This is a genomic window from Amycolatopsis sp. CA-126428, from assembly GCF_002904335.1.
In the GTDB taxonomy this organism is placed as follows: Bacteria; Actinomycetota; Actinomycetes; order Mycobacteriales; family Pseudonocardiaceae; genus Amycolatopsis.
Window position 1 is genome coordinate 166,860 of sequence record NZ_PPHF01000123.1, and the last position, 50,296, is coordinate 217,155.

General features: G+C 69.8%; 48 protein-coding genes and 2 pseudogenes (1 of these 50 running past the window's edge). 22 read left to right on the top strand and 28 right to left on the bottom strand.

The features are described 5' to 3' along the window. Positions 1-269 carry the final stretch of a transglutaminase-like domain-containing protein gene (locus C2L58_RS30080; RefSeq protein WP_103341044.1) on the top strand. 616 nt of this gene lie to the left of the window's left edge, so only the last 269 of its 885 coding nucleotides appear in the window; the start codon falls outside the window, past its left edge; its stop codon occupies positions 267-269. On the opposite strand, the gene C2L58_RS30085 is transcribed toward C2L58_RS30080, so the two are convergent. Then, complete coding sequence (locus tag C2L58_RS30085) at positions 226-1,128, bottom strand: LysR family transcriptional regulator (protein ID WP_103341045.1); 903 nt, start codon at positions 1,126-1,128, stop codon at positions 226-228. The two genes, C2L58_RS30080 and C2L58_RS30085, sit on opposite strands and share 44 nt — an antisense overlap. Positions 1,129-1,224: 96 nt before the next feature. On the opposite strand from C2L58_RS30085, the gene C2L58_RS30090 reads away from it, so the two are divergent. Further along, complete coding sequence (locus C2L58_RS30090; RefSeq protein WP_103341046.1) at positions 1,225-1,608, top strand: nuclear transport factor 2 family protein; 384 nt, start codon at positions 1,225-1,227, stop codon at positions 1,606-1,608. Between the two features lie 119 nt (positions 1,609-1,727). Here C2L58_RS30090 and C2L58_RS30095 read toward each other — a convergent pair whose 3' ends face one another. Both C2L58_RS30095 and C2L58_RS30100 read right to left on the bottom strand, forming a co-directional pair. Further along, on the bottom strand, positions 1,728-2,387 hold the full coding sequence (locus C2L58_RS30095; protein ID WP_103341047.1) for a TetR/AcrR family transcriptional regulator: 660 nt from the start codon (positions 2,385-2,387) through the stop codon (positions 1,728-1,730). Positions 2,388-2,403: 16 nt separating this feature from the next. Then, on the bottom strand, positions 2,404-3,222 hold the full coding sequence (locus C2L58_RS30100) for a class I SAM-dependent methyltransferase (protein WP_103341048.1): 819 nt from the start codon (positions 3,220-3,222) through the stop codon (positions 2,404-2,406). A gap of 191 nt (positions 3,223-3,413) precedes the next feature. On the opposite strand from C2L58_RS30100, the gene C2L58_RS30105 reads away from it, so the two are divergent. After that, complete coding sequence (locus tag C2L58_RS30105) at positions 3,414-4,001, top strand: dihydrofolate reductase family protein (protein ID WP_103341049.1); 588 nt, start codon at positions 3,414-3,416, stop codon at positions 3,999-4,001. On the opposite strand, the gene C2L58_RS30110 is transcribed toward C2L58_RS30105, so the two are convergent. The 3 genes from C2L58_RS30110 to C2L58_RS30130 form a co-directional block, all read right to left on the bottom strand. After that, entirely contained in the window at positions 3,991-4,845 is an 855-nt protein-coding gene (locus tag C2L58_RS30110; RefSeq protein WP_103341050.1) for a sigma-70 family RNA polymerase sigma factor, read from the bottom strand. The two genes, C2L58_RS30105 and C2L58_RS30110, sit on opposite strands and share 11 nt — an antisense overlap. A 428-nt stretch (positions 4,846-5,273) precedes the next feature. Continuing rightward, positions 5,274-5,612, bottom strand: coding sequence for a VOC family protein (locus tag C2L58_RS30125; RefSeq protein ID WP_103341051.1), 339 nt, complete (start codon positions 5,610-5,612; stop codon positions 5,274-5,276). 9 nt (positions 5,613-5,621) lie between these two features. After that, positions 5,622-5,942, bottom strand: a complete 321-nt coding sequence (locus C2L58_RS30130; protein WP_103341052.1) for a DUF6223 family protein — start codon at positions 5,940-5,942, stop codon at positions 5,622-5,624. A gap of 191 nt (positions 5,943-6,133) precedes the next feature. On the opposite strand from C2L58_RS30130, the gene C2L58_RS30135 reads away from it, so the two are divergent. Together C2L58_RS30135 and C2L58_RS30140 are read left to right on the top strand one after the other, a co-directional pair. Continuing rightward, on the top strand, positions 6,134-7,234 hold the full coding sequence (locus C2L58_RS30135) for a sensor histidine kinase (RefSeq protein WP_103341053.1): 1,101 nt from the start codon (positions 6,134-6,136) through the stop codon (positions 7,232-7,234). Then, a complete protein-coding gene (locus C2L58_RS30140; RefSeq protein ID WP_103341054.1) occupies positions 7,231-7,881 on the top strand; it encodes a response regulator in 651 nt (216 codons plus the stop codon). Before C2L58_RS30135 ends, C2L58_RS30140 begins: the two co-directional genes overlap by 4 nt. Before the next feature lie 8 nt (positions 7,882-7,889). Here C2L58_RS30140 and C2L58_RS30145 read toward each other — a convergent pair whose 3' ends face one another. Then, entirely contained in the window at positions 7,890-8,918 is a 1,029-nt protein-coding gene (locus C2L58_RS30145) for a C40 family peptidase (RefSeq protein WP_103341055.1), read from the bottom strand. 81 nt (positions 8,919-8,999) lie between these two features. Between C2L58_RS30145 and C2L58_RS30150 the strand changes: the two genes are divergently transcribed. From C2L58_RS30150 to C2L58_RS30170, 5 genes are all read left to right on the top strand, one after another. After that, positions 9,000-9,797 (top strand): biotin--[acetyl-CoA-carboxylase] ligase, encoded by a 798-nt coding sequence (locus tag C2L58_RS30150; protein WP_103341056.1) that lies wholly within the window; start codon positions 9,000-9,002, stop codon positions 9,795-9,797. 85 nt (positions 9,798-9,882) lie between these two features. Beyond that, on the top strand, positions 9,883-10,476 hold the full coding sequence (locus C2L58_RS30155) for a PH domain-containing protein (protein WP_103341057.1): 594 nt from the start codon (positions 9,883-9,885) through the stop codon (positions 10,474-10,476). Then, positions 10,476-11,405 carry a hydroxymethylglutaryl-CoA lyase gene (locus C2L58_RS30160; RefSeq protein WP_103341058.1) on the top strand — a complete coding sequence of 310 codons (930 nt, stop codon included), beginning with the start codon at positions 10,476-10,478 and terminating at the stop codon, positions 11,403-11,405. Before C2L58_RS30155 ends, C2L58_RS30160 begins: the two co-directional genes overlap by 1 nt. A 166-nt stretch (positions 11,406-11,571) precedes the next feature. Next, positions 11,572-12,558: a TNT domain-containing protein gene (locus tag C2L58_RS30165; RefSeq protein WP_233226017.1), complete on the top strand. Its 987-nt coding sequence runs from the start codon at positions 11,572-11,574 to the stop codon at positions 12,556-12,558. Then, the gene (locus C2L58_RS30170) at positions 12,558-12,818 is read left to right on the top strand and encodes a hypothetical protein (protein WP_003105220.1); all 261 of its coding nucleotides are present in this window, start codon (positions 12,558-12,560) and stop codon (positions 12,816-12,818) included. Before C2L58_RS30165 ends, C2L58_RS30170 begins: the two co-directional genes overlap by 1 nt. Positions 12,819-12,860: 42 nt before the next feature. Here C2L58_RS30170 and C2L58_RS30175 read toward each other — a convergent pair whose 3' ends face one another. After that, a complete protein-coding gene (locus tag C2L58_RS30175) occupies positions 12,861-16,121 on the bottom strand; it encodes a GH92 family glycosyl hydrolase (protein ID WP_103341060.1) in 3,261 nt (1,086 codons plus the stop codon). A 128-nt stretch (positions 16,122-16,249) separates the two neighbouring features. Further along, the gene (gene hisN, locus C2L58_RS30180) at positions 16,250-17,035 is read right to left on the bottom strand and encodes a histidinol-phosphatase (RefSeq protein WP_103341061.1); all 786 of its coding nucleotides are present in this window, start codon (positions 17,033-17,035) and stop codon (positions 16,250-16,252) included. Positions 17,036-17,077: 42 nt separating this feature from the next. On the opposite strand from hisN, the gene C2L58_RS30185 reads away from it, so the two are divergent. Both C2L58_RS30185 and C2L58_RS30190 read left to right on the top strand, forming a co-directional pair. Beyond that, a complete protein-coding gene (locus C2L58_RS30185) occupies positions 17,078-17,773 on the top strand; it encodes a response regulator transcription factor (RefSeq protein WP_103341097.1) in 696 nt (231 codons plus the stop codon). A gap of 4 nt (positions 17,774-17,777) precedes the next feature. Continuing rightward, positions 17,778-19,061, top strand: coding sequence for an ATP-binding protein (locus C2L58_RS30190; RefSeq protein WP_103341062.1), 1,284 nt, complete (start codon positions 17,778-17,780; stop codon positions 19,059-19,061). 19 nt (positions 19,062-19,080) lie between these two features. Here the strand turns inward: C2L58_RS30190 and C2L58_RS30195 are convergent, their stop codons facing one another. The 7 genes from C2L58_RS30195 to C2L58_RS30225 form a co-directional block, all read right to left on the bottom strand. After that, the gene (locus tag C2L58_RS30195) at positions 19,081-19,704 is read right to left on the bottom strand and encodes a response regulator transcription factor (protein ID WP_103341063.1); all 624 of its coding nucleotides are present in this window, start codon (positions 19,702-19,704) and stop codon (positions 19,081-19,083) included. Between the two features lie 104 nt (positions 19,705-19,808). Continuing rightward, complete coding sequence (locus C2L58_RS30200) at positions 19,809-20,453, bottom strand: response regulator (protein WP_103341064.1); 645 nt, start codon at positions 20,451-20,453, stop codon at positions 19,809-19,811. Positions 20,454-20,472: 19 nt separating this feature from the next. Then, the gene (locus C2L58_RS30205; protein WP_103341065.1) at positions 20,473-21,321 is read right to left on the bottom strand and encodes an NAD(P)H-binding protein; all 849 of its coding nucleotides are present in this window, start codon (positions 21,319-21,321) and stop codon (positions 20,473-20,475) included. 10 nt (positions 21,322-21,331) lie between these two features. Then, positions 21,332-22,621, bottom strand: a complete 1,290-nt coding sequence (locus C2L58_RS30210) for an MFS transporter (RefSeq protein ID WP_103341066.1) — start codon at positions 22,619-22,621, stop codon at positions 21,332-21,334. Between the two features lie 245 nt (positions 22,622-22,866). Further along, positions 22,867-23,394, bottom strand: a complete 528-nt coding sequence (locus C2L58_RS30215) for a GtrA family protein (protein ID WP_199191510.1) — start codon at positions 23,392-23,394, stop codon at positions 22,867-22,869. A 38-nt stretch (positions 23,395-23,432) separates the two neighbouring features. After that, positions 23,433-23,753: a GtrA family protein gene (locus C2L58_RS30220; protein ID WP_103341068.1), complete on the bottom strand. Its 321-nt coding sequence runs from the start codon at positions 23,751-23,753 to the stop codon at positions 23,433-23,435. A 10-nt stretch (positions 23,754-23,763) separates the two neighbouring features. After that, complete coding sequence (locus tag C2L58_RS30225; protein ID WP_103341069.1) at positions 23,764-26,010, bottom strand: sigma-70 family RNA polymerase sigma factor; 2,247 nt, start codon at positions 26,008-26,010, stop codon at positions 23,764-23,766. Between the two features lie 270 nt (positions 26,011-26,280). Here C2L58_RS30225 and C2L58_RS30230 point away from each other — a divergent pair, with 270 nt between their 5' ends. The 7 genes from C2L58_RS30230 (at position 26,281) to C2L58_RS30260 (ending at position 33,855) form a co-directional block, all read left to right on the top strand. Then, a complete protein-coding gene (locus tag C2L58_RS30230) occupies positions 26,281-27,126 on the top strand; it encodes a GGDEF domain-containing protein (protein ID WP_103341070.1) in 846 nt (281 codons plus the stop codon). 71 nt (positions 27,127-27,197) lie between these two features. Next, entirely contained in the window at positions 27,198-28,547 is a 1,350-nt protein-coding gene (locus tag C2L58_RS30235; RefSeq protein WP_103341071.1) for a glycosyltransferase 87 family protein, read from the top strand. Further along, entirely contained in the window at positions 28,522-29,730 is a 1,209-nt protein-coding gene (locus C2L58_RS30240) for a glycosyltransferase 87 family protein (RefSeq protein WP_103341072.1), read from the top strand. Before C2L58_RS30235 ends, C2L58_RS30240 begins: the two co-directional genes overlap by 26 nt. A gap of 13 nt (positions 29,731-29,743) precedes the next feature. Then, the gene (locus C2L58_RS30245; protein WP_103341073.1) at positions 29,744-30,928 is read left to right on the top strand and encodes a 5-(carboxyamino)imidazole ribonucleotide synthase; all 1,185 of its coding nucleotides are present in this window, start codon (positions 29,744-29,746) and stop codon (positions 30,926-30,928) included. A 10-nt stretch (positions 30,929-30,938) separates the two neighbouring features. Continuing rightward, positions 30,939-31,436, top strand: coding sequence for a 5-(carboxyamino)imidazole ribonucleotide mutase (purE, locus tag C2L58_RS30250; RefSeq protein WP_103341074.1), 498 nt, complete (start codon positions 30,939-30,941; stop codon positions 31,434-31,436). 107 nt (positions 31,437-31,543) lie between these two features. Next, a complete protein-coding gene (locus C2L58_RS30255) occupies positions 31,544-33,007 on the top strand; it encodes a hypothetical protein (RefSeq protein ID WP_233226018.1) in 1,464 nt (487 codons plus the stop codon). A 170-nt stretch (positions 33,008-33,177) separates the two neighbouring features. Beyond that, positions 33,178-33,855: a hypothetical protein gene (locus C2L58_RS30260; RefSeq protein ID WP_233226019.1), complete on the top strand. Its 678-nt coding sequence runs from the start codon at positions 33,178-33,180 to the stop codon at positions 33,853-33,855. Here the strand turns inward: C2L58_RS30260 and C2L58_RS30265 are convergent. Further along, a complete protein-coding gene (locus C2L58_RS30265) occupies positions 33,852-35,525 on the bottom strand; it encodes a class I adenylate-forming enzyme family protein (RefSeq protein WP_199191511.1) in 1,674 nt (557 codons plus the stop codon). The two genes, C2L58_RS30260 and C2L58_RS30265, sit on opposite strands and share 4 nt — an antisense overlap. A gap of 106 nt (positions 35,526-35,631) precedes the next feature. Between C2L58_RS30265 and C2L58_RS30270 the strand changes: the two genes are divergently transcribed. After that, positions 35,632-36,789: an acyl-CoA dehydrogenase family protein gene (locus C2L58_RS30270; RefSeq protein ID WP_103341077.1), complete on the top strand. Its 1,158-nt coding sequence runs from the start codon at positions 35,632-35,634 to the stop codon at positions 36,787-36,789. A gap of 143 nt (positions 36,790-36,932) precedes the next feature. Here C2L58_RS30270 and C2L58_RS30275 read toward each other — a convergent pair whose 3' ends face one another. The 10 genes and pseudogenes from C2L58_RS30275 to C2L58_RS30315 form a co-directional block, all read right to left on the bottom strand. Next, on the bottom strand, positions 36,933-38,357 hold the full coding sequence (locus tag C2L58_RS30275; protein ID WP_199191512.1) for a DNA sulfur modification protein DndB: 1,425 nt from the start codon (positions 38,355-38,357) through the stop codon (positions 36,933-36,935). A 385-nt stretch (positions 38,358-38,742) separates the two neighbouring features. After that, complete coding sequence (locus C2L58_RS50805; protein WP_233226020.1) at positions 38,743-39,387, bottom strand: tyrosine-type recombinase/integrase; 645 nt, start codon at positions 39,385-39,387, stop codon at positions 38,743-38,745. Positions 39,388-39,399: 12 nt separating this feature from the next. Then, on the bottom strand, positions 39,400-39,909 hold the full coding sequence (locus C2L58_RS50810) for an N-terminal phage integrase SAM-like domain-containing protein (protein ID WP_233226021.1): 510 nt from the start codon (positions 39,907-39,909) through the stop codon (positions 39,400-39,402). 83 nt (positions 39,910-39,992) lie between these two features. Further along, positions 39,993-40,181 carry a helix-turn-helix transcriptional regulator gene (locus tag C2L58_RS30285; protein ID WP_103341078.1) on the bottom strand — a complete coding sequence of 63 codons (189 nt, stop codon included), beginning with the start codon at positions 40,179-40,181 and terminating at the stop codon, positions 39,993-39,995. Between the two features lie 13 nt (positions 40,182-40,194). Beyond that, a pseudogene (locus C2L58_RS30290) lies at positions 40,195-41,830 on the bottom strand (replication initiator). Beyond that, positions 41,830-42,219 carry a hypothetical protein gene (locus C2L58_RS30295; RefSeq protein ID WP_103341079.1) on the bottom strand — a complete coding sequence of 130 codons (390 nt, stop codon included), beginning with the start codon at positions 42,217-42,219 and terminating at the stop codon, positions 41,830-41,832. The pseudogene C2L58_RS30290 and the gene C2L58_RS30295 overlap by 1 nt, the downstream one beginning before the upstream one ends. Beyond that, positions 42,216-43,779, bottom strand: a pseudogene (locus C2L58_RS30300) (FtsK/SpoIIIE domain-containing protein). Before C2L58_RS30300 ends, C2L58_RS30295 begins: the two are co-directional and overlap by 4 nt. A gap of 337 nt (positions 43,780-44,116) precedes the next feature. Next, a complete protein-coding gene (locus C2L58_RS30305; protein WP_103341080.1) occupies positions 44,117-44,365 on the bottom strand; it encodes an AMED_5909 family protein in 249 nt (82 codons plus the stop codon). Continuing rightward, the gene (locus C2L58_RS30310; RefSeq protein WP_103341081.1) at positions 44,349-44,624 is read right to left on the bottom strand and encodes a hypothetical protein; all 276 of its coding nucleotides are present in this window, start codon (positions 44,622-44,624) and stop codon (positions 44,349-44,351) included. The genes C2L58_RS30305 and C2L58_RS30310 overlap by 17 nt, the downstream gene beginning before the upstream one ends. Before the next feature lie 288 nt (positions 44,625-44,912). Continuing rightward, positions 44,913-45,374: a hypothetical protein gene (locus C2L58_RS30315; protein WP_103341082.1), complete on the bottom strand. Its 462-nt coding sequence runs from the start codon at positions 45,372-45,374 to the stop codon at positions 44,913-44,915. 140 nt (positions 45,375-45,514) lie between these two features. On the opposite strand from C2L58_RS30315, the gene C2L58_RS30320 reads away from it, so the two are divergent. Then, positions 45,515-46,264, top strand: coding sequence for a GntR family transcriptional regulator (locus C2L58_RS30320; protein WP_103341083.1), 750 nt, complete (start codon positions 45,515-45,517; stop codon positions 46,262-46,264). Positions 46,265-46,326: 62 nt separating this feature from the next. Here the strand turns inward: C2L58_RS30320 and C2L58_RS30325 are convergent, their stop codons facing one another. Continuing rightward, positions 46,327-46,710 carry an SCO5389 family protein gene (locus C2L58_RS30325; protein ID WP_086838179.1) on the bottom strand — a complete coding sequence of 128 codons (384 nt, stop codon included), beginning with the start codon at positions 46,708-46,710 and terminating at the stop codon, positions 46,327-46,329. A gap of 457 nt (positions 46,711-47,167) precedes the next feature. Here C2L58_RS30325 and C2L58_RS30330 point away from each other — a divergent pair, with 457 nt between their 5' ends. Next, positions 47,168-49,270: a KAP family P-loop NTPase fold protein gene (locus C2L58_RS30330; RefSeq protein ID WP_103341084.1), complete on the top strand. Its 2,103-nt coding sequence runs from the start codon at positions 47,168-47,170 to the stop codon at positions 49,268-49,270. Positions 49,271-50,296: the final 1,026 nt, after the last annotated feature.

Consider the following 50,296-nt stretch of genomic DNA (forward strand, 5'->3'; position numbering starts at 1 on the left):
TTCCGTACACGTGGCACAACCTCGTGCTCGACCTCGCCGCGCTCAACAAGCACGAGATGCTCCAGTGGGACATCTGGGGCGCACTCGACGACTCCGCCGCGCTCGACCCGGCCACCGTCGCCCGTGCGGACGAGCTGGCCGAGCTGGTGGCCGACGCGGACGTCGAGCAGCTGCGGGTGGCCTTCGAGGCCGACGACGTCCGGGTGCCGCCGGTGATCCACACGGTCACCCCGCCGGGACGGCTCCTGGCCGAGGTAGTGCTTCGCTGACCTCGGTGGCAGTCCGCACGAACCGCGCGATCCGCAGGTCCCGCGCCCCGGCCGTCCAGGCGAGGGCCAGCGAGTACGGCGTCGCGTCGACAACCGGCCGGTAGACGACGTCGTCCCGCGAGCGCAGCTCGGCGACCGACGCGGGCAGCAGCGCGACCGCCTGCCCGAGCGCGACCGTCTCCAGCAGCTGGGCGCTGTCGTGCACGATCGGCCCGGGTGTCACCGGTCCGCCGGTCACGTCCTGCCCGGACCAGTACGCCCGGTCCGCGGCCGAGGAGAGCGGCCAGCACGGCGTCGGCTGCCCGGCGAAGTCGGCGCAGGTCAGCACGGACCGGCGGGCGAGTTCGTGGTCCGACGGCAGTGCGGCCACCCGTGGTTCGCTGAACAGCACCTCGACGTCCAGGCCGTGGTGGGTGCCGCCGTGGCAGCCGAGCACGGCCACGTCGGCCCGGCCGTCCCGCAGCATCTCCGTCTGTTCGCCGAACCCGCTGACCCGGAGGTCGACCGGATCGGGGTGCGCGTCGGCGATCCGCCGCAGCAGATCGGTCGCGACCCCCGGCTTCGCGGTGACGACCAGCGCCGGCGTCCGTTGAGCTGCCCGCCGCGTGCGCCGGACCGCCGCGGTGACGGCGTCCAGTGCCTTCGCCGACTCGGTGAGCAGGACGGCGCCGGCCGGCGTCAGCGAGACGTGCCGGCTGGTGCGTTCGAAGAGCTGCACCCCGAGCCGCCGCTCCAGCAGCCGGATCGCGCGCGACAGCGGTGGCTGCGCCATCCCGAGCCGCTCGGCGGCGCGCGAGAAGTTCAGCTCTTCGGCGACCGCGCGGAAATACCGCAGCTCACGGACCTCGACATCGTCCATACCGGGAGAGTATCGCGGCAGAGTCCACAGGTCTTTCCTTTTCTCTTTCGCGCATGGTGGGCTTGGTGTCGATAACTCCACAAAGGACGGACATCGATGACGGAGTCACAACGCAACAAGGAAGTGGTCTTGGGCTTCCTCCGGCTGGCCTTCACCGAGAAGCGCCCGGCCGACGCCTTCGCCGAGCACGTCGGCGACGGCTACGTCCAGCACAACCCCCACGCCCCGGCGAGCGCGGCGGCCTCGGCCCGCTACCTGGCCGGGTTCGTGACCCGGTTCCCGGAGCTCACCCTGGACGTCCACCGGGTGATCGCCGAGGACGATCTTGTGTGCACGCACAGCCTCCTGCGCCTGACGCCCGGCTCGCGTGGCAGCGCGATCGCGGACGTGATGCGGGTGCGGGACGGCCGGATCACCGAGCACTGGGACGTGGTGCAGGAGATCCCGGAGACGACGGCGAGCGGCAACCCGATGATCTAGGCGAGCTGCCCCGGGAGGTGCCGCCTCGCGGGCCGGCGCTCGTGAGCGACCGCGGCCGGTGTCCCGCCGCGCGGGACGTCACCCCTCAGGGACCGTGCCCGGCTTGGTCGGCCGGGGCATCACGCCTCGGCGACCGGGTCCGGGTCGTCGTCCGCCGGGTCGATCTCCCTCGGCGCGATGCCGTGCAGTGCGGCGCTCACCACCGAGTTCACCGGTGGCGGGTCGAGGGGTGCCGTGTGCGGGAAGACCGTCGTGAGCACCGAGGCGTGGCAGTAGCCGACCAGCATGGCCGCCGTTGCGTCCACTTCGGACTCCGGGCGCAGGCGGCCCAGCCTGCGTTCCGCCTCGAGGTAGGCCACCAGCCGATCGCGCCAGTAGCCGGACCGCTCGCTGATCTCCGCGAACCGCTCCAGCACCCTGGGCTGCGAGACCAGGCCGCTGAACGCCGGCACGAGCGCCTTGTGCAGCGCCAGGCCGAACTCCACGTGGCGGCGGAGGTTCCCGAAGAGGACGCCTTCACCGGGCACGGGCAACTCGCCCAGCTCCGCCTCCGTTGTGCGCACGTGCTCCAGCAGGGCCCGGGCCACCAGTTCCTCCTTGTCGGAGAAGTGGTTGTAGAGCACGCCGTCGGCGACGCCCGCCATGCGCGCGATCTCCCGCACGGTCATACCGGTCGTGCCGTGCGTGGCGATCATCTTCTGCGCGGTCTCGAGCAGCAGGTCGTGCAGTGACTGCCCGTCCCGCTGGGCGGCGGCTTTCCTCGGTGACATCACCGCCATCGTACGGGCGCCCCCGCTACGGCCTCCTTCCCGTGACCAGCCACGCCGTGCCGCGCAGCCGGACCGCCTCCGGGCCCGCGAACGGCTCGAGCGCCTCCGCGAGGGCGTCGGTCGCCTTGGTCGCCGTCGCGCTGTCGAGCCGGTCCAGGTGGTGGCGGACCGGGCCCCAGTCCGCCATGAACCGGGCCGCGTCGGGGACGTCACGGCCCCAGACCTGGCCGGCCTCGACGCGGGTGCACACGACGTCTTCGAAGCCGGCTTCGGTCAGCACCGCCCTGGTCCGGTCCGGGTCCGCGAACGACGTCGGCCCGCTGCCGTCCGGCCCGGTCGGCTGCGGCAGGTAGGCCGCCATCGCGGCGAACACCCGGCCGAGGTCGGTGCCGGACAGCGCCGTCATGCAGAGGAACGCGAGCCGCCCGCCGGGGGGCAGCGCGCGCCGGACGTTGCCGAACGCCGCCACCGGATCGGCGAAGAACATCACCCCGAACCGGCTGATCGCCAGGTCGAACCCGCCTTCGGCGAACGGGTGGACCTGGACGTCACCCTGCTCGAACGTCACGTTCGGCACCTCGGCCGCCCGCCTCCGCGCGGTCGCGAGCATCGGCCCGGACAGGTCGACGCCGATCGCGGAGCGGGCCCGCGCCGCGGCGAGCCGCGTGAGCTGGCCGTTGCCGCAGCCGATGTCGAGCACGCGATCGCCGGAGTCCACCTGCTCGAGCAAAAAACTGTTGAAGCCGCTGTTCACGGCGTCGTAGCGATCGGCGTGTGTCGCCCAGTGCTCCCCTTCGTAGCCGTTCCACGCCTCGGCCTGTGCGGTGTTGACGATCCCGGTCATCCCCAGCCCCTTCCGTTATGAACACACGTTCATGAACATGTGTTCATGCTGCCGCCGCGGCCATCCGCTGTCAAGGCATCGGCCACCCGCCGCCGGATGTCGGCCAGGTGGCAGATCTTCCGGGCGGACGAACGCGGAAGACTTCTCCCCATCAGGGCAAACCGCCTCTGACCAGCCAAAAGGAGTTCGAAATGACCGACGTCATCGCCAACATGTCCATGTCCCTCGACGGTTTCGTGGCCGACCCGGAAGACCACATCGATCACCTGTTCGAGTGGTTCGGCAGTGGCGACGTCGAGGTCCCCACCGCCGTCGAGTGGGCCACCTTCAAGACCTCCGAAGCCAGCGCGAAGATGCTGCGCGCGGCGATGGACAACGTCGGCGCGCTGATCACCGGCCGCCGCCTGTTCAACCTCGCCCAGGGCTGGGGCGGCACGCACCCGATGGGCGTGCCGGTCTTCGTCGTCACCCACGAGGAGCCCGCGGACTGGCCGCACCCGGACGCGCCGTTCACGTTCGTCACCGACGGCCTCGAAAGCGCCGTCGAGCAGGCGAAGAAGGCCGCCGGCGACAAGATCGTCGCGGTCGCCAGCACGACGATCGCCCAGCAGTGCCTCAACCTCGGCCTGCTCGACGGCGTCCAGGTCGACCTGATCCCGGTGCTGCTCGGCTCCGGCGTCCGCTTCTTCGACCACCTCGACGCCACCACGAAGCTGACCGGCCCGGAGGTCACCGAGGGTACCGGCGTGACGCACCTTTCGTACCGGATCAAGCGCTGAGGAGCGTGACGTGCAGCGCGGCGAGGCGGGCGGGGTCGGCGATCACTTCATACGCCGCCACCCGCTCGCCGTCGACCGTCACGGCCAAGGCGAGCACCAGCCGTCCGCGGGGCGCGACGACGACGCCGACCGCGCCGTCGACCAGGACAGTTTCGGCGAACCGGGCCCGTTTCCCGAACACCTGCGTCTCCTCGGCCACCGCGCGGGCCCCGCGCGTCTCGAGGGCCGCGCCCGCCGGCAGCGCGGCCGCGTCGGCGCGGCGGACGACGTCCGGGGCCAGCACGTCGAGCAGGGCGGCGAGGTCGCCGCCGCGGGCGGCGGCCAGGAACGCGTCGACCACCCGGCGGTGCCGGGCCAGGTCGGCCGGGGGCAGCGGGGAAGTGCCCCGGACCCGGTGCCGCGCGCGGCTCGCCAGCTTCTTCGCCGCCACCGGCGTGCGGTCCAGCACCGGGGCGATCCGGTCGAACGGCACGGCGAACAGGTCGTGCAGCACGAACGCGATCCGCTCGGCCGGCCCGAGCGCGGCCAGCACGACGAGCAGCGCACGGCCCACCGCGTCGGCGAGCGCGGCTTCGTCCGCCGGATCGGCGTCGTCCACCGGCTCCGGGAACACCTCGAACGACTCCTCGCGGCGGGATTTCCGCGAACGCAGGACGTCGAGGCAGACGCGGGACACGACCGTGGTCAGCCAGGCCGCCAGGTTGCCGACCGAGCCGGCCCGGTTCAGCCGCAACCACGCTTCCTGCACGGCGTCGTCCGCTTCGGCCGCCGAGCCGAGCATCCGGTAGGCCAGCCCGCGCAGCCGGCCGCGTTCGGCCTCGAAGTCCGCCGCCAGGTCGTCCATCGGTCACCTTCCGCTCGCGTTCACCGTCGCCTCCTCGACGTATCCCCGCGACCGGAGGTGACCGGATGAGCTTGCTGACCCCCGCCGACCTGGACGCCTACTACGCGCAGCGCGCCGGCGCCGGACTCATCGTCGCCGAAGGCACCTGGGTGGGCGAACGGGCCATCGGCTTCTCGGACGCCCCGGGCCGCCGCGCACGGCCGCGTCGGCGTCCGGCTTTCGCCGTGGTGGGCCGGCGGACTGTGCACTGTGGACGAAGCACTCCGCGCCGAGTACGACGAACTGGTCGCCGGCCTCGCCGACGCGGTTTCGTTCGCGCTGTCCCAGTAGAACGGGCGGACTTCGGTGATACGGCCACCGGCCACGGTGATCGCCTGGAGGATCGGGAACTCGAGCTCGCGACCGGTGGCGCGCGCGTTCGGACGTCGTCAGGCGTCCGGGCACCACACCGCCAGCTCGCTCCCGCCCGGCTCGCGGAAGTGGAAACGGCGTCCGCCCGGGAAGGCGAACGGTTCCTTCGTCACCACCCCGCCCGCTGCCGCCACCGCCTCGCGGGCCGCTGCCAGGTCGTCCGTGCGGATCGTGAGCAGCGGTGCGCTCGTCTGTTCGTCCGCGGCCGATTGGAACCCCAAGGTGAGGCCGGTGCCCCGGACGTCGGTGTAGTCCGGGCCGTACGGAGTCGCCGCCCAGCCGAACGCGCGCTCGAAGAACTTCCCGGACGCCGCGGCGGACGTGGACGGGAACTCGGCGAAGTCGATTTCGTACATGCCCCGACGCTAGCGGCGACCACCGACAAAACCGCGCGAGCGGGCCGTCGACAGCCCGCCGAGGACGAGCGCGACCGCGCCGATCACCAGGTCCACGTAGCCCCCGACGATCCCGTAGCCGGTGCCGGGCCCGCCTTTCGCGGCGGCCACCACCCAGCCGCCGATCACGACGGAAGCCAGGCCGCCGGCCAGGGCCACGACGGCTCCGCGGCCGCGGGACAGTGCCCGCACGCCCGCGACGACCCCCGCGACTCCGAGCACGACGGCGATCAGGGACCAGAGCCGTCCCGGGGTGAGGTCGGCGGAACCGGTCGCGGCGAGGACGTTCATGAGGTGCTCCTTCGGTTCGGGTCGGACGCCGGAAGCATGTCCGCCGGACCCGTGGCCCGTCGTGGTGCGCGAGCAGACACTTCGCGCTGCCGCGGACGCCGCAGGAGCCGGCCGGCTACCGCAGCTGCAGTAGCCCGGAAATGCTCTCCGCGCGGGACTTCGCCGGGCGGTCACCCGGTTAGGGTTCGGGGGTGAGCCGCGCGCAGGTCGTCGACGGGGTGATCGCCGCCGGCGTCGCGGTGGCCCTGGTGGTCGCCGGGGTGTCCGGCGCGCACCGGATCCCGGAGCTCGACGTCCTGGGGTACGCGGCGCTGGCCGCCGGTGGGCTGGCGCTGGCCGCGCGCCGCCGGGCGCCGATCGCCGTGCTGGCCGCGACCGCGGTCTGCGCGCTCGCGTACCAGATCGCCGGCTTCGAAGTGCCCGTCGTCGCTTACCTCTTCGCCGTGTATGCCGCCGTCCGGGCGGGACACCGGATCGCCGCGGTGGTCGCTTCGGTGCTCATGCTGGCCGCGATCCCGCTCGCGCTCCTGGCTTCGGGCGTGGCCGACACGGGCGCGGCGTTCACGCAGTCGCGGGACGTCCTCCAGCTGGCGTGGCTGATCGCCGCCGGGGCCGCCGGGGAGGCGTTGCGCCAGGCCGAGCGCCGGGCCGACGAAGCCGAACGCACCCGCGAGGAAACCGCGCGGCGGCGCGCGGACGAGGAACGGCTGCACATCGCGCGGGAGCTGCACGATTCGCTCACCCACCAGATCTCGGTCATCAAGGTGCAGGCCGAAGTCGCCGTCCACCTGGCCCGCAAGCGCGGCGAAGACGTGCCCGACGCGCTGCTGGCGATCCGCGACGCCGGCCGCGAGGCGGCGCGGGAACTGCGGGCGACCCTGGAGGCGTTGCGCGACGACGACAAGGATCCGCCGCGCGGGCTCGACGACGTCCCGGACCTCGTGCGCCGCGCCCGGACCACCGGTCTCGACGCGCAGCTGACGGTCGAGGGCCGGTGCGACGGCGTGCCGGCCGCGGTCGGCCGGACCGCCTACCGGATCGTCCAGGAGTCGCTCACCAACGTCACCCGGCACGCCGCCGCGGCCACCGCGTCGGTCCGGATCGACCACCGGCCCGGCACGCTGGTCATCCGGGTGGACGACGACGGCCAGGCCACCGTGGACAGTGCCCCGGGCGTCGGCCTGACGGGGATGCGCGAGCGCGTCACGGCGCTGGGCGGCCGGCTCCAGGCCGGGCCTCGCCGCGAAGGCGGCTTCAGCGTCCAGGCCGAACTGCCGGTGGACCCCGCGTGATCCGCGTCCTGCTGGCCGACGACCAGCCGCTCATCCGCAGCGGGTTCCGCGCGCTCCTCGACGTCGAGGCCGACATCGAGGTGGTCGCCGAAGCGGGCGACGGCGGCGAGGCCGTGCGGCTCGCACTGGAGCACCTGCCGGACACCGCGCTCCTCGACGTCCAGATGCCCGGCGTCGACGGCATCGAGGCGACCCGGCGCATCGCCGCGCACCCGGCGCTGGCCGCCGTGCACGTCGTCATCCTGACCAACTACGGCCTGGACGAGTACGTCTTCGAGGCGTTGCGCGCGGGCGCGGCCGGGTTCCTGGTCAAGGACATCCAGCCGGAGGACTTCCTGCACGCGGTGCGCGTCGCGGCTCGCGGGGACGCCCTGCTGGCGCCGTCGATCACCCGCAAGCTGATCGACCGGTACGTGACCCAGCCGCTCGTCCCCGGCGCGGGGCTGGCGGAGCTGACGAACCGGGAACGCGAAGCCGTTACGCTTGTCGCGAGGGGGCTGTCGAACGAGGAGATCGCCGCGCGGATGGTGATCAGCCCGCTCACCGCGAAGACGCACGTCAACCGGGCCATGATGAAGCTGCACGCGCGCGACCGGGCGCAGCTGGTGGTGTTCGCCTACGAATCGGGGCTGGTGGTGCCGCGGTGAGGCCGTCGTCAGGCCGGGCGGCCCGCGCCCGCGTAGTCGTCGCCCTTCGAGTGGTACGTGTGGATCTGGATCGCCTGGCCCTCGGTCGGCGCGTTGATCATCAGGCCGTTGCCGAGGTACAGGCCGACGTGGTGGATGCGGGTGGCCGGGCTGCCGTAGAACACCAGGTCGCCCAGGCGGGGCTCCTGGGCGGCCGGCACCGGCGGGAGGGCGCGGAACTGGCTGTCCGCCGTCCGCGGGAGGGCGACGCCCGCGCTGTCATACGACGCCTTCGTCAGGCCGGAGCAGTCGAAGCCCGCCGCGCCCGCGTCCGGGCCGTTGCCGCCCCAGACGTACGGGAGGCCGAGCTGGCCCAGCGCGAAGCGGGTCGCGCGGACGCGCGGCGAGCTCGCCGATGCCGGGTCGAGGGACAGCGTGGCGTACAGCTGGGCCATGCCGAGCACGCGCTGGCGGAACAGCTCGGTGTCGCTGCCCGGGTGGTAGGCCGCGATGGCCTTCCACCAGCCGGGGCCGGCGCCGAGGTCGGTGTCGCCCGCGCACAGCGCCCGGCCGGCCGCCGCCGGGGCGTCGGAGCCGAACTTCTTGGTCTGCGCCGCCGTCAGGCCCAGCAGGTTGCCGCCGCCCCGGCCGTGATCGGACGCCGCCGCGCCGACACCCGCGAGCGTGACCCACGAGAGGTGGCACGACGGGTCTTCGCCGCGCAGCGCCAGCTCGCCGTTCGCGTAGCCGATCAGCGCGCTCGCGGGGATGTCGAGGGGACCGGCCAGCTGCTCGGCCCACTGCTGCAACGGGCTCTTGCCGCCCTGGCCGGACGCGCCCTGACCCGGCTCCTGCGCCTTCACCGGCGCGCTGACTTCGAGGACCGACGGGCCCGACACCGCGTCACGCACCACCGGCGGGGGAACCGGGACGGCCGCGGGTTCCGGCGACCGGTCGGCCAGCAGCCAGCCCGCCGTGACGAGTCCGGCGACGAGCGGCAGCGCGACCAGGCCGCGCAGCGCAGCGCCGCGGGCCCACGAAGCCTGCTTGGTCGTCACGGGTTCCAACTTAGAAGAGCGCACCTCTTACTGAACGACTGAGTAGGTTGCACGATAGGGGGACTCCCATATTGTGGGCACATGCCTGAGATCAGCGCGGCCCGGCTCACCTCCGCGCTCCACGGTCGGTACGCGAAGATCGACGTCGTCGAGCGCACCGGTTCCACCAACGCCGACCTGCGAGAAGCCCTCGAAAACGGCGCCGCCGACCGGACCGTCCTGCTCGCCGAAGAGCAGACCGCGGGCGTCGGCCGGCGGGCTCGCTCGTGGAGCTCGCCCAAGGGGGCCGGGCTGTACCTGAGCGTCGCGCTCCGGCCGGGTGTCCCCTTCTCGGTGCTCGGCTCACTGTCCGTCGTCGCCGGGCTCGCCGTTCGCGCGGCCGCCGCGTCCGTCGGGGTGAACGCCGTGCTCAAGTGGCCCAACGACGTCCTGGTCGACGGCGCGAAGTGCGCCGGCATCCTCGCCGAGGCCGTCGCCGGGGCCGAGCCGTCGATCGTGCTCGGCATCGGCCTCAACGTCCTGCCCCCCGGCGACGTCCAGCCGGGACCCGGCGGGCTGCCCGCGACGTCGCTGGCCGAGCACGGTGCCACGAACACCGACCGCACCGACGTCGCCGTCGCGCTGCTCACCGGGTTCGACGACCTCGAGCGGCGCTGGCGCCTGGCCCGCGGCGACCTCACCGCGGCCGGGCTGCTCGGCGACTACCGCGCCCACTGCGCGACCCTCGGCCAGGACGTCGAGGTGCAGCTGCCGGACGGGTCGTCGCTCGTCGGGCGGGCCGCCGGCATCGACGCCACCGGGCAGCTCCAGGTCGACGTGCCGGGCGGCGAGCGGCACACCGTCTTCGCGGGTGACGTGGTCCACGTGCGTCCGGCCTGATTCTTCGGGGCGTTGCCCCCCACCGCCTCCTCGCTCGCCGGTACGGTGAGACGACACCGCCGCACCGACCTTGGGAGCGTCCGCCGTGGCTTATCCGGACGATTTGCTCAGCGAGCAAGAGCACGTCGTGGTGCACAGTCACCCGCACTTCAAGATGCTGATCTTCCCGACGCTCGCGCTGCTGGTCACCGTGGGCGCGGGCACCTGGCTCGCGATCCTCGCGAAGGACGCCGGCTCGCCGTGGAACACGGTCGGGCTGATCGCCATCGCCGTCGTGGCGCTCGTGCTGATCGTGTGGCTGTTCCTGGCGCCGCTCGTGCGCTGGCGGACCACCCACTTCATCGTGACGACGGACCGGCTGATCGCCCGCGAGGGCGTCCTCAAGCGCACCGGCATCGACATCCCGATGGGCCGGATCAACAGCGTCCAGTTCGAGCACGGCCTGCTGGACCGGGTCTTCGGCTGCGGCACGCTCATCATCGAGTCGGCCTCGGACGAGCCGCTGCGCTTCGAGGACATCCCGCACGTCGAAAAGGTGCACACGGTCATCTACCGCGAGGTCAACGACAACCCGTACGACGACTACCGGCCGGGTGCCCCGCAGCAGCAGCCCCAGCAGACCACGCCGCTGCCGCCCCAGGGCGGCGGCCGGCCGCCGCGTGGCGAGAGACGCCGCTGATGGGCACGCGCGCGCTGGGTCTGCCCGAGCGGGTGCCCTCGGCGGGGGAGCTGCCGGACTCCGTCACGATCTGGGAGGTCGGCCCGCGCGACGGGCTGCAGAACGAGGAGACGATCGTCCCGGTCGAGGTCAAGCTGGAGTTCCTCGACCGGCTCGCGGGCGCCGGGCTCACCACGCTCGAAGCGACCAGTTTCGTCCACCCGAAGTGGGTGCCGCAGCTCGCCGACGCCGAGCAGCTGCTGGCCCGGCTCGACCGCCGCGAAGGCGTCCGGTACCCGGTGCTGGTCCCGAACGAGAAGGGCCTGAACCGGGCCCTCGAAGCCGGCGTGGAGCACATCGCGATCTTCGCCAGCGCGACGGAGACGTTCGCGCGCAAGAACCTCAACTCCTCGCTCGACGAACAGTTCGCGATGTTCGAGCCGGTCGTGACGCGGGCCCGGGAAGCGGGCTTGGCCGTCCGCGGCTACCTCTCGATGTGCTTCGGCGACCCCTGGGAAGGCGTCGTGCCGGCGAAGCAGGTCGCCGCCGCCGGCCGCCGCCTGCTGGACATGGGGTGCTCGCAGCTTTCGCTGGGCGACACCATCGGCGTCGCCACGGCCGGGCAGGTCGAAACGCTCATCGGGCTGTTCGACGACGTCGGTACTTTGGCCGTGCACTTCCACGACACCTACGGTCAGGCTCTCGCCAACACGCTCGCGGCGCTCCGATGTGGAGTGTCAACTGTGGACTCTTCGGCGGGCGGGCTCGGCGGCTGCCCGTACGCCGAATCGGCCACCGGCAACCTGGCGACCGAGGACCTGGTGTGGATGCTGGAGGGCCTCGGGGTGGCCACCGGTGTCGACTTGGACGCGCTGGTGGCGGCCAGCGTGTGGATGGCGGGACAGCTCGGCCGCCCGAGCCCGTCCCGCGTGGTCGCCGCACTGGGCTGAGACTTCCGGGGCTCCGCCCCGGGCCGGGGGCTTCGCCACCCGGAGCCCCCGGAAAACAACTGACCTCGTCGCGCCCCCGGGGAAGGGGTGCGGTATCAAGGGGGACCGGCAGCGCCGCGGCCGCGTCGAACATCGTGTGCCCCCCGGGCACCGACCGAGCCGGAGGATGGGTGTGACCGAGCCTTCCGAGGCGGGCTCCGAACCGGTCGAGGCCGACCTCGACACCGGGCCGGTGCAGCTGCCCGGGTACGGCCTGGCGGATTCGGGCGCCTTCGAAGAGGCCCCGACCCCGCCCTCGGGCAACCCCGCGGCCTGGCCGCACGCGGTGTCGCCGCTGCTGCCGCCGTTCCCGCTGCCCCCGGCCCCACCGCCACCCCCGCCGCCGACACCGGCCCCGCTGCCGCCGCCGGTGGCCGGGCCACCGCCGGTCGCGGGCCCGCCACCGAACCCGGGCTCACCCGTGCCGCTGCCGCCGCTGGGCTCGCCGCGCACGGAACGGGAAAGCATCGTCGCGCTGTTCCTGGTGCACATGTTCCCGATCGGGCACCTGCCGGTGGCGATGGACAAGCCGGCGCTTCAGCTGCCGCTGCCCGAGGACCCCGACGGCTTCGCGCCGAACGACCACCCGGACGCCCGGCTGATCTTCGACGACCAGGCCCTGACGAACGTCACCGCGGGCTTCCGCCGCTCGCCGACCGCGCCGTCGCGGCCGGTGCCGCGGCACCTCACCGACGGGTACGTGCCGTACGCCCGCGCGACGCAGGCGGTCTGGATCCGCCGGTTCGTCGTCGGGCACAGCGAGCTCGGCCCCGAATACGCGTGGCCGCCGGGCGAGCAGTTCCCCGAGAGCAGCGTCGACTGGCCCGAGCCGGTGATGGTCCCGGCCGACACGGTCCTCGACCGCTTCGGCCCGGCCTACGGGCGGGTGCTCTTCGCCGACGGGACGCCGTTCGCGGAGCGCTCGCTGCCACCCGCGTTCCTGGACGCCGAATACCGCCGGTACGTCGTGGTGCGCAAGGTGCCGATGTGGCGCTCGGAGACCGCGAACTGGTTCGGGCAGGTCGGCGGCGGCACGCGGTACCGTGCCCTGCTGGCGGCCGACGAACTGGTGACCCTCGGCTACCTCGCCGAGGCCAAGGGGGATGAGGACTGATGAACACCCAGTCGATCCAGCGGTGGCTCGGCGTGCTGGGCGTGCCGCCGGAGGTCGTCTCGCTCGGCGCCGAGGTCGACAACGCCTGGTGCCTGATGCAGGGCGAGGACGAGGCGTGGGAAGTGTTCTGGCGCGAGCAGGGCAACCGCTACGACTGGGCCCGGTTCACCAGTGAGCAGGTGGCGTGCCACTACCTGTTCGGCCGGCTGGCCTGGGCCCAGGTCGCCCGCGGCGCCGTCGGCCTGCTGCCCGGGTCGTGAGTGGTAAGGCGGGCTAGAACCCGCCTTACCACTCACGACGACTCAGCCCACCGCGTAGGTGAAGACGTGCGCCTGTCCCGCGCCGGTCGACGGGGGCAGGGTGATGCTGCGGACCTGCTTCGCCGGGTCGAGGGCGATCGGGGCCGTCGCGAACAGGTACGACGTGTACGGCCGTTGAAGCCGGAACATGTACCGCGGGAACGCCGAGTTCACGTACGGCACCTTCGCGACGACCGTGTTCCCGAACTGCGGCGTCTCCTCACCGCCCTTCAACAGCCATTCCGACAACCCGAGTTGTGCCTGCTGGGCCGAGCCGTCGGTGTAGGTGACGGTCACCGTGCCCTGGGCGTCCGCGCCGGTCGCCGCGCCGAGGAACGACAGCTTCGACGCGCCCGCCGGAGCGTCCACCGCAAGCGTTTGCCCCGCCGCGATCACGTTGTCCGGTGACCCGGCCGGGCTCGACGGCCAGCGGAACTGCTGCCCGTTCGCGGTCACCGTCGCGCCCGGCGTGATGCCGTTCGCGGCGAAGCCCTGCGCCGAGTAGGAGAACGCGAACCCGCCCGGGTAGAGGTCGGTCTCGCCGAAGTCGCCGTACTGGACGAACTTGTCGTCGGTGACGCCGACGTTCGTGCTCGCCGCGGGCAGCGTCCCCGGCGTTCCGACGGTCACCGGCAGGACCGCGGGGACCGGTTGCCCGTCGAAGGTCACCGGCACGCTCGTGTACGCGTCCGGCGTCCCGGCCGCCGCGGTGACCCGCACCTGCTGCGAAGCGGTGCCGTGTGCGCCCACGGTGAGCGTCCCGCTCGACGGCGTCACGGTGATCCCCGCCGGCGGCTTCGCCTGCCAGGACACCGTGCCCGCGCCGGTGATGCCTTCGGCGAGCACCGTGGCGCCGGTGGCGCCGCCGGGTGCGACCGCGATCCGGCCCGGGCCGACCCGGCCGCGCACCGGAACTTCACCGTCGCGGAACGACGGCGGGACGTCGGAAGCGCCCGACCCCCACGACGTCGGCGACGCGCCGAGCGTGAAGTCCAGCCGCCCGCCGTTCACCGCGAACGACTCCGGCAGCCACGGTTTCGTGCTGGGCTGGCCGTTCACCTTCAGGTTCTTCACGTACTTCACCGAGCTGGACGCGCCGGGCGCGGTGATCGTGATCCGCTGCCCGGTCGCCCGGGTCAGCGTGATCTTCGGGAACATCGGGCTGGCCAGCACCATTTCGGCGCGGCCGGGCGCCTCCGGGTACATGCCGAGCGCGGCGAAGACGTACCACGCCGACGTCGCGCCGAGGTCGTCGTTGCCCGGCAGGCCGTCTTCACCCGGCTTGAACAACAGCTCCGCCGAGCGGCGCACGATGTCCTGGGTCTTCGACGGCGCGCCCGCGTAGGCGTACTCCCACGGCACCTCGAACGACGGCTCGTTCGACATGAAGGCGTACGGCGAACTGGCGTCGCTGTTCAGCTTCGTGAAGAAGAAGTCGAGACGCTTCTTCGCGGCGTCGTTGCCGCCCATCGCGTCGAAGAGGCCTCGGACGTTGTAGGGCACCATCCACGTGTACTGCGCCGCGTTCCCTTCCTGGTAGCGCATTTCCTGGTACTGCGCGGGGTCGAACGGCGAGAGGAACTGGCCGTCGCGCATCCGGGTCTGCAGGTAGCCCGTGGCCGGGTTGTAGACGTTCTCCCAGTACTGGGCGCGGCTCATGAACCGGTGGTAGGTCCGGGGATCGCCGAGCCGCTGGGCGAGCTGCGCGATGCCGAAGTCCGCCGTCGTCTCCTCGAGCATGTCGGAGACGTTGTTCGGGTGGTAGCCCAGCGTCTGGTAGTCCGACAGGCCGGGGCGTTCGAGAGCCCGTTCGCCCGCCTGCTGGACACGGGTGGCGCCGTTGACCATCGACTTCAGGGCGCTCCGGGCGTCGAAGTCCGTGGCGCCGAAGGCGTACGTGCTGGCGATGATCGAGTGGTACGGATCGCCGCCCATCACCCCCATGAAGTCGTTGTTCTGCGACCAGCGGTCCCAGATCCCGCCCGCCTGGTCGGCCTGGTTGAGCATCGACTGCGCCATGTCGGCGGCCTCGTGCGGGGCGAGCAGCGACAGCAGCTGGACCTCGTCGCGGTAGGTGTCCCAGCCGGAGAAGTTCGCGTACTGCGCGTGACCCGGCTTCGCGTGGTGGATCGCCTTGTCGAACCCGGGATAGCGACCGTCCACATCGGAAAAGACGTTCGGCTGCATGAGGGTGTGGTACAGCGCGGTGTAGAACGTCTTCGTGGCCGCGTCCGTGCCGCCTTCGACGGCGATCTGCCGCAGCCGGTCGTTCCACGCCCGGCGCGCGTTGCCCTGCACGGTGCCGAAGGAGTCCTGACGCTGTTCGAGATCGGCGTTGAGCCGCGCCCCGGCCGCGTCCACATAGGACAAGCCGACCCGGACCTGGACCGGTTTCGCCGGGTCGAAGGTCAGGTAGGCGCCGGAACCGCCCTCGGCGGTGACCACCTGCTTGTCCCACGTCGTCCTGCTCAGGTTGCCGCCGCGGGCGCTGGTGCCGCCGGGCGTCACGGTCGCGTCCTGCCAGGTCCCGGACGTGCGGAACGGCTGGTCGAAGGTGGCCCGGAAGTAGACCTTGTAGGTGTTCGGGCCGCGGCAGAAGTGGCCGCTGGAGACCCAGCCTTCGACGGTGCGCCGGGCCGGGTCGACGGTCACGGCGGCGTCGTCGCTGCCCATCGCGGACTGCGCGACGTCGATCAGCAGCGTGGCGGGGGAGTCCTTCGGGAAGGTGAAGCGGCCCAGGCCGGAGCGCTGGGTCGCGGTCAGCTCGGTGGTGACGCCCGAATCGGTCGTCACCTTGTAGTAGCCGGGCGACGCCGATTCGTTCACGTGGCTGAAGGTGGGGAAGTACTTCGTCGCGTCGACGGCCGGCGAGGTGGTGATGTTCCCGGCGATCGGCAGGAACGGCACGTCGCCCGCCGCGCCGCCGCAGCCGGCGCCGTTGAAGTGGGTGAGGCTGAAGCCGCGGAGCCGGTTCTCTTCCCAGGCGTAGCCGCCGTCGCGGTCCCGGGCGTAGTAGCGGCCCTGGCCGGTGGGCGGCTTGGGCTGCAGGGGCGTGTCGGGACTCCACTGCACCATGCCGAACGGGACGTCGGCGCCGGGGAACGTGTCGCCGGCGTAGGTGTTGGTCTCGGGCGTGTCGCCGGCCTTCGCGCCGGTGAACGGGTTGACGTAGGCGGCGAAGTCTCGGTTCAGGGGTTCGGCGGCCGCGGGTGCGACCGCCGTGACGAGGGGGACGATCAAAGCCGCGGTGACGACTCTGCGCATGCTCTTCCTCCCGGGGTGAGCGGATCACCCCGGTTGACAACGTTGTCAGAAGACCGGGTGACCCGGCGAGCACCGTGAGTGAACCACTGCTGGTCCAGACCGGTCAAGAAGTGCTCGCCGGGTCGCCGTCAGCGCTCGAGGATCGCCAAGGCCGCGTCGTGGAGGCGGCCGTTCGTCGAGAGCGCGCTGCCGTTGTCGTAGCGCTCGGCACCGTCCAGATCGCTGAACCGGCCGCCCGCCTCGGTCACGATCACCTGCGCGGCCGCGACGTCCCACGGGTTGACGATGCACTCCGCCGCCACGTCCAGCGCGCCCTCGGCCACCAGCACGTGGTGCCAGAAGTCGCCGAACGCCCGGGTCTCCCAGCACGCGTCCACCAGTTCGAGGTACTTCTCGCGCGAGTGGTACTCGATCCAGGAGTTGAGGTCCGTTGTGGACAGATAAGCGTCCGAAAGGGACGAAACCTTCGAAACCGACAGCCGGCGGGTTCCGGCCGAGTCGCTCGAAAACGCCCCGTCGCCCGAAGCCGCCCACCAGCGGCGGCCCAGCAGGGGCGCGCTGATCAGGCCGACGACCGGGTCGCCGTCCTCCACCAGGGCGATGAGGGTCGCCCAAACGGGTACTCCGCGGAGGAAGTTCTTGGTCCCGTCGATCGGGTCGAGCACCCACGCGCGGCCCGTTGCGGCCGAGCCGCCACGCTCCTCGCCGAGCACCGCGTCGGCCGGGCGTTCGGCCGCCAGCAGCGCGCGGATCGCGTCCTCGACCGCGGTGTCGGCGTCGGTCACCGGGGTGCGGTCGGGCTTGCGCTCCACCGCCAGGTCCAGGGCGCGGAACCGCGCCGTCGTGATCGCGTCGGCGGCGTCGGCCAGCCGGGTGGCGAGAGCCAGATCATCTTCGTAGCCAGGCACGGTCACGATGGTTTCACGCCCGTGAGCCGTAGAGTTGGCCAGGTGAGCATGGTCCTACTAGCCGAAGACGATCCGGCCATCGCCGAACCGCTCTCCCGCGCCCTCGAACGTGAGGGATACGAGATCCACGTCGTCACCGACGGCCCTTCGGTGCTCGACGCCACCGCCGCCCAGCGCGTCGACCTGCTCGTGCTCGACCTCGGCCTGCCCGGGATGGACGGTCTGGAGGTCTGCCGCCGCCTGCGCGCCGCCGGCACCGAGCTGCCCGTCCTGATGCTCACCGCCCGCACCGACGAGGTCGACTTCGTCGTCGGCCTGGACGCGGGCGCCGACGACTACGTCGCCAAGCCGTTCCGCCTCGCCGAGCTGCTCGCCCGGATCCGCGCGCTGCTGCGCCGGCGGGTGCCCGACGTCCTGGAGGCCGGCGGGGTGCGGATGGACCTCGGCGCCCGGCTGGTGACGGTGGACAACCACGAAGTCCAGCTGGCGAACAAGGAGTTCGAGCTGCTGCGCGTGCTGATGAGCCGGGCCGGGCAGGTCGTGAGCCGCGACGAGATCCTCGCCGAGGTCTGGAACGACCTCGAGTCGAAGACGTCCAAGACGCTCGACATGCACATGTCGTGGCTGCGCCGGAAGCTCGCCATCGCCGCCGACGAGGCCGCCGGCCGCACCAGCAAGACCCACGACGGCGAGCGGCGGATCGCGACCGTCCGCGGCGTCGGCTTCCGCTTCAACGCCGAATAAAGCCGTGCGCCGCCGCATCCTGCTGGCCATCCTGCTGGCCGTCGCTGTCACCGCGGCGGTCCTCGGCATCCCGCTGGGCATCGTGGCGAGCTGGCAGATCGAGTCGAGCTACCGCGAAACGCTCGCCGAGAACGCCCGTGCGGCGGCGGCGATCCTGGACACCGAAATCGCCAACGGCCAGGAGATCGACCTCGACCAGGTGCGCGCGGCGGTCCCGGCGAACGGACTGCTGACCGTCCGGGCCAGCGGCCAGACCGAGAAGCGCTACGGCAGCAGTCCCGGCCCCGAAACCGTCACCGAGACGGCCGACCTGGCCCGCGACGGCAAGGTGGAGATCGCCGTCCCGGCCGGCCCGATGCACGAGCGGCAGACGACGGTGACGCTGGTCGTCGTGCTGCTGGTGCTGCTGTCGGTGGGCACCGGCGCGGTGGTCGCCATCGCGACGGCCCGGCGGCTCGCGAAGCCGCTGCGGCACGTGGCCGAACGCGCGGCCCGGCTGGGCGGCGGCGACTTCCGGCCCGACCCGAGCCGCTACGGCGTCGGCGAACTCGACATGGTCGCCGAAGCGCTGGACGCGTCCGGCACCGCGCTGGCCCAGCTGGTGCAGCGGGAACGCCAGCTCGTCGGGGACGTCTCGCACCAGCTGCGCAGCCGGCTGACGGCGTTGCAGCTGCGGCTGGAACCGCTCACGGTCCACCCGGACGACGAGGTGGCCGACGAGTCGAAGGCGGCCCAGGAACAGGCCGACCGGCTCGCCGAGGCACTGGACGAGCTGCTGGCGGCGGCCCGCGCGGCGCGCGAGGTCGGCGCCGAACCGGTGGACCTGCCGACCCAGCTGCCGGCGATGGCCCAGGAGTGGCGCGAGCTGCTCCGCTCGGAGGGCCGCAACCTGCGGACCCGCGTGGCCGACGCCCTGATGGCGCGGGCCACCCCGGGACGGCTCCGCGAGGTCATCGGCGTGCTGCTGGACAACGCGCTGCGCCACGGCTCGGGCACGGTGACGCTCATCGCCCGCCGCGGCGACGCCGAGGGCACGGTGGTGATCGAGGTGAGCGACACCGGCCCCGGCGTCCCGGACGAGCTCGCCCCGCACATCTTCGAGCGCGGCTTCTCCGGCGGTGGCTCGACGGGCGTGGGACTGGCCTTGGCGCGGGCCCTGGTCGAGGCCGACGGCGGCCGCCTGGAGCTGTCGAACCGCCGCCCGGCGGTGTTCAGCCTGTTCCTCAAGGTGCCGCGGCCGACCGACGTCCCCGAAGTGCGCTGGCCGGCCGAGCGCGTCCCGCGTTAGGAAGCGCCCGGCCGGCCGCTCAGATCAGCCCCTCCCGCATCGCGTAGGCGACCGCGTGCGACCGGTTCCGCAGCTGGAACCGGTTGGTCACGTCGTGGAGGATGCTCTTCACCGTGCGCTGCGAGTAGCACAGCTCGTCGGCGATCTCCTGCGTCGAATGACCCGCCGCGACGAGCTTGAGGACCTCCGTCTCGCGGTCGCTCATGCCGCCCAGGCGCAGGCCGCGCGGCTGGAGCACCTGGCGCTGCAGGCGCGAAACCCGGTTCAGCAACCGGCCGAGCAGCTCGGGAGGCAACGCGCCTTCCCCGGCCGCGGCGGCCTTGATCAGGCGGACCAGGACGTCGGGCCCCGCGTCGGCGCGGCGGGCGACCGCGCAGACCCCGTGCTCGACCGCGTTCAGGATCTCGTTGTCGTCGACTTCGCCCGCGATCAGCACGATGCGGGTGAAGCCCTGGTGGTGCAGCGCGGCCAGCAGCCGGGTCATCGGCTCGTCGAGCCGGTCGGCGACCAGCAGGGCGACCAGGGCCGTGCCGTCGTCCACCACCCGGACGTCGGCGCGCGACCGCAGCGCCGTGCAGACGCCGTCGTGCAGGATCGGATCGGTGGCGCGGACCACCACCGGGGTCCGCTCGGATTCGAACATCGTTCCCCATTTCCCCTCGAACGGTGCAGGCTGCCCAGCCTGCCCGCTCGCGTGTCCCGGGCGCATGGGACCGGCGTCCCGATGTTGCCCGGGAGCGCCGTCCTTCAAATCCGGCCGAGGCCCGCGTCCCTGGCCCGGACGATCGCCTCGGCGCGGTCGGCCACGTGCAGCTTGGCGAAGACGTTCGAGATGTGGTTGCGCACGGTTTTCGGGCTCAGGCACAGCGTGCTCGCGATGAGGCTGTTGCTGTGCCCGGCGGCGATCAGCGCAAGCACCTCGCGTTCGCGCCCGGTCAGTTCCGGGAACACCGGTTCGCTGGCCGGTGGCTGGTTGAAGAAGGCGAGCACGCGGTTCGCGATGTCCGGGCCGAAGATCGCCTCCCGCCGGGCGACCGCCTGGACGGCGCGGATGATCTCGTCCGGCTCGGCGTCCTTGAGCAGGTAGCCCCGGGCACCGGCGCGCATCGCCGCGAAGACCGACTCGCTTTCGTCGGCCATCGTCAGCATCAGCACGCCGGTGCCCGGGTTCGCCGCCACGATGTGCCGGGTCGCCTGGATGCCGGACAGGTCGGGCAGGTGCAGGTCCATCACGACGACGTCCGGCCGCAGGGCGGTGGCGGAGGCGATGGCGTCGGTTCCGCTGGCGGCTTCGCCGACGACCTCGATCCCGGGTTCGGCGGCGAGCAGCGTGCCCACGCCGATCCGGAACAGGGGATGGTCGTCCACGACGAGGACGCGCAGGGCGCTCATCCGCCTCACCTCCCCCTCGTCACTCCTGGTGATGGTACGCGGACGCGTTCTCCCGTGCCCAGGCCGCGAAGGTCAGCGGCGGCCGGCCGAGCAGCCGCTCGACGGTGTCGAAGACGACGTGTTCGTGCGGAGCCGACTCGCGCTTGAGGGCGAAGAGGCCGTCGACGGCCTTTGCGGGCCAGCCGTACGTCCGGATCAGCCGTTCCTTCGCGGCGCTTTCGGTTTCTTCGACGTACTTCAGCGGACGGCCGATCGCCTCGGCCAGGATGGCGACCTGCCGCTCGGTGGTCAGGGCTTCGCCGCCGGTGAGCTCGTAGGTCGCGCCTTGGTGGCCGGACGTCGTCAGCACGAGGGCCGCGACTTCGGCGATGTCCCGGACGTGGATCAGCGCGGACGGCGGATCGGTGTCGGGCACGTACACGGCGTTCTCTTCGCGGATCGAGCCGATCCAGGTGAACCGGTTGTCCATGAAGGTGCCGGGCCGCAGGATCGTCCAGGCCGGCCCGGCTTCGCGGACCGCCTGCTCGGCTTCGGCGTGCGCCGAGGTGATCGGATCCTTCTGTCCGAAGTGGACACCCGTGGTGGACAGCTTGACCAGGTGGGTGACGCCGGCCTGCGCGGCGGCTCGGGCGGTGGCCGCTTCCCGGTCGGCGCGGTGGCCCTGGCTCAGCACGAACACGCGGTCCGCGCCGGCCAGCAGGGCGGGCAGGTCCGAGGTGTCGAGGTCGCCGCGGACCACTTCGGCGCGCGGGTCGATCCGGGCCTTCGCCGGGTCGCGGGTCAGCGCGCGAACGCCGGCGCCGGCGTCGAGCAGGGCGGGGACGAGGTGGCGGCCGACCTTGCCGGTGGCGCCGAGGACGAAGATCATCGGGGTTCTCCTATCGGGAAAGCGGGACGTGGGGGAGCGCGAACGCCGTGACGAGGCCGAGCGCGAGCACGGGCAGCAGCGCGAGGAACACGGTGTGGGTGCCGGCGTGGTAGGCGAAGCCGAGCGCGACCGGCCCGAGGGCCGAGCCGAGCGCGCGGGCGAGGTTGACGCCGGCGGCGACCGCGCCGCGGTCCGCGGCGGGGGCGGTGTTCTGCGTGGCCATGGCGAGCACCTGCAGGTTCAGCCCGGCCGCGAAGCCGAAGACGACCAGGCAGCCCAGGACCAGCGGCAGGCCGTGCACGGTGAGCAGGCCGAGCACCGCGAGCAGGCCGAGCGCCATGCTCAGCCGCGGTGCCCAGCGGTACGCGCCGGTGCGGGCGATGACCTTGCTCGCGACGACGGAGGAGACCGACACGGCGAGCGTCATCGGCAGCAGCCGTAGCCCGCCTTGCGCCGGACCGGCGTCGGCCTGCAGGAAGACCGCGATGTAGTTGACCGAGCCGAGGAACGCGAACCCGGCGAGCACGCTGAGCACCACGGACACGGTGAACGTCCGGTCGCGGAACAGCCGCGGGGGCAGCACCGGCGCTTCGGCCCGCCGTTCGACGACCACGAACACCACGGCCGCGGCCGCGCCGAGCGCGACCGACCACGGCGTGAGCAGGGTGAACCCGGTGATCGCCGTGCCGAGCAGGAGCACGCCGGCGAAGTCGAACGGCGCTTCCCGGCGCCGTCTCGACAGCTCGAGCGGCTTGAGGCAGGCCAGGGCGACGAGCCCGAGCGGCAGGTTGACCAGGAAGATCGACCGCCACCCGGCGAGCCCGGTGAGCAGGCCGCCGACGACCGGACCGGCGAGCGAGGCGACGGCGAAGCAGATCGAAAACCAGCCGAAGTACTTCGCGCCTTCGCGAGGCGTGAACATCTCGCCGAGCGAAGCGCCGACGGAGACGAAGAGGCCGCCGGAACCGGCACCCTGCAGCACGCGCCCGGCGATCAGGAACGCGGCCGACGGCGCCAGGCCGCAGGCCAGCGAGCCGAGCAGGAAGAGGGCGAGCGCGCCCAGGAGCACGCGTTTGCGGCCGAAGACGTCACCGAGCTTGCCGTACAGGGGCGCGGTGGCGCTCCCGGCGAGCAGGTAGGCGGTGGTGACCCAGGCGTAGGCGCCGGTCCCGCCGAACTCGGCGGCGATCCGGGGGAGCGCGGTGGCGACGACCTGGGCGTCGAGCATCGCGAGGAAAACGGACAGGAACAGGCCCGTGAGGGCAGGTTTCAGGGCGCGCGGAGGCGCGATCGTGCTCAAGAGGAAGTCCTTGTTTTCGTCAGAAGGGACGAGAGATACCGGCGGCGCGCGAGAACACGCCGACCTCGAGTCGGGAAAAGGTTTCATCGTCATCCGCGGGCGGATGCGACCTCTTCGCGCTCGGAAACCACCTCGAATCGTCCCGCTCGCCCGGCCGAACCCGGACGGCGTCCTTGCGAAGGAACACTGACGAGGATGACAGTAGACAACTACATGTCAAAAGACAAGTACTTTCGCGGCCTGGGTCAGGGCAGCGGGGTGATCTGGTCGTTGTCCCGCCGCCGCTCGCCCAGCTCGTCCGGGAACACCCACTTCTTGAAGCCCCAGAAGCGGAAGAACATGGCCAGCAGCATGCCGATGATCGAGCCGCTCGCGAAGTCCGCGATTTCCTGGACCAGGAACGTCACGTGCGGGACTTCGAGGTCGAGCACGTACCGCGAGATGATCAGGGGGATCAGGTTGACGCCGACCGCGACGCCGCTGATGACGAAGAACAGCGCCGCTTCGTGGTGCCGCTCGCGCCCGCCGCGGGTCCGGAAGGACCACTCGCGGTTGAGGATGTAGGACACGATGGTCGCGACGATGATCGCGATCGCCTTCGCCGTCGTCGGTTTCGGCTCCAGCACCGTCAGCTTCAGCGTGTACCAGACGCCGTTGTCGACCAGGAACGTCGTGCCGCCCACGATCGCGAACTTCAGCAGCTCCCGGTGCTTGATCAGCACCGAACGCAGTGGCTCCGGCGTGCGCTTGAGCACGGTTTCCACAACGGTCACACCACGCAGTCTAGGAGCACACCGCGTTGACCTGTGGTTCAGGCGGCCTTGCTGTCGCCAATGTCCGGATCTTCGGCGCTTTCGGCGGGCACCGCGCGCGGCCGGCCGGCCACCTCGACGCCGAACGGGGACAGCCGCGGCACCTGCAGGTCCAGCACGTACCGCGAGAACCACTGCGGCAGCGCGTTCAGGCCCAGTGCGACGCCGCTGAGCAGGAAGAACAGCGCGGCCTCGTGGGCCTGCTCCCGGCCGCCACGGGTGCGGAACGACCACTCGCGGTTGGCGACGTAGGAGAAGATCGTCCCGCCGACGACGGCGAAGCGGAGGAGCTCGCGATGCTTCTTCAGCAGGTCGCGCACCGCGCGGACGCTACCCCGTCAGCCAGCCGAAAACCTTCGCGGGGCTGACCGTCGGCGGCTTGGCCCCCGGTTTCCCGCCGGACCGCGGTGGTGCGCTCGTCGTGGTCGAGGACACCGGCGGCTCGCTCGCCGGCTCGTCAGTGTCCGTCGTCGTGACCGGGGGCTTCGACGTCGGTTTCGTCGGCGATTTCGTCGGCGTGGGCTTCGACGGGGTCGGCGTGGGGACCGACGGGGTCGTCGGCGTGGGCAGCGGGTCCTTGCCGCACCAGTGGCGCCAGCAGCCGAAGTCCACGGTCACCGGCGGTGCCGCCGCCCGGCCGAGCTGCGCGGTGATCGTCACCCGGCCCTCGTCGGGACGGTCCAGCAGCCGCACCCACAGGTTGACGTGCTGGCCCGGCGCCACCGCGCTCTTCGTCGTGCAGCTCGCGCCTTCGTTCGTCGGCGTGCAGGGGAAGCCGCGCAGGCTCCACCACTGCTTGAGCGGGTGGTCGAAGGTGACCGTGACCGGCTTGGTCGTCTCGCCGGTGTTGCGGACCCGCACGTAGACCAGCGGGTGGTGGTTCCAGGGGAAGGCCGACAGCCCGTCGCCTACTGCTTGCAGGGCCACGGCGTCCGGCGGGAGCTTCACGGTGACCTTGACGCTCACGTCGACGGAGATCTGCACGCCGGCCGTGACCGACGCCTTCACCGTGCCGCCCTCGGCGTCTTCGTCCGCCTGCAAGCGGAAGTTGAGCGTCGCGCTCTGGCCGGGCTGCAGGCCGGCGCCGGTCTTGCAGACGACCGTGCCCTCGCCGCCGGGGCAGTTCACCGAGATCGGGGCGGGATCCTCCGCGCGGGCCATCGGTGCGCCGCCACCGCCGGTGTCGACCGCGCGCACCCCGCGCGGCAGCTGCAGTGCGACGGCCACCGGCTCGGACGCGCTGCCGCCGTCGTTGCGCACGGTGATCGGCAGGTTCTTCGCGGCACCCGGGCTGAGCTCGAGGCCGTCCGGCGGGGTCGTCGCGGACATCGACGGCGGGGCGGGCGCCGGCGGCGCCGGCGGGGCCGGTGCGGGCGGGGGTGCCGGGGCCGGGGGCGCGACCGGCGGCGGGGCGGGCGCGACGGGCGGAGCCGGGGGCGGCGCGATGGGCTGCGGGGCCGGGGGCTGGGGTACCGGGGGTTGCGGCTGCTGCGGCGCGGGCGGGGCCGGGGGCGGCGGCTGCGGGGCCGGCGGTGCGACCTGCTGGGCCGGCGGCGGCACCTGGGCGGCGACCGGGATCTCCTGCGTCCCGCCGCCCGCGGTGAGCGCGATGACGATGGCCGCGACGATCGCGAGGCCCGAGGCGGCGACGCCGGCGAACTGGCGGGGCCCCGAGGCCGCGGCCCCCGCACCGGCTTTGCCGCCGGCCGCCGCGGCACCGGCGGCGGCCGCCCCCGCGGTGGCCGCGGTGGCGGCGCTCGCCTTCGCGGCACCGATGGTGGCGAGGTAGCCCAGCGCGGCGCCACCGAGGACGATCGGGGCGATGATCGCGCGCAGCCCGCCGTTGACGTCGGCCAGCTCCGCGGCCAGTGCCCGGCACCGGTCGCACTCGTCGAGGTGGCTCTCGACCTGGGCGCGTTCGCGTTTGGAGAGCCCGTCGCGGGTCCACGCGCCGAGCCGCTCGGTGCAGGCGCGGCAGCGTTCCTCGGCGTTCTCCTGCAGGTGGACCTGCAGGTACGCCTGGCGGAGTCCCTCACGGGCGCGGTAGGCGAGCGCGGAGACGCCGTTCGCGGTCAGGCCCAGCAGCGGCGCGACCTCGGCGGGGCTCTGCTGCTCGATCTCGGTGTGCCAGAGCACCGCCTGCCAGCGTTCCGGCAGCCGCGCGAACGCCTTGGCGGCCATCGTCCGCTCGAGCCCGGCGACCGCGGTGTCGGAGAACGGCACGGTCAGCGCCTCCGCCGCGGCGCCGCCGACCTCGGTCATGTCCTCGTTGAGGTCGACCCGGCGTTCCTTGCGGGTGCGGTCGTACGCGGTGTGACGGAGCGCGGTCAGCAAATACGCCCGGAAGGCTGTGTCCGGGCCCTTGCCGCCACGGAGCGTGTCGAGGACCTTGGCGAACGCCTCGGACACGAGATCGTCGGCTTCGGAGCTCGAGCGGGCCAGCTGGCGGGCCAGATTGCGGGCCGCACCGGTGTGCCGTTCGTAGAGGGTCCCGTACGACGCGATCTTCCCGGAGCGGACTTCCGCAATCAGCTCGGAGTCACTCTTTCCGCTGAGATCGGCGGGAACGGTGGACACGGCACTCCTCGGTCGGCTAGGGCCAGGACCTGCCATTACAGACCGATCCGGGACGCGAGACCAGTGTGACTGACCCACCTCCGGCGGTCACGTCGTGGTCGGCGTGATGACTCCGACGGCGGAGCAAAATCACCCACCCCCGGCCCGGGCCGGGGAAAAGCTTCCCGACAAAAACCGCTGAGTACGCGTCACGGTGCCCACCGGGGTACGTCCTCATCGTGAAGCAAAAGACAAGATCGTTGCGAACCGGACGAAAGGGGCGGGTGGCGAGTGGATGTTCCGGCTGCGCGACCCGGCTCCGGTGACACCCCGCCGACGCAGGCCGAGCGGGACGCCTCCCTGCGCGCGCTGCGGGCCCGCTGGCGCACGGCCAGCCTTGCCGCGGGCTGGCGGTTCCCCAGCGACTGGGCCCTGCCCGAGGTCGACGCCGTCTGCGCGGCGGTGATGGCGAAGGGCCGCGTCGAAGCCGCCGAAACCGCGCTGGCCGGGCTGGCCAGGGCCCGGGCGGCGGCCGGTGCGGGGCTCGCGGAGACCCTCGCCGACCTCGCCGCGCTGCACGCCGTGCTCGGCCACGGCGGCGACGGGTTCGTCGCGCCGGACGTCGACGCCACGCCGGCCCGGCTGCTGCGGACCACCGCGCTGGCCTGGGCGGACGTCGCCACCGACCAGCTGGTGCACACCGAGGTCACCGACTCGCTGACCGGCCTGCCCACGGCCGCCTACCTGCGCACCCGGCTCGCGGAGGTCTACCGCGCCGCCGCCGCGCGCGAGCGGCCGGCCGCCGAGGACCACGTGCTGCTCGTCGTCTCGCTCGACCTCACCGCCGTCGCCGGGTTCCCGCGGCTGACCGGGATGATCCTGGTGGCGGACGCGCTGCGGACGGTGTTCGACAGCGGGCAGAGCGTCGCATCGCTGGGGCCGTCCGTCGTCGCGGCCCTGGTGCCGAAAGACGAGCGGGTCGCTTCGCACGGCGTCGCGCTGCGAAGGGCGTTGCACGAGCGGCTGGCGGTCGACACCCAGCTGGCCGACGTGGGCAGGCCGCGCGTTTCGGCGGTGCGGCTGCCGGCCACGCACGAGCTGGCCTGCGACCTGCTGGCGCACCTGGCGCGTGCGTAGAACACCGGAAAAGTCCGGTTTTGCCCGGACCCTTCCGACCACGACCGGGCCGGTCATGATTTCCTGATGCGGTGACCCGGACCGTATCCACCGACGTCGACGGCGAAATCGCGGGCAGATCCCAGCACCGCCTGGCCCTGCGGAAGTCACTCGCCCGCCTGTCCGTCCGCCCGCGGTCGATCCTGATCCTGTCGGTGATTCCGCTGGTCGCGATCGGGTACGGCATCTGGGGCTGGCAGCACGACTGGGTGCTCGGCGTCGACAGCGCGGTCTACCGGGCGGGCGCGTTGTCGCTGCTGCACGGCGACTCGCTCTACGACGCCAACACCCTGCCCGACGAGCCGTGGTGGGCGCTGCTGCCGTTCACCTACCCACCGACGGCGGCGCTCATCTTCGTCCCGCTCGCCGCCTTCCCGACGCAGATCTCCTGGGGCCTGATCACCGCCGTCTCGCTGGGGGCGATGGCGCTGTCGATCCGGATCGCGATCGGCGCGCTGCCGCGGCCCGCCACCGACGGCCCGCGCTGGTGGGCCTCGCCCGCCCGCTCGACCATCGTGTTCTTCCTGGTCTTCCTCGCCCTCGAGCCGGTGTGGCGGACGATCTTCCTCGGCCAGATCAACCTGATCCTGATGGCCATGATCCTGCTGGACATGCTGGTCATCGGCGCCCGCGGGAGCCGCTGGGGCGGGGTGCTGGTCGGCGTCGCGGCGGCGATCAAGCTGACGCCGCTGGTGTTCCTCGGGCACCTGTTCATCACCGGACGGCGCAAGGACGCCGTCCGCGGGTTCGCGACGTTCGTGCTGCTCCAGGGCCTGATGTTCCTGATCAACGCGCACGACGCGGCCAAGTACTGGACCGTCACGCTGCCGGACACCGGCCGGATCGGGCCGGTGCACTGGGCGGGCAACCAGTCGCTGAACGCGCTGATGAACCGGGCCACCGACCTCGCCCCGTGGGCGTCGAAGGCGGCGATGGGCATCGGGTTGCTGCTCGCCATCCCGGCGCTGTGGCTGCTGATGCGCTTCCACCGCAAGGGCCAGACGCTGGCCGCGTTGCTCGTCACCGCGTTCTGGACGCTGCTGATGTCGCCGATCTCGTGGACCCACCACTGGGTGTGGGTGATCCCGCTGATCGTGCTGCTGGTCTCGCGGCTGCCGAAGACCACCCCGAAGACGGCGTGGAAGCGCTGGGTCGGCACCGGGCTGGTGGCTTTCGTGTTCGTCAGCTGCGTGCTGCTGATCCTGCCGAACGGCCGCAACGTCGAGCTGCACTGGAAGGTGTGGCAGAACGTCCTCGGGGACGCCTACATCCTGATGCCGGTCGTCCTGGCCTTCGCGCTCATCCTGCGGTGGGGCCTGTTGCGGCGATCGCGGAAGAAGGCCGCTGCGGACGAGCATGTCGACGTCGAAGCCGGCGTCTGAGGCGCGCACCGGCCGCTATCTCGCCGGGGGTCTCGCGCTTCTCGTGCTGGCTCTCGGGGTGGCCGGCTGGCTGGCCGGGTGGCACCTCGGCGCGGACAGCGCCGTGTACCGCGCGGGCGCGTTGACCCTGCTGCACGGCGACCCGCTCTACACGCGGGACGTGCTGACCGCGCTGCCGGACTGGGTGCGCCTGCCGTTCACCTACACCCCGGCCGCCGCACCGCTGTTCCTGCCGCTCGCGCTCGTGCCGTCCGGGCTGGTCTGGGGCGTGATCGCGGTTTTGTCGGTGGTCGGTCTTATGGTCGTCATCACGGTGGTTTCGTCGTCGCCGGGGGGTGCACCGCTTCTGGGAAGAAGCCGGTGGGCGCTGCCGGCGGGAACGGCCATCGCGCTGGCGCTGGAACCGGTGTGGAAGACGCTGTTCCTGGGCCAGATCAACTTGATACTGATGGCGTTCGTGGTGCTGGACGTCCTGGTGCTCTCCCTGCGCGGGTCGCGATGGGCGGGTGTGCTGATCGGCGTGGCGGCGGCGATCAAGCTGACCCCGCTGATCTTCGTGCCGCACCTGTTCTTCACGGGCCGGTGGAAGGACGGGCTGCGGGCCCTGGGCACGTTCGTGGCGCTGGAAGCGGCGATGTTCGCGGTCATCCCGGTCGACGCGATGCGGTTCTGGCGGGATTCGGCGACCGATCCGAGCCGGGTCGGGTCGGTGCACTGGATCTTCAACCAATCGCTCAACGGGCTGGTCAACCGGGCGTCGGCGCTGGCGCCCTGGTCGCTGGCGGTGGCGGTCGGCGTGGCGGCGGTGCTGGCCGTGCCGGCGGTGTGGCTGGTGGTGCGGCTGCACCGGCGTGGTGAGGAGGCGGCCGCGTTGCTGGTCACGGCGTTCTACGGGCTGTTGCTGTCGCCCGTGTCGTGGTCGCACCACTGGGTCTGGTGCGTGCCGTTGATCACGCTGCTGCTGGTGAAGGCGCGGTGGTGGGCCGCGGCGGCGGTCGCGGTGCTGTTCGTCTCGCAGATCGTGATGCTGGTGCCCAACGGCGGTGACCGGGAGTTCGGCTGGGGCCTGGGCTGGTCGGTCCTCGGCAACGGCTACGTGCTCGCGGCGATCGCGGGGATCCTCGGCCTCGCGGCGCGTGAGCTACGGCTGGTCCGGCGGCCGGCCGGCCTGGTGACCGTTTAGGCTGATCGGCGCTATGGACAAACACACCGGTCTGCCCGTCGTGGGCATGGTGGGCGGCGGCCAGCTGGCCCGGATGACCCACCAGGCGGCGATTTCCCTCGGCCAGTCCCTGCGCGTGCTCGCCGCGGGCGAGAACGAAGCCGCGGGGCTCGTCGCCGGCGACGTCACGCTGGGGCACCACACCGATCTCGACGCGCTGCGGAAGTTCGCGGCCTCGGTCGACGTGCTCACCTTCGACCACGAGCACGTGCCGGGTGAGCACCTGCTGACGCTGGCGATGGAGGGCTTCGTCATCCGGCCCGCGCCGGCCGCGCTGGGCTTCGCGCAGAACAAGCTCGTGATGCGCGAGATGATGGCGGGCCTCGGCGTGCCGGGCCCGGCGTTCGCCGAGGTGTCCACTGTGGACGACGTGGTGGCGTTCGGCGGCGAGCACGGCTGGCCGGTGGTGCTCAAGGCGTCGACCGGCGGGTACGACGGCCGCGGCGTCTGGATGCTCGACACCGCGCAGCACGCGCGCGAAACCGTGCCGGAGCTGCTGGCCGCGGGCACGGCGCTGCTGGTGGAGGCGAAGGTGGCGATGCGGCGGGAGCTGTCCGCGCTCGTCGCCCGCTCGCCCTTCGGCCAGGGCGCGGCGTACCCGGTGGTCGAGACGGTGCAGACCGGCGGCATCAACACCGAGGTGCTCGCCCCGGCGCCGGGGCTCGACGACTCGCGGGTGCACGAGGCCCAGGACCTGGCGCTGCGGATCGCGGCGACGCTGGACGTCACCGGGCTGCTCGCGGTCGAGCTGTTCGAGACCGACACCGGGCTGCTGGTGAACGAGCTGGCGATGCGCCCGCACAACTCCGGGCACTGGACCATGGACGGCGCGCGCACGTCGCAGTTCGAGCAGCACCTGCGGGCGGTGCTCGACTACCCGCTGGGCCGGACCGACCTGGTCGCGCCCGCCTGCGTGTCGGCGAACGTGCTGGGCGCGCCGGAGCCGCCGGAGATGAGCCCGGACGAGCGGCTGCACCACCTGTTCGCGCGGTACCCGGAAGCCCGGGTGCACCTGTACGGCAAGCAGGAGCGGCCGGGCCGCAAGCTCGGGCACGTCAACTTCACCGGCGAGCGCATGGACGACCTGCGCAACCGCGCGCTGCTGTCGGCGCACTGGCTGTCCCACGCCGTCTGGCTCGACGGCTACGAAATCCACTAGGAGATCAGGTATGGCGCCGCAGGTGGGCGTGATCATGGGCAGCGACTCGGACTGGCCGACGCTGGAGGCGGCCGGCGCGGCCCTGGACGAGTTCGGCGTCGAGTACGAGGTCGGCGTCTACTCGGCGCACCGCACCCCGCAGCGCATGCTGGACTACGCGACGTCGGCGGCGTCGCGCGGCCTTCGCGTGATCATCGCGGGGGCGGGCGGCGCGGCCCACCTGCCCGGCATGGTGGCGTCGGCGACGGTGCTGCCGGTGATCGGCGTCCCGGTGCCGCTGAAGTACCTGGACGGCCTGGATTCCCTGCTGTCGATCGTCCAGATGCCGGCGGGGGTCCCGGTGGCCACGGTCTCGGTGGGCGGCGCGCGCAACGCGGGTCTCCTGGCGGTCCGCATCCTGGCCGCGTCCGACGAGGGCCTGCGCGCGAAGATGGCGACGTTCCAGGCGGACCTGGAGAAGCTGGTCCTGGACAAGGACGCGGCCCTGCGGGAGAAGACGGGCCACTGACCGGTCCGTTGGAGACGTCCTGTCCGGATTCGCCTCCGGCGCCCCGAAGAACCCGCTAAGGTCCTGCCTCGGTTTCCAGAGTCTTCGGGTTCTTCGAGGGGCGAGAAATGGCGGATTCCCGGCCGGACGACGGCGTCGCGGTGCCCTGGCTCGCCGGGGTGGTCCTGGCGGGCATCGGCGCGGGGCTGGCCGTGGTCGCGCTGACGTTCCCCTGGATTTCGGTCCGGACCGCGCCGCGCGCATCGGCGTTCACGCTGACGGTGACGAGCATCGAGCGGCAGGGCCCGACGTTCGCGGTCCTCTTGGTGCTCGCCGCGGTGGCCGCGGTGATCGCCTTCGCGGCGGCGCGCAGGCGGGTCGGGATCCGGTGGCTGCTGGTGGTGGTGTGCGCGCCGGTGCCGGCCTTGACGGCGCTGTTCGTCGGACTGCGGGCCAATGCGGCCGACCTGGGCTCCAGGCTGCCGTCCGCCGGGCTGGACCCGGAGCGGGCCCGCCCGGACCTCCTGGTGACACCGGCCCAGGGCCTGGTGTTCTACACGACGGGCCTGCTGTGCCTCGGCCTGGGCGTGGCGATCGCGGGCGTCCCGGCGGCCACACGCATCCCGCTGGCCACGGCCCCCGGCCCGGCACCGGCACGCCGAACCCCAGCCCTCCGGCTGACGGCGCTGGTCCTGGCGGTCCCGCTCGTGGTGCTGTCCCAGGCATTGCCCTGGTTCGAGATCAACACCACGGAGGGCGACCTCCCGGCGGTCGTCACCGGCTGGCCCGCGATCTACCGAGCGGGGCTGATCGCCACGCTGGTGTTGCTGGTGGCAACGGCCCTGACAACGGACTGGCGCCGAGCCACGCTGCGCACAACGGCCCTGTACGTATGCGGCGGCCTGTACGGCGTGCTGTTGATCAACGCATGGTTGCTGTGGGACCCGAGCGGCATCGCGGACCGAATCAGCGCCCAGCGCGACGGGCTGGCGCTGGGCGTGGGCTACTTCGCGGCCCTGGCGGCGGTACCGCTGCTGGCGGTGGTGGTGGGAGCGCGCGTGACGGAGGAACCGGACACCGAGCCGGCGGCCTCGGAGCCTGGTGAGGAGCTGGCGACCGAGGGGCGGGCCGGGCTGGATTCGCGGGCGGAGCGGGAGTCGGAAGCGAAGCCGAAGCCGGGCGTGGAGGCGGTGGCCGAGCCCCAGGCCGGGTCGGCGCCCGGCGCGGAGCCAGCGGCCGAGGCGCAGGCTGAGCCGGAGCCGGGAGCGCGGGCCGGGTTGGCGGCATCGCCAGTGCCGGGCGCGAAGTCGGCGGAGCCCGAGCCCGAGGCTGGGTCGGTGCCTGGCGTGGAACCAGCGGCCGAGGGGCAGGCCGGGCTGGATTCGCAGGCGGAGCTGGAGCCGGAAGCGAAGCCGAAGCCGGGCGTGGAGGCGGCGGCCGAGCCCCAGGCCGGGTCGGCGCCCGCCGTGGAGCCAGCGGCCGAGGCGCAGGCTGAGCCGAAGCAGCCCGATCCCGGGCGCAACCCCGAGCCGCAGGCCGATCCCCGTGCCACAGCCGGCGCGCGGCCGACCCAGAAAGGCTCCGAGGCGTGAACCGGAAGCGGAAACCGGTCGTAGCCGGGCGAGCGACCTCTCTTCGGCCCGCGCCGCGGCCCAACCGGGGGCTCGCCTGGTGGCGGGGGCTCGGCCGGGCGCCGAAATGGCTTCTTGCCACCGTTACTCCGCTCGTGCTGGCCGTTGCCGTGCCCGGGGTTGCTCCTCTCGTGGCCGATCGGGCTCGGGATCTCTGCTCCGATGAGGTCCTCACCGCTCGCGGGGAGAGCTACCCGGAGCTGGTCGCCGGGCAGTACTGGGCCACCGATGCCGTGCTCAGGGAGACCGCGTCAAGCGGGGTTCTCGATGAGGTGCGGCAGCACACCCACGCGCAGCTGGGGACCTCCGGGCAGCAAGTGACCCTGGAAAGCCACCGCTCCGGGCGGATCGACCTCGAGACCATCACCGCCGTCGTCGAGGAGCGGCGTCAGCCGCTGGACGGGACGGCCTTCGTCGCCGATCCTCAAGGCAGCGAGGAAACCGCGCTCGTCGAGTTCCGGCTCGATTCCGGAGCCGGCACCGAAATCCCCGCCCTGGTTCCGGGGGACGGCAGCGGTGCGCGGCCCTACCTCTCCGACGGCAAGATCCGGTTCGTCGAACAGGGCAAGCCGGAGCACCTGGTGATCCGCGCGAAGACCGAACAGTGCTTCTGCCTCTGGCGCGTCCGCATCGAGTACTCCTACCGCGGCGGCAAGCACACCCTCGTCGTGCCGCCCGCCGGGCAGCCCGCCTTCGCGACCACCGCGTGGGGGCCGCACAAAGTCGAGTACAACATGCGCATCGAAGGCGCTCAGCGGTACGACTGCGTGGGCCAGCCCGCTGCCTGCCGGTTCAAGCCCACGTCCTAGCCGAGCTCGCCGATCAGCTGCTGCCGCAGCTCGCGCTTCAGCACCTTCCCCGCCGCGGACACCGGGATCTGCTCGACCACGTGCACCTCCCGCAACCGCTTGTACGGCAGCACCTTCTCGTTGACCGCGGCCATCAGGCCGTCGGCGTCCAGTAACCCACGGGGCACCACGAACGCCACCGGCAGCTCGCCGACCTCGGGGTCGGGGCGGCCGACCACCGCGGCCGCCGCGACGCCCGGCATCGTGATGAGCAGCTCCTCGAGCTCGCGCGGGAAGACGTTGTACCCCTTGTACAGCAGCATGTCCTTCTTGCGGTCCACAATAGACAGATAACCGTCAGGATCGAGGATGCCGATGTCGCCGGTGTGCAGCCAGCCGTCCACCAAGGCCGCCGCCGTCTCCTCGGGGCGGTTGCGGTAGCCGAGCATGATCTGCGGGCCGCGCAGGCAGACCTCGCCCCGCTCGCCCGGCGGCAGCGGGTCCTCGCCGCCCTCGGCCGGGACGATCTTGACCTCCGTGTCGAAGATCGGCAGGCCCACCGAGCCGACCTTGCGCGTGCCCGACCGGTACGTCGGCGAGATCACCGCGCCCATCGTCGCCTCGGTGAGGCCGTAGCCCTCGGTGACCACCACGTCGGGGAAGCGCGTGCGCAGTGCGTTGATCATCGCGTGGTTCATCGGCGCCGCACCCGAACCGATCGAGCAGACCGACGACAGGTCGGCGGTGTGGAACGACGGCGTCGCGAGCAGGGCCGCGAACAGCGCCGGCGCGCCGCCGATGCCGGTGATGCGGAGCCGCTCGGCGTCGGCGACGTACGCCGCCGGGTCGAAGCGCGTGTGCAGGACCATCGACGTCCCGGCGAGCACCGCCGCGTTGAGGCCGCCGATGATGCCCATCGCGTGGAACCACGGCGTCAGGTTGATCGCGACGCCGGTGCCCAGGCGCGACGGCCACTCGTCCTCGCTGCCGATCTGGTCGATCGTGACGTCGCCGCGCTCGTCGAGCGCCGGGACCGAGCCGGTGCCCCAGCAGGCGTGCTGCAGCGTGTTGACCACGACGTTGCGGTGCGACAGCCGCACGCCCTTGGACCGGCCGGTGGTGCCACCCGTGTAGGCGAGGTGGGCGAGGTCCTGGTGGATGTCGAGCTCCACGGACGGGGGAGTCTCCGGCTGCGAAGCGTGGAACGCCTCGAACTCGACGGCGTTCTCCGGCAGGTCGGCGACCGGCTGGACGACGACGGTGAACCGCGCCGGGATCCGGCCGGCGACGCTCGCCAGTGCCCCGGCGACCGGGCCGAACGTCACCACGGCGGCGGCCTCGCAGTCGGCGAGCTGGAAGGCGAGGTCGTCCGGCGGGAGCAGCGGGTTCGCCGGGCTGAAGGTGGCCCCGGCCAGCAGCGTGCCGTAGTAGGCGACCGGGAAGGCCAGGCAGTTCGGCAGGTGCAGCGCCACGACGTCGCCGCGGCCGATGCCGCGTTCGCGCAGGGCGTTGGCGAACCGGCAGGCGGCTCGGTGGGTCTCGGCGAAGGTGAGACTGCCGCCGTCGTGGGCGAAGGCGGTCCGGTCGCCCCAGCGCGCGGCACCGGCCGCCAGGATCGATCCGACGGGGACTTCGGGGTAGTCGAGGGTGGCGGGCAGACCGGGCGGCGTCGTCGGCGCGGTGATCGGCATCACCCGACCATACGAATTCTGCGGTCAACGCCACAAGGACGACGCAGGTGAACGAGCGCTAACATCGATGGAACCCCTCCCGACGTTGCAGAGAAGGTGACCGGAAGTGACCGACGGCCTGTACCAGCTTGCCGAGGAGCACGAGGAGCTGCGGGCCGCGGTCCGGGCCCTGGCCGAGAAGGAGATCGCGCCGTACGCGGCGGAGGTCGACGAGAACGAGCGGTACCCGATCGAGGCGTACAACGCGCTGGTCAAGTCGGGTTTCAACGCCGTGCACATCGGTGAGGAGTACGACGGCCAGGGTGCCGACGCCGTCGGCGCCTGCATCGTGATCGAAGAGGTGGCGCGGGTCGACGCGTCCGCGTCGCTGATCCCGGCGGTCAACAAGCTGGGGACGCAGCCGATCATCCTGTCGGCTTCGGAGGAACTTAAGAAGCTGGTGCTGCCGTCGATCGCCTCGGGGGAGGCTTCGGCGTCGTACGCGCTTTCGGAGCGCGAGGCCGGATCGGACACGGCGTCGATGCGGGCGCGGGCCCGGCTCGACGGCGACCACTGGGTGCTGAACGGGACCAAGTGCTGGATCACCAATGCGGGTGAATCGTCCTGGTACACCGTGATGGCGGTCACCGATCCGGATGCCGAAAAGAAGGCCAACGGGATTTCCGCGTTCGTCGTGCACAAGGACGACCCCGGGTTCTCGGTGGGGCCGAAGGAGAAGAAGCTCGGGATCAAGGGGTCGCCCACCCGGGAGATCTACTTCGAGAACTGCACCATTCCGGAGGACCGGATCATCGGTGAGCCCGGGACCGGCCTCAAGACGGCGCTGCGGACGCTTGACCACACCCGGCCCACCATTGGTGCTCAGGCGCTGGGTATTGCTCAGGGGGCGCTCGATGCCGCTGTTGCTTATGTGAAGGACCGCAAGCAGTTCGGCAAGTCGATCGCCGAATTCCAGGGTGTTCAGTTCATGCTCGCCGAGATGGGGACGAAGATCGAGGCGGCTCGGCATCTGGTCTACGCCTCCGCTGCGGCTTCGGAGCGGGGGGACAAGCGGGCTGGGTTCATGGCTTCCGCTGCCAAGACTTACGCGTCCGATATTGCCATGGAAGTGACTACGGATGCTGTTCAGCTCTTCGGTGGGGCTGGGTATACGCGGGACTTCCCGGTTGAGCGGATGATGCGGGATGCGAAGATTACCCAGATCTATGAAGGCACCAACCAGATCCAGAAGGTCGTCATGGCCCGCGCCCTGCTCAAGGGCTAGATCGATCTTGACCCGGTAGTTCGGGCGGTCCTGGATTTCCATGATCAGGCCGCCTCCAGGCCGTCATCGGCACAGGCCACCTAACGTGCACGTTCATCGCCCGACCGTGCGGGCTCCGTTGCTGACGGAGCCCGCACGGTCTGTCAGGCCACGACCTTCCGGGGCCGCCCCGGTCCGGTCTTCCCACTGATGAGGCCGATCGCAATCTGGGCACTGCGCTCCCCGAGCGGCCGCAGCGCCGGGTCACGGGCGAGCTGGCGGAGCACCTTGTCAATCGCCGGCTCGTAGTTCGACCTAGTAGCGCCGCCAGCGCCGGCCCGCCACATCCCCGTCTTCACGTCGTAGACCGTGGTAGCGAGCGTGCCCTCGAAGAACTGGTGCACCTTGATCCGCTCGCCTGCTTCGTTCTGCCCGTCGCGCAGAGCCTCCCGGTCCCACGGAAGCTTAGCAAGACCGTCGACTACGGCATGGGTGTTCAGCCCTTGGGCGGTGCCAGCGGCAATGGTGTTCGCGATAACGTGCAGTCCGGCGGCAGATGAGTGGACGTACCTCTTCTTGAACTCCGGCACTGTGATCTTTCCCGAAGCGATTTCTTTCCAGCCAGGCACGGTCTCGTACGCATAGTCGAGAGTCGCGACGATATCTCTTCCGACCAGTGCGATCGCCGTGTCTTCCGTGACTCCCGCCGCCTTTGCGCGCGTCGCGACGATTGCTGAGAGCAGCGTCTCCCGCTGCTCCGGAGTTCGGTCACGGACTCCGACTCCAGCCATTGATGCGGCCGCCGAACGCACCGCTGCTGCCGGGTAGAGGTCGTCGAACTTGCGCCCCTTCTTGGCGGCCAGCGCGCGCGATGCGGTCGTCGAGAGGTAGGAGACGCGACTGTCGAGAAGACGTGACTGCCGGGTCACGTACAGGCCCAGCCGGTTCTGGCACGTGCTCTTGTCCATCACCGCGATGAGGTTGGGCGAGATCGGCTTCGTCGAACCCATCCGCACGAAGATCGTCGAGAGGATGTCCGCGTCGCTCTCCAGTAGCATCGTCATCTCGACCGATGTCTTCTCAAGGTACTGACGAACCTTGCCTGCATCGCCGTCTTCAGCGTTCTTCACGGTCGGCCACACCGTTGTTGCCATCCTGATTCGGTGCTGACCGTCCTCCACTACTGGGTTCGGGGCGTCCTCGTGCACGGTGGCGTACACCAGAGAGACGTGCTCGCTGATCTTCTGAAGAACCTCAATCTTGACATCTTTCTTCGCCAGAGCCACCGTGAGTGTTCCGAGATACGGGCGGTCCGTGGATCGGATCCCGTCGGCGATTTTCTTGACGTGCGCCTCGGTGATGTCGCGGTTTCCGTGTTGCGTGTCGTCGTCGACATCGAAGTCGTTGCGGTTGAGCAGTCGGTCGAATGTGAAGCGTTCGGCGATCTCGACGAACGGGACCTCGAAGGTCAACTTGGGCATGACGCCGGCGTAGGTCATAAACGCCAGCTTCTGGAACTTGATGCCCGAACGGATCTTGGAGCCCCGGAGGGCGTCAAGATCAAGCTCGTTGGGCGTGTCGTCGGACACGGGTAACCTACCTTCTGCGAACCAGGCGTTCGCGATCAGCGGCCCGGCGTCTGCGACTCCCCACGAGCATGGACGCCGGGCCGCGCTGTGTTATGCGTCACGCACGCTAGCAGGCAAAATCCCAGCAGAAAATAGGCCGGCCTATTTTCGACCGAATTTTCACGGTGTGGTTCCGGTTGGTCACCGGTTGCGACTGGGGCTGCCGAAACGCAGGTGCAGGCTTGCAGTAAGTCGTGCGGCCAGCTGCGGGCGTTTCAAGCGGGGTGCTGGGTGTCGCGCGGGCGGGATCGGGGTTGGGTGGACGGTACGCTTCGTGGACGGTCGTCGTGCTCAGTAGCTCGATCAAGCTTGGTCAGGTAGTTCGTGTCAGCCTGCAGGTTCATGATCAAGCAGTCTCCAAGACGTCGCTGCCACCAGGCCGCCCGAACACCGCGTCACTGGCCTGCCGAGCCCGCTGGTGGCTCGACGGGACCAGGTGCGTGTACGTCCGCAGCGTGAAGCCCGCGTCGGAGTGCCCCAGGTACTCAGCCAACTCCTTGATCGAGACCGCGCGGGACAGGAGGGTCGACGCGTAGAAGTGCCGCAGCGCGTGCATGCCGTCGGCCCGGCCACGGTGGGTGGTCTCTGACTCCCTGAACCCGCCCTGCCAGACGACCTTGGTGAAGAGGTCGCCGGTGTACAGGCGGCCGGCCTCGCCGGTGACGAGCAGCCGGACCGTGACCCGATCGCCGTCGGGCTTCTTCCACGGAAGCGTGACAGCGGTCGCCGGGAACCGGTCGTCGTTGTCGTCGATCTCCGCCAGCAGGGCGGGGGAGAGCGGCACCGTCCGCGTCTTGCCGCCCTTCGGCGGAGCGAACATCATCACGCCCTTGACGGTCTTGATCTGCCGCTGAACGCGGACCACCATCTCCTCCCGGTCGATGTCGTCCGGCGAGAAGCCCAGAATCTCGCCCTGACGCAGCCCGAGCCCGGACCCGAGCGGGACGACAACGCGGAACCGCTCACCAAGCCCGGTCCGCACCTTGTGCACTCGCTCTTCCGGTCAGACCACGACCTGCGGACTGCTGCCCACCGGCCGCCGAACGGTCTTCGCCTGACAGGGGTTCTCCCGGATCAACTTGTCGTCGATCGCCGAGTCCAGGACGCCGGTCACGATGGTAAACAGCACAACCTGATAGTTGGCCGCGAGCCGCTTCTCTTCCATCACGCCAAGCCAGTCACGAATGGTCGACGGCTTGATCTGCCCGAACTTCAGGTGCCCGAATACCGGGTAGATCTGGCTTTCGAGTCGGCTACGCAGAATCTCCCGGGTTGCCGGGTCGGGTGACTGCGCCTTGAGCCAGTTCTCAGCTTGTTGCCGAAACGTCTTGGACGACGAGCGTGGATCGATGTACTTGTCCTCGCGCTTGTCCGACTCCACGCCGATGAGGAAGTCGTCCGCGCGCTTCTTTTGCTTGTCAGGGAACGACTTCGAACGCTCCTCGCCGTCCGGGTCGAGGTAGCGCACCTTGTACCGCAGGCCGATGCCGTACAGCTCAGTCTTTTCGAGCACTGGCTTTCCCCGCCCGTTCAGGAGAACCTTCCCAGTCTCCTTGTCACGGGCAGGGCGGTACCAGCGATCTTGGATGTGTCCCATCAGGCTGCCGCCTCCCCGTTGACCCAGGCTTGGACCTTGGCCGGGTCGTAGCGGAGATGACGGCCGATCTTCCGGACCGGCGGACCCTCGCCGCGCCACTTCCACTGGTAGAGCGTCTTGACCGGGACGCCAAGGTAGGCGGACACGTCGTCAACCGACCAGAGCCGATCCGTGTTGCTGATGTTCATCTGTTCCCCCTGGTTAGGCTGCGAGCTGAGTTGCCGAAGTTTCCGGGCCGTCCCCAGGTGGTCCGGCGGCTGCGAGTAGCGCGCGGTCGTACTCGGCCTTCCACGTGATCCGTTCCGCGATGGCGCGCATGACCAGATGCGGCCGAGGCGGGACCTGTGGGTCGCCGGGCTCGACTTTGCGCCAGACCAGCCGGGCCGGGTCGGGCTGTGGCTTCTCGATCCCGATCGCCGCCAACGCCTGTGTCACAAGGGCTTTCCGGTCGGCCTTGTGGTCGTCGAGGGTCTTCCCGGACCACTTCCGCGACACCAACACCCGACGACCGGGCAGCCCAAGCGTGGTCCGCCGGTGAGCGCGGCCCTTGCAATGCCCCGGCGTGGTCTTGCTGCCCGCGCCTTTCGGCTGAACCCCGTACAACAGCCAGACCGCGCACCGGGGCGAGCACGGCGTCACCGACAGCTCGGCGTGCAGCCGGTCATGGTGATCCCGCAGCCGCGCTGTGTCCGCCTCGACCACTTCACCGGTGGACTTGGTGAGGTACTTGGTCAGGTAGCCGATGTGGCGGCCGGCCTCTTCGGTCCCGCCAAGGATGCCCTTCGAATGCACCTGCCGCCCGAACACGACGACATGCGCCGGGTCCTCCACCGCTTCCACGGCGTCATCCCAGCTGGTCAGCGGTTCCCGGGTGTCCGGGTCCAGGAACGCGCGGGTGTCCGGATCCCAGACCGGCAGTCGGTCGGTGTAGACCACCTGGTCGTGGTTGGGCCACCAGACCTGGTGATACGTGGCTTCGGTGACCTGCCGGATCACGTCGTGCGGGATCGCCCCACGGATCGCCGCGTGCAGGTGCGGAAGCCGTCCGCTTCTGCGGCTCAACCGTGGCGAAGTACTGCGCGTCCCAGCCGACGACCCGGCGCAGGTTCTGCCACCACCGATCCACCAGCGCCGAGAAGTGCACCGCATCCCGGGCCGCCCGCCGGTAGTCGTACCGGGACGGGTCCACCGGGGCGCCATCGCGGACCGGGCCGTAGGAGTCGCAGGTCAGCGTCACAAACATGGACGGCCGGAACTTCCCGGCGAACTCCCTGCCGACGGTGGTCTTGGCGACCTTCTGCCGGGGCAGGTTTGGCGCGTCCTGCCGACGACGGGTCGACCGCTTCACGCCTCGTTTGGTCGGGACGTCGAGGGCGGGCAGCCGGCCCCGCATCCCGAGTTGCCGAAGTTCCGCATCAACCCCGGCGACCTCCTCCCGCAGTTCCTCGGCTTCGGCCTGGTCGTGCTCGACCACCTCCCGATACGCCGCCACCAAGTCCGCCCGGTAGGTCAACAGCTCCTTGTGATCCTCCGACGGCGGCTCGGCCGCGAGATTGGGTTCTTCGGTCATGTGCCAGCCTTCGCGGCATTGGGCCTGCCGCAGGGCCTTCGCCTTCCGCGCACACGGCAGGCACACCGACTCCACGGTGGACCCGCAGGGCACGGGGACGTAGCGGAGTTCGCCGGTCTCGGTGTCGCCGACCTCCATCGTGAACGGGCGGACGCAGACGCCGTGCTTCTCCGCCGTCGCCCGAATCACGTCGGCCGCGAGCGGTGTCCGCATCCGTTCGGCCCGCGTCCCAGCAGTGGCCGGCTGGGTCTGTTCCTGGTCGGTCATCAGGCGGCCACCTCCCCGGAGCGGGTCCATTGCCGGAGCACGAACACGGGCATGTCCTGCCGCGACCCGGCGGGCAGGTCCAGGAACAGATCCTCGGAGAAGTCGACCGCGCCGTAGACGCGGACCGGGACCCCGCAGGGCATCCGGCCGCTGACGATCAGATGGACCGACGTTCCAGCGGGTGTCCGCCAGATCTGCGCAGAGACCTCATCCAGCGTCTCGGCCCAGGTCACCAGCGCCGACGCCACCTCGGGCAGCTCCCGCCGGGCACCGAGCTGCACCCAGATCGGGTCCGGACCCGACGTCACGTTCACCGACGCCACCGGACCCAACACGTGCAAGTCGAGGTGATCCCGGATTGCGTCGAGAAAGACCATGGTCGTGTTCACGCCGCCACCCCTTCGCCGCCGAGCACGGGCCGAGCTACGCCGCCGTTGGTGACGTAGTGCTCCAGGGCCTTCACCGTGTCGTCGCCGACCCACCCGGCCCGGATGCGCAGGGGTTCGCGGATGCCCTCGCCCCACACGTAGCCGACCCCGGCTTCGGAGTCGCCGATCCGGTTGGCCCACGCGCCCCGTTCATACGCGCCGTCTCCGAGGACCATGCCGACGTGCGTCTTCGAGGTCACCCGCAGGCACACGCGGCGGGTGAACAGCTCGCGGACCGGGACCGTGTCCTTCGTCGGTTCCTGGACGTAGCCCCGCACGGTGATCCCGAGCGCCCGCCCCTGCGTGGTCAGCAGGGCAACCCGTTCGACAATCTGATCGCGGATCTTGCGGTCGGTGTACTTGGTCAGGGCGCCGATCTCGTCGAACTCGAGCAGCTCCAGCGGGTGTTCGGCACTGATCGGGACAGTCCGCAGGCGTCCGGCGAACTCAGCTTTGCGAGCCTCCATCGTGCCCACGAGGTCGTCCAGGACCTCGATCGCGTCCTTACCGGACACCGCGTACCGAGCGAAGATCCCGCGCCCGTAGGCCAGTTCCATGCCCTTGGGATCGATCCCGGACACGCGGACCACGCCCGCGCGGATCGCCGGGGCCGCCGACACCAGCGGACACCACATCACCGAGTTCTTCCCCGCGCCCGAAGCACCGGCCGTCAGGCAGTGCGCGCCGGAACCGGACAGCGGGACTCGCCAGTCCTGCCCGTATTCGGTGTGGCCGGACCACACGCGCCGGAGATCCACACCGATCGCGTCAGCCGCCAGCAGATCGGGCACCGGCAGCGAGTGCACGACCGAGCCGAGCAGGTCCCGCCGCTGGAAGTCGACCGACACCACGTTGGGCTCCAGCTCCCGCACCTGGCAGCGGGCGACCCTCCGCGCCGACGCCAGCGCACGAGCGGCCTCGTCGAAATCCTCCGGCTTCTGGCCGGCCACCAGCTGAACCCGCACCTCATCCCACGACGGCCCCGACCGGACGCCGAGGACCTTCGGCATCTGCACTCCGGCTTGCCGAGCGATCGCCCGGGGAGGCCTTCCGGCGACCTACCAGGTTCACCGTCACTTCCACCGGCAGCACGTCATCGCGGACGCTCAGGCCGCAAGCGTGCAGCCAGCCGGGGAGCTTGCGTCCGTAGACCGCCCAACGAGCCCACCACGAGCGCAGGAACCGCCAGCACCACTGATCGAACGACACGATGTCGACCAATCGCCACAGGCCGAGGATTAGCGCCAGGCCGCCGAGGATGAGCACGGGCGACAGCCAGCCCAGCCACACGCTCCACAGGTAGACGGCGACTACGGCAAGGCTTGTCCGCCAGCGCGTCACCACCTGCGCCAGCAGCCAGAACGCCGCCTTGCAGGCCCACCACAGGGCGACGAACACAACCACCATCGCGGCCAGCGCCTCGACCACCGACGCCAACGCGCGACCGATCTTGTGCAGCACCCAGACACCCAGCCCCAGCACACCCAGGGCCACCACGACGAATCCCGGAGACAGGGTCATCACCGGCCACCTCGCAACACCGCCGAGAGATCCAGCGGCAACGCGCCCAAGCAGGGGGCGCACTTGGTCTCACCCGGCAGCAGCCGAGCGAACCGCTTGCATTCCGCGCAGCGCGAGCGGGTGACCCCCACTGGCGCACGGTTGTTGCCATCGTCTAGCGTTTGCATTGTTCACACCTCGCGGTTGTGGACAGCGCAGGAGCGGCATGGTTGGTAGCCGAGTTTCCGCTTCTGCGCCTTACGGTTCCGCGTCGCCGGAAGAGGACGCGTTTCATCGCCGCACGTCATAGCGCGCGTTTTTCGTTGCAATGTTTGACTGTCCGTGTGTCTACACAGGACTATTTAGACTCCGACTTGCCGCCCTGGATCTGCGCCGACACCTCCCCCGCCTTCCGCCGCTCGTAAGCCGCCCAGTACAACGCCTCGTGGTGATGCCCCCGGTCGACGTCGGCAACCTTCTTGTACATCCGCGCGTTCGCCTGCCGGAAGGCCAGCCACACTGCCGGGTTCGCGTCCGGCGCCGGAAGACGCTCCGTTGCGATCTCGTGCGCGTCCCGCAGTGTGCGCGGCTCAACCGGCTTGCTCATCACGCACCAGCCGAGCCGCCGCGCGAGCTTCGAGGAGCGCCGCCAGGTCCTCCGCGCCGTCGCGGAGCTGGCGAAGGAACTTCACGCAGGCTGGCCACATCGCCGGGTCGTCCGGCGGCCGCAGCATCACCACGCACGGCGGCCCCGCGAGCGCCAGCATCGGCGGATGCGTCGGGTCCGAACCAGTCTCCTCGACCGTCAGTTCCGCTTCCCGCCCGACGATCCACGTCACGCCGAGCCCGTCCCAGTTGGCCGTCATGCCGCCCCGCCTTGCTTGCCCATTCCTTCGACAGCTCTTCGAACCCCTCGGCGGCTGACTCCAGAGCCGCGACGCACCACCAGGGCAGACCTCGCGACTTGGCCAGCTCATGCCACGCTCGCGACACCCGATGTGCCGCACTCGCCTTGTTCTCGGCGTTCGTCGGCGACAGCACCGCAGACCCGTGCTCCCAGGCCGCCATGTAGTCGCGGTACGCCTGCTCCCACGCCCGGACCAGCTCGTGAAACGCCGCAGCATTGCGAACCGGTCCGGACGTGTTCATGTTGCTCACGCCGCCTTGGTCGACGCTTCACCGGTCGCGGTCGACCGCGTGGACTTGGACCCGGAACCGCTTTCGGCCGCCTTGAAGCCGGTCGCACGGAAGGCGTAGGACAGGTACTTGAACTCCCCCTGCCCGGCCACCTTCGCTTCGGCCGTCAAACCCTCCAGCTCGATCGGGCGCATGCCCGGCAGCGCCTCCGACGTCAGGGGAACCGGCTGGACGTCGGCCAAAAGCGTGATCTCGAACGAAGCGCGCTTCGCCTTGGTCTCGTCCGGGTCGGTGACGGTGGCCTTCCACTGCCGCTTGCCGGTGGCTTCGTCGACCCGCTGCCGAGCCGGACGACCCGCTGCCCGGTCTTCCCGAGACTGGTATTCGTTGTCGGGTGCCACCTCGCCCACCAGCACCAAGCCCTGCGGAAACGCGTTGTCGAACTCGATCGGGAACCGGTGTCCCTTCATGATCGCCATGTCAGAGGCCCTTTCTCAGCCGTTTGCGGCCTTGTCGCCGCTCCCCTTGGTATGCCGAGGTCCTTCTAGGTATACCAAGATTTGGCATGCCAAGTCAACTAAGCTGATCAAGCAGGCCCGAACCAGGCAGGAGAGCGACCGTGCCCGAGCACATGTACGAACGCGTTGCTGACGTGCTGCGCGAGCGGATCGTCAGCGGAGATCTCGCACCAGGCGACCGGCTGCCATCGCAGGAGGCGCTGAGCGAGCAGTTCGACGTGTCGCGCATCGTCGCCCGCGAGGCCCTGGACCTGCTGGAGAGTGAAGGACTGATCGATCGCGTCCAGCGACTCGGCGCGTTCGTCCGCCGGTATCAGCCGCTCATCCGCAGGTCGGAGCAGCATTACCGCACCAACCCCGGCGCCCCGTTCGCCGAGGAGGCACTAGCCGCCGAGCGCATCCCCCGGTACGGCCACGAGACGTACCCGGATCGCGCGAGCGCCGACATCGCCCACCGACTTGAGATCCCGGTCGGAGCCGACGTCATGCGCACCGACTACACGTCGTACGCGAACGACGAGCCGATGATGCTCACGCACTCGTACGAGCCGCTGGAGATCACCAAGGGCACTGTGATCGAGCGACCCGAGGAAGGCGTCATGATGACGGCCGGCCTGGTCGACCGCTTCACGGCTATCGACATGCGGCCGACGCGGGTCGTCGAGAGACTTCGTTCGCGAATGCCCCGGCCGTCGGAGACGGAGGCCCTGAAGCTCCGCAAGGGGACGCCGGTTGTGATCATCGTGCGGACCACGTACTCAAACGAGACACCCGTGGAAACCGCCGACATATTGTTGGATGCACATAGGTTCGAGCTTGAATACGTGCTCCGCGTAGACCCATTGCAATAGGGGCATGAAAATACGAAAGGCGCCCGCCGCATTGGTTCGCGGCGGGCGCCTTTGTCGTATGCCTAGCAGTTGATCAGTTCGGGCTTCTGGTTGAGGATCTGCGCGCGCGGCGAGACGAACTCCTCGTACTCCTTGACCGCCGACGGGGCGAACAGGCCCGTCTTGCAGCAGTTCTGGAAGGCTAGCCGGACGCCGTACTTCCGCTCGACGGCCCCGCGCATCGAGTCGCTGGCAGCGAAGCGCAGCAGCTCACCCCACGCCTGGTCATCCGGCGGCACGGTGCCGTCCTCGGCGACCGTCGCGCCGCCCTCGTACTGCTTGACCAGCCGCTCGACGACCGACCAGGCGTAGGGAAGCGAGTTCTGCACGCAGGCCAGGAATTCGTCATCGGTCATCGCGCCCGCCTGCGCCTTCCTGACCAATTCTTCCGGGACTGTCAACGACATCGCGGCACATCCTCTCGGGGTCAACGCTGCTGTCTTCTAGTTAACGCCCTGCACGTTCGGATGGCGACCGCCCAAAAGCGTGAAACGCTACGTGCCTGGCTGACGCTTCGTATGCAAGCCATCTGTGTGAGCAAATATGCACTTATTCGCGCGTGACGATTGGACTTTGTGTGCGGCCATAGTCTTTCGTGCAACTTTCACATGCAAGAGCAATGGGAAAACTTCGGTCGCGGCTGCCCATGTGGTCTAGCTAATTCTGTCGTTCATCGGGCGGCAACCCTGGAGGTGCGGGTCGTAACAAGTTGCCGCCTTTCCTCGATACATTTGCTATGACTCACGGTTGGAAGGTAGGTTGCAGAGAGTCGCTTCAAGGTGTCCGTCTGTCTCCAGTGCAAGGGCGCCTCGGGGGCTCGTCTTTGTCGGATCGATCGCAACTACAGTAACGGAATGATCAGTAATGGATGCACGCTTCTTTGCCGACGACCCGATCAAGTCGAATGATGCCGACCGCATCGATCGTCTAAGTTTTGCAAAGCAGATTGCGACTATATGCGAGCAAGTCGGGATGCAAAGCAAGACCTCTGTGATGGCCTTGATCGGGCCATGGGGAAGCGGAAAATCCTCAATTCTCGAACTATCCAAGAACGTACTCGAGGATCGTTCTGAAAACTGGACAATAGTCAACTATAATCCTTGGCTATTCTCCGATATAGAAAGTCTTCTGCAGAACTACTTCAACACTCTGAGCTCGGCGCTTCCGGAAAAGCGAGGAAAGGTTGCTCGAAAGAAGCTGGCAACCTACGCTGAGGCGCTCTCGCCTCTAGGAAAACTAACCTCGTTGGCGGGCTTTGATGCTAGCGGGATGACCAAAAAGGCCGCAGAAATTTTGCGCGGCGACAACTCTATTGATAAGCGTAAGCAAGATCTTGAACAAGCTCTTGAGGACTATGATCAAAAGATACTTGTCATTATTGATGATATCGACAGGCTGCAGCCTCAGGAGCTTTTGCTAGTATTCAAGCTTATTCGACTCATTGGACGACTGCCGAATATCTATTACATACTCGCTTACGACGAGCACACTGTGATCGATGCGTTGCAGCGCTCGGAGCTGGTCTATGAGAGCGTAGAGCGCGCGCATGATTATCTGGAAAAGATTGTACAAATAAGACTAGACCTTCCTCCTTTGCATGATGATCATCGAGAAGCGCTAGTGGATGACGGCTTGGAGAGTTTCTTCTCTCAATTCAACATATCGATTTCCGATTCGGATAAGCAGCGCCTCGGCTGGATCTATCACGCCTACTTAAAAGACGACCTGCGGGAGCCGCGCGCGATAAATCGGTTCATTGCGCAGCTATATGCGATGTATGCCCTGGTGCATGACGAGGTTGACGTAGTCGACTTCCTCGCGTTGACTTTTATGCGAACGTTCGAGCCTGCTCTTTACAGGAGTGTTCTACTAAACCGTGAGGAGCTTGTGGGGCGTTCGCTGAAGCTTGCAGCGGAGAGATTGTCTTCGGACGATAAAAAGAAAAAATGGGAAGACAGAATCGCTGCTTTGAATGTCTCTGAGCAATCGCGAAAGCGGATGCTCGACCTGCTGGTTGCACTATTCCCGGATTGGTTTCAAAACTACAATTCGGGCAGGGCCTCTGTTCAATCTGTGCAAAATGATGATTACTTTGACCGGTACTTCATGTTCGGAGTGCCGAGTTCGGATATACCTGATTCGGTCGTACTAAAGGCTCTTGCAAAGATGCCAGAGGAGGAGAGTGAAGAACTCTCACTGGTTGTCAGTTCGATGCAGAAAAACCCTTCGAGGGTTTTACGGAAGATTAGCACATTCAATTCGCAAAAAATCCTCGAAAATGCTCCTGGGGTCTTCGCATTTCTGGCTCACCAGTACGACCAGCTTCCCTCGCGAGACAGCCTTCTTGACATGCCCGAAATTTTGCTGATTCTTGTTGCGACGGATATTCTAGAGGCTTTCGAAGATGTGGAGGCTGTCCAGCTCCTCCAGGATGCCATTGATGCCGCAGATATTAAGTTCGTTGCCGACTTGACTCTACGTGCAATCAAAAAATCCGAGGAAACCCATCGAAGCTTTGGGTGGATAGAAGGTATTCGGCCAGTTTTGACTCAAAAGTTCGAGCAAATTGCATCCGAGTTGGGTCGGCGGCCAATGGTGGAGGTATACGATTTGTTTCCTTTGTTGTATCGAGCGGCATGGCTTGACGGGGACTCGGAATCACTCAAGGGTATCTTGTGGCAGAATATTGAGTTTGGAGAATGGGAACTGGTAGAAGTCCTCGGTCGTCTTGTAGCGGAGAGCATTAGGAGTGGGGGCTCAAGGACTATCGTTGAACTAAAAGAGGAAAGAATTGAAGAGCTGCTTGGAGTGGAAAGGGTGATTTCCGAACTGGGCGACCTGCTTGACCGTGAAGACGACAATTTAGACAGAGACCTTAACGAAGCACTTGCAACGAAAGAGAACAAGGAAGCATACGCGATAGCGGTCATGCGGCGCTTGAAGCGAAAGCGAAGCCAATCATCGTAGCTGTCACTGCTGCCGAATTTGGCTCTATGGGATCAAGGCGCCGCCGTCGGCGGCGCACCTCGGGGCCGCACGGCGGCCCCGCCCAAGTGCGGCACGGACGGCCTGCCGCTCCGCTCCGGCCGCCGGCCGCCGGGCGGCCCGCCGGAGGTCACCTTGTGTGCAGCGCCACCGACAGCGCCACCCCATGAGCAAGGAGGCGGCACCCGGTCGCATCTCACGCGGAGTTTGGCCCTGCTCAGCGCGGACGCTCGCGGGTGCCGCGCCATGCACTCTACGGGAGGACTGGGAAGTCTTCGCAAGATCGATGACCGGTTCGGGCGAAGCGGCCACCCACGCGCGGTGGCCGCTCCCTCGCAGGCGATCGTTTAACACCGGCCCGCCGACATCAAGGGCGCCTACGGCGTCGCTCCGCGATGAGCTGCGCTCACCCTTGACACCGACGACCCGGCGCTAAGCGCGGCAGGGGCGAGGAAGACGGGGACGGACAGCCACCGCGCTACCTGCCTCGCCGACGCCGACCAGCCGGAGGAGTGCCGAGATGAAGCAGCCGAGCCGCCGACGCAGCCCCAATCAGGGCACACTGTGGAGCCGCTTCCAGCTCACCGACTGGCAAGCGCGAGCAGTTGGACGCGGCAAAACCCCGAGCGTCGCCAGGCCGTCTACAGGCCGTCGGAGGTCGGGGAAGGCCAAGATCCACCGAGAATTACCGAGATGGATCGCCGCAGCTCAGAGGCTGTTTTCGGGAATGATCGCCAGGTCGGCTCAGACCTGCCGCAAGATCACCCAGATTTATGAGGGGACCAACCAGATTCAGAAGGTTGTTATGGCTCGGGCTTTGCTGAAGGGGTAGTTTTCCGCCACCCCGAAGCCTGGATTGTGACTACGGCCGGCGGCAGTTCGTCAAGGCGGGAAAGTGAAGTGCTCCGAAGGTTCCGGACACGTCTTCCAAGTAGGCTGCTGGAGGATCCCGAGGAGTGTTTCATGGCCAGGAGACAGCGAAGGTATTCGCCGGAGTTGAAGGCCGAG

Bases quoted from the DNA above. Each gene is read 5' to 3' on its own strand.
- C2L58_RS30285 (WP_103341078.1), bottom strand. From the start codon at position 40,181: ATGAACATCAGCAACACGGATCGGCTCTGGTCGGTTGACGACGTGTCC.
- C2L58_RS30130 (WP_103341052.1), bottom strand. From the start codon at position 5,942: ATGAACGTCCTCGCCGCGACCGGTTCCGCCGACCTCACCCCGGGACGG.
- C2L58_RS30160 (WP_103341058.1), top strand. From the start codon at position 10,476: ATGGGCACGCGCGCGCTGGGTCTGCCCGAGCGGGTGCCCTCGGCGGGG.
- C2L58_RS30325 (WP_086838179.1), bottom strand. From the start codon at position 46,710: ATGTCGTTGACAGTCCCGGAAGAATTGGTCAGGAAGGCGCAGGCGGGC.
- C2L58_RS30165 (WP_233226017.1), top strand. From the start codon at position 11,572: ATGGGTGTGACCGAGCCTTCCGAGGCGGGCTCCGAACCGGTCGAGGCC.
- C2L58_RS30110 (WP_103341050.1), bottom strand. From the start codon at position 4,845: ATGGACGACCTGGCGGCGGACTTCGAGGCCGAACGCGGCCGGCTGCGC.
- C2L58_RS30095 (WP_103341047.1), bottom strand. From the start codon at position 2,387: ATGGCGGTGATGTCACCGAGGAAAGCCGCCGCCCAGCGGGACGGGCAG.
- C2L58_RS30310 (WP_103341081.1), bottom strand. From the start codon at position 44,624: ATGACGGCCAACTGGGACGGGCTCGGCGTGACGTGGATCGTCGGGCGG.
- C2L58_RS30185 (WP_103341097.1), top strand. From the start codon at position 17,078: ATGGTCCTACTAGCCGAAGACGATCCGGCCATCGCCGAACCGCTCTCC.
- C2L58_RS30085 (WP_103341045.1), bottom strand. From the start codon at position 1,128: ATGGACGATGTCGAGGTCCGTGAGCTGCGGTATTTCCGCGCGGTCGCC.
- C2L58_RS30175 (WP_103341060.1), bottom strand. From the start codon at position 16,121: ATGCGCAGAGTCGTCACCGCGGCTTTGATCGTCCCCCTCGTCACGGCG.
- C2L58_RS30330 (WP_103341084.1), top strand. From the start codon at position 47,168: ATGGATGCACGCTTCTTTGCCGACGACCCGATCAAGTCGAATGATGCC.
- C2L58_RS30125 (WP_103341051.1), bottom strand. From the start codon at position 5,612: ATGTACGAAATCGACTTCGCCGAGTTCCCGTCCACGTCCGCCGCGGCG.
- C2L58_RS30100 (WP_103341048.1), bottom strand. From the start codon at position 3,222: ATGACCGGGATCGTCAACACCGCACAGGCCGAGGCGTGGAACGGCTAC.
- C2L58_RS30240 (WP_103341072.1), top strand. From the start codon at position 28,522: ATGTCGACGTCGAAGCCGGCGTCTGAGGCGCGCACCGGCCGCTATCTC.
- C2L58_RS30315 (WP_103341082.1), bottom strand. From the start codon at position 45,374: ATGGCGATCATGAAGGGACACCGGTTCCCGATCGAGTTCGACAACGCG.
- purE (WP_103341074.1), top strand. From the start codon at position 30,939: ATGGCGCCGCAGGTGGGCGTGATCATGGGCAGCGACTCGGACTGGCCG.
- C2L58_RS30195 (WP_103341063.1), bottom strand. From the start codon at position 19,704: ATGTTCGAATCCGAGCGGACCCCGGTGGTGGTCCGCGCCACCGATCCG.
- C2L58_RS30305 (WP_103341080.1), bottom strand. From the start codon at position 44,365: ATGAGCAAGCCGGTTGAGCCGCGCACACTGCGGGACGCGCACGAGATC.
- C2L58_RS30200 (WP_103341064.1), bottom strand. From the start codon at position 20,453: ATGAGCGCCCTGCGCGTCCTCGTCGTGGACGACCATCCCCTGTTCCGG.
- C2L58_RS30245 (WP_103341073.1), top strand. From the start codon at position 29,744: ATGGACAAACACACCGGTCTGCCCGTCGTGGGCATGGTGGGCGGCGGC.
- C2L58_RS30150 (WP_103341056.1), top strand. From the start codon at position 9,000: ATGCCTGAGATCAGCGCGGCCCGGCTCACCTCCGCGCTCCACGGTCGG.
- C2L58_RS30170 (WP_003105220.1), top strand. From the start codon at position 12,558: ATGAACACCCAGTCGATCCAGCGGTGGCTCGGCGTGCTGGGCGTGCCG.
- C2L58_RS30105 (WP_103341049.1), top strand. From the start codon at position 3,414: ATGACCGACGTCATCGCCAACATGTCCATGTCCCTCGACGGTTTCGTG.
- C2L58_RS30255 (WP_233226018.1), top strand. From the start codon at position 31,544: ATGGCGGATTCCCGGCCGGACGACGGCGTCGCGGTGCCCTGGCTCGCC.
- C2L58_RS30205 (WP_103341065.1), bottom strand. From the start codon at position 21,321: ATGATCTTCGTCCTCGGCGCCACCGGCAAGGTCGGCCGCCACCTCGTC.
- C2L58_RS30090 (WP_103341046.1), top strand. From the start codon at position 1,225: ATGACGGAGTCACAACGCAACAAGGAAGTGGTCTTGGGCTTCCTCCGG.
- C2L58_RS30265 (WP_199191511.1), bottom strand. From the start codon at position 35,525: ATGCCGATCACCGCGCCGACGACGCCGCCCGGTCTGCCCGCCACCCTC.